Origin of the sequence: Nodosilinea sp. AN01ver1 (genome assembly GCF_050565655.1) — a bacterium.
Classification (GTDB): Bacteria; Cyanobacteriota; Cyanobacteriia; order Phormidesmidales; family Phormidesmidaceae; genus Nodosilinea.
The window spans coordinates 1-57671 of sequence record NZ_JBNXVS010000028.1; the positions used below are offsets into that span (position 1 = coordinate 1).

At 58.9% G+C, this 57671-nt stretch carries 46 protein-coding genes and 1 riboswitch (1 of these 47 running past the window's edge); of the genes, 18 read left to right on the forward strand and 28 right to left on the reverse strand.

Annotated features, from left to right (window positions below; all coding sequences use genetic code 11):
* Positions 1–132: 132 nt before the first annotated feature.
* The 3 genes from ACQ4N7_RS19370 to ACQ4N7_RS19380 all read right to left on the reverse strand — a co-directional run bounded on the left by ACQ4N7_RS19370 (position 133) and on the right by ACQ4N7_RS19380 (position 4083).
* Positions 133–708, reverse strand: coding sequence for a Uma2 family endonuclease (locus ACQ4N7_RS19370; protein WP_430713133.1), 576 nt, complete (start codon positions 706–708; stop codon positions 133–135).
* Positions 709–862: 154 nt separating this feature from the next.
* Entirely contained in the window at positions 863–2482 is a 1620-nt protein-coding gene (locus ACQ4N7_RS19375) for a 2-isopropylmalate synthase (RefSeq protein ID WP_430713134.1), read from the reverse strand.
* 185 nt (positions 2483–2667) lie between these two features.
* On the reverse strand, positions 2668–4083 hold the full coding sequence (locus ACQ4N7_RS19380; protein WP_430713135.1) for an MFS transporter: 1416 nt from the start codon (positions 4081–4083) through the stop codon (positions 2668–2670).
* 225 nt (positions 4084–4308) lie between these two features.
* On the opposite strand from ACQ4N7_RS19380, the gene ACQ4N7_RS19385 reads away from it, so the two are divergent.
* Entirely contained in the window at positions 4309–4833 is a 525-nt protein-coding gene (locus tag ACQ4N7_RS19385) for a phosphoribosyltransferase (protein WP_430713136.1), read from the forward strand.
* Here ACQ4N7_RS19385 and ACQ4N7_RS19390 read toward each other — a convergent pair.
* From ACQ4N7_RS19390 to gloB, 6 genes are all read right to left on the reverse strand, one after another.
* Entirely contained in the window at positions 4805–5983 is a 1179-nt protein-coding gene (locus ACQ4N7_RS19390; RefSeq protein ID WP_430713137.1) for a tetratricopeptide repeat protein, read from the reverse strand. The two genes, ACQ4N7_RS19385 and ACQ4N7_RS19390, sit on opposite strands and share 29 nt — an antisense overlap.
* 160 nt (positions 5984–6143) lie before the next feature.
* On the reverse strand, positions 6144–6809 hold the full coding sequence (locus tag ACQ4N7_RS19395) for a hypothetical protein (protein WP_430713138.1): 666 nt from the start codon (positions 6807–6809) through the stop codon (positions 6144–6146).
* 103 nt (positions 6810–6912) lie between these two features.
* On the reverse strand, positions 6913–8550 hold the full coding sequence (locus ACQ4N7_RS19400) for a CHAT domain-containing protein (RefSeq protein ID WP_430713139.1): 1638 nt from the start codon (positions 8548–8550) through the stop codon (positions 6913–6915).
* A gap of 56 nt (positions 8551–8606) precedes the next feature.
* Positions 8607–11066: a PP2C family protein-serine/threonine phosphatase gene (locus tag ACQ4N7_RS19405; RefSeq protein ID WP_430713140.1), complete on the reverse strand. Its 2460-nt coding sequence runs from the start codon at positions 11064–11066 to the stop codon at positions 8607–8609.
* Between the two features lie 188 nt (positions 11067–11254).
* Positions 11255–11611 carry an NAD(P)H-quinone oxidoreductase subunit M gene (locus tag ACQ4N7_RS19410; RefSeq protein WP_430713141.1) on the reverse strand — a complete coding sequence of 119 codons (357 nt, stop codon included), beginning with the start codon at positions 11609–11611 and terminating at the stop codon, positions 11255–11257.
* 229 nt (positions 11612–11840) lie between these two features.
* Positions 11841–12638 (reverse strand): hydroxyacylglutathione hydrolase, encoded by a 798-nt coding sequence (gene gloB / locus ACQ4N7_RS19415; RefSeq protein ID WP_430713142.1) that lies wholly within the window; start codon positions 12636–12638, stop codon positions 11841–11843.
* 252 nt (positions 12639–12890) lie between these two features.
* Between gloB and ACQ4N7_RS19420 the strand changes: the two genes are divergently transcribed.
* The 6 genes from ACQ4N7_RS19420 to ACQ4N7_RS19445 all read left to right on the forward strand — a co-directional run bounded on the left by ACQ4N7_RS19420 (position 12891) and on the right by ACQ4N7_RS19445 (position 20484).
* Positions 12891–13097, forward strand: a complete 207-nt coding sequence (locus ACQ4N7_RS19420; RefSeq protein ID WP_430713143.1) for a hypothetical protein — start codon at positions 12891–12893, stop codon at positions 13095–13097.
* 297 nt (positions 13098–13394) lie between these two features.
* Complete coding sequence (locus tag ACQ4N7_RS19425) at positions 13395–14384, forward strand: potassium channel family protein (protein WP_430713197.1); 990 nt, start codon at positions 13395–13397, stop codon at positions 14382–14384.
* A gap of 277 nt (positions 14385–14661) precedes the next feature.
* The gene (locus ACQ4N7_RS19430) at positions 14662–15153 is read left to right on the forward strand and encodes a response regulator (protein ID WP_430713144.1); all 492 of its coding nucleotides are present in this window, start codon (positions 14662–14664) and stop codon (positions 15151–15153) included.
* Positions 15154–15759: 606 nt separating this feature from the next.
* Entirely contained in the window at positions 15760–18078 is a 2319-nt protein-coding gene (locus tag ACQ4N7_RS19435; protein WP_430713145.1) for an ATP-binding protein, read from the forward strand.
* Positions 18032–18478 carry a response regulator gene (locus ACQ4N7_RS19440; RefSeq protein ID WP_430713146.1) on the forward strand — a complete coding sequence of 149 codons (447 nt, stop codon included), beginning with the start codon at positions 18032–18034 and terminating at the stop codon, positions 18476–18478. The genes ACQ4N7_RS19435 and ACQ4N7_RS19440 overlap by 47 nt, the downstream gene beginning before the upstream one ends.
* A complete protein-coding gene (locus tag ACQ4N7_RS19445) occupies positions 18439–20484 on the forward strand; it encodes a response regulator (protein ID WP_430713147.1) in 2046 nt (681 codons plus the stop codon). Before ACQ4N7_RS19440 ends, ACQ4N7_RS19445 begins: the two co-directional genes overlap by 40 nt.
* Positions 20485–20520: 36 nt before the next feature.
* Here the strand turns inward: ACQ4N7_RS19445 and ACQ4N7_RS19450 are convergent, their stop codons facing one another.
* The 7 genes from ACQ4N7_RS19450 to ACQ4N7_RS19480 form a co-directional block, all read right to left on the reverse strand.
* Positions 20521–20859: a type II toxin-antitoxin system PemK/MazF family toxin gene (locus ACQ4N7_RS19450; protein ID WP_430713148.1), complete on the reverse strand. Its 339-nt coding sequence runs from the start codon at positions 20857–20859 to the stop codon at positions 20521–20523.
* Positions 20846–21070: a CopG family transcriptional regulator gene (locus ACQ4N7_RS19455; protein ID WP_430713149.1), complete on the reverse strand. Its 225-nt coding sequence runs from the start codon at positions 21068–21070 to the stop codon at positions 20846–20848. Before ACQ4N7_RS19455 ends, ACQ4N7_RS19450 begins: the two co-directional genes overlap by 14 nt.
* Positions 21071–21122: 52 nt before the next feature.
* Positions 21123–24005 carry an isoleucine--tRNA ligase gene (gene ileS / locus ACQ4N7_RS19460; protein WP_430713150.1) on the reverse strand — a complete coding sequence of 961 codons (2883 nt, stop codon included), beginning with the start codon at positions 24003–24005 and terminating at the stop codon, positions 21123–21125.
* A gap of 140 nt (positions 24006–24145) precedes the next feature.
* The gene (locus ACQ4N7_RS19465) at positions 24146–25276 is read right to left on the reverse strand and encodes a Ycf66 family protein (RefSeq protein ID WP_430713151.1); all 1131 of its coding nucleotides are present in this window, start codon (positions 25274–25276) and stop codon (positions 24146–24148) included.
* 140 nt (positions 25277–25416) lie between these two features.
* The gene (locus ACQ4N7_RS19470; protein WP_430713152.1) at positions 25417–26442 is read right to left on the reverse strand and encodes an anti-sigma factor antagonist; all 1026 of its coding nucleotides are present in this window, start codon (positions 26440–26442) and stop codon (positions 25417–25419) included.
* A 213-nt stretch (positions 26443–26655) separates the two neighbouring features.
* Complete coding sequence (gene acnA / locus ACQ4N7_RS19475; RefSeq protein WP_430713153.1) at positions 26656–29337, reverse strand: aconitate hydratase AcnA; 2682 nt, start codon at positions 29335–29337, stop codon at positions 26656–26658.
* Between the two features lie 128 nt (positions 29338–29465).
* The gene (locus ACQ4N7_RS19480; protein WP_430713154.1) at positions 29466–30416 is read right to left on the reverse strand and encodes a J domain-containing protein; all 951 of its coding nucleotides are present in this window, start codon (positions 30414–30416) and stop codon (positions 29466–29468) included.
* A gap of 172 nt (positions 30417–30588) precedes the next feature.
* Here ACQ4N7_RS19480 and ACQ4N7_RS19485 point away from each other — a divergent pair, with 172 nt between their 5' ends.
* From ACQ4N7_RS19485 to ACQ4N7_RS19505, 5 genes are all read left to right on the forward strand, one after another.
* Positions 30589–30957, forward strand: coding sequence for an NINE protein (locus tag ACQ4N7_RS19485; protein ID WP_430713155.1), 369 nt, complete (start codon positions 30589–30591; stop codon positions 30955–30957).
* Positions 30958–31002: 45 nt separating this feature from the next.
* Positions 31003–31533 (forward strand): helix-hairpin-helix domain-containing protein, encoded by a 531-nt coding sequence (locus ACQ4N7_RS19490; RefSeq protein ID WP_430713156.1) that lies wholly within the window; start codon positions 31003–31005, stop codon positions 31531–31533.
* A gap of 488 nt (positions 31534–32021) precedes the next feature.
* On the forward strand, positions 32022–34421 hold the full coding sequence (locus ACQ4N7_RS19495; protein WP_430713157.1) for a phosphoketolase family protein: 2400 nt from the start codon (positions 32022–32024) through the stop codon (positions 34419–34421).
* 407 nt (positions 34422–34828) lie between these two features.
* Positions 34829–34971: riboswitch (cyclic di-AMP (ydaO/yuaA leader) on the forward strand.
* Positions 34972–35081: 110 nt separating this feature from the next.
* A complete protein-coding gene (locus ACQ4N7_RS19500) occupies positions 35082–36419 on the forward strand; it encodes an SLC13 family permease (protein ID WP_430713158.1) in 1338 nt (445 codons plus the stop codon).
* Between the two features lie 92 nt (positions 36420–36511).
* A complete protein-coding gene (locus ACQ4N7_RS19505; protein WP_430713159.1) occupies positions 36512–37396 on the forward strand; it encodes an alpha/beta fold hydrolase in 885 nt (294 codons plus the stop codon).
* A gap of 76 nt (positions 37397–37472) precedes the next feature.
* On the opposite strand, the gene ACQ4N7_RS19510 is transcribed toward ACQ4N7_RS19505, so the two are convergent.
* Entirely contained in the window at positions 37473–38198 is a 726-nt protein-coding gene (locus ACQ4N7_RS19510; protein WP_430713160.1) for a hypothetical protein, read from the reverse strand.
* A gap of 528 nt (positions 38199–38726) precedes the next feature.
* Between ACQ4N7_RS19510 and ACQ4N7_RS19515 the strand changes: the two genes are divergently transcribed.
* Positions 38727–39542, forward strand: coding sequence for an FkbM family methyltransferase (locus tag ACQ4N7_RS19515; protein WP_430713161.1), 816 nt, complete (start codon positions 38727–38729; stop codon positions 39540–39542).
* A gap of 147 nt (positions 39543–39689) precedes the next feature.
* Here ACQ4N7_RS19515 and ACQ4N7_RS19520 read toward each other — a convergent pair whose 3' ends face one another.
* Positions 39690–40325: a hypothetical protein gene (locus ACQ4N7_RS19520; protein ID WP_430713162.1), complete on the reverse strand. Its 636-nt coding sequence runs from the start codon at positions 40323–40325 to the stop codon at positions 39690–39692.
* 275 nt (positions 40326–40600) lie between these two features.
* On the opposite strand from ACQ4N7_RS19520, the gene ACQ4N7_RS19525 reads away from it, so the two are divergent.
* Both ACQ4N7_RS19525 and ACQ4N7_RS19530 read left to right on the forward strand, forming a co-directional pair.
* A complete protein-coding gene (locus tag ACQ4N7_RS19525; protein WP_035993521.1) occupies positions 40601–41011 on the forward strand; it encodes a hypothetical protein in 411 nt (136 codons plus the stop codon).
* A gap of 4 nt (positions 41012–41015) precedes the next feature.
* Positions 41016–42272: an aldehyde dehydrogenase family protein gene (locus ACQ4N7_RS19530; RefSeq protein WP_430713163.1), complete on the forward strand. Its 1257-nt coding sequence runs from the start codon at positions 41016–41018 to the stop codon at positions 42270–42272.
* A gap of 427 nt (positions 42273–42699) precedes the next feature.
* Here ACQ4N7_RS19530 and ACQ4N7_RS19535 read toward each other — a convergent pair whose 3' ends face one another.
* The 8 genes from ACQ4N7_RS19535 to ACQ4N7_RS19570 all read right to left on the reverse strand — a co-directional run bounded on the left by ACQ4N7_RS19535 (position 42700) and on the right by ACQ4N7_RS19570 (position 51440).
* Entirely contained in the window at positions 42700–43830 is a 1131-nt protein-coding gene (locus tag ACQ4N7_RS19535) for a glycosyltransferase family 1 protein (protein ID WP_430713164.1), read from the reverse strand.
* Between the two features lie 940 nt (positions 43831–44770).
* On the reverse strand, positions 44771–45262 hold the full coding sequence (locus tag ACQ4N7_RS19540; protein WP_430713165.1) for a T3SS (YopN, CesT) and YbjN peptide-binding chaperone 1: 492 nt from the start codon (positions 45260–45262) through the stop codon (positions 44771–44773).
* 157 nt (positions 45263–45419) lie between these two features.
* Positions 45420–46196 (reverse strand): DevA family ABC transporter ATP-binding protein, encoded by a 777-nt coding sequence (locus ACQ4N7_RS19545; RefSeq protein WP_430713166.1) that lies wholly within the window; start codon positions 46194–46196, stop codon positions 45420–45422.
* A complete protein-coding gene (gene devC, locus ACQ4N7_RS19550) occupies positions 46193–47365 on the reverse strand; it encodes an ABC transporter permease DevC (RefSeq protein ID WP_430713167.1) in 1173 nt (390 codons plus the stop codon). The genes ACQ4N7_RS19545 and devC (ACQ4N7_RS19550) overlap by 4 nt, the downstream gene beginning before the upstream one ends.
* 73 nt (positions 47366–47438) lie before the next feature.
* Positions 47439–47732, reverse strand: a complete 294-nt coding sequence (locus ACQ4N7_RS19555; RefSeq protein WP_430713168.1) for a hypothetical protein — start codon at positions 47730–47732, stop codon at positions 47439–47441.
* Complete coding sequence (devC, locus tag ACQ4N7_RS19560) at positions 47729–48892, reverse strand: ABC transporter permease DevC (RefSeq protein WP_430713169.1); 1164 nt, start codon at positions 48890–48892, stop codon at positions 47729–47731. Before devC (ACQ4N7_RS19560) ends, ACQ4N7_RS19555 begins: the two co-directional genes overlap by 4 nt.
* Before the next feature lie 8 nt (positions 48893–48900).
* Positions 48901–50073, reverse strand: coding sequence for an efflux RND transporter periplasmic adaptor subunit (locus tag ACQ4N7_RS19565; RefSeq protein ID WP_430713170.1), 1173 nt, complete (start codon positions 50071–50073; stop codon positions 48901–48903).
* A gap of 398 nt (positions 50074–50471) precedes the next feature.
* Complete coding sequence (locus ACQ4N7_RS19570; protein ID WP_430713171.1) at positions 50472–51440, reverse strand: FecR domain-containing protein; 969 nt, start codon at positions 51438–51440, stop codon at positions 50472–50474.
* Positions 51441–51877: 437 nt separating this feature from the next.
* On the opposite strand from ACQ4N7_RS19570, the gene ACQ4N7_RS19575 reads away from it, so the two are divergent.
* Entirely contained in the window at positions 51878–53155 is a 1278-nt protein-coding gene (locus tag ACQ4N7_RS19575; RefSeq protein WP_430713172.1) for a hypothetical protein, read from the forward strand.
* A 159-nt stretch (positions 53156–53314) separates the two neighbouring features.
* On the opposite strand, the gene ACQ4N7_RS19580 is transcribed toward ACQ4N7_RS19575, so the two are convergent.
* Positions 53315–53893: a glyoxalase-like domain protein gene (locus tag ACQ4N7_RS19580; RefSeq protein WP_430713173.1), complete on the reverse strand. Its 579-nt coding sequence runs from the start codon at positions 53891–53893 to the stop codon at positions 53315–53317.
* A gap of 394 nt (positions 53894–54287) precedes the next feature.
* Here ACQ4N7_RS19580 and ACQ4N7_RS19585 point away from each other — a divergent pair, with 394 nt between their 5' ends.
* Positions 54288–55052 (forward strand): RNA polymerase sigma factor, encoded by a 765-nt coding sequence (locus tag ACQ4N7_RS19585; RefSeq protein WP_430713174.1) that lies wholly within the window; start codon positions 54288–54290, stop codon positions 55050–55052.
* 169 nt (positions 55053–55221) lie between these two features.
* Positions 55222–56232, forward strand: a complete 1011-nt coding sequence (locus ACQ4N7_RS19590) for a tetratricopeptide repeat protein (RefSeq protein ID WP_430713175.1) — start codon at positions 55222–55224, stop codon at positions 56230–56232.
* Here the strand turns inward: ACQ4N7_RS19590 and cphA are convergent, their stop codons facing one another.
* Positions 56233–57671 carry the 3' portion of a cyanophycin synthetase gene (cphA, locus tag ACQ4N7_RS19595; RefSeq protein WP_430713176.1) on the reverse strand. The gene runs 1270 nt beyond the window's last position, so 1439 of the gene's 2709 nt are visible here — the last part of the coding sequence; the start codon falls outside the window, past its right edge — the gene reads right to left on this strand; its stop codon occupies positions 56233–56235.

Genomic DNA, 57671 nt, shown 5'->3' on the forward strand with positions numbered 1-57671 from the left:
CGGGTCACCGCTTGCGCGATACCGCGCTTTAAGCTCGTCGGCTGAAAAATGAGGTTCGAGATGGAGGGGTCTAGGCATTCCCTAATCCTACACCATTTCAGGGGTAGCCAAGTCGGATTTAGTATAAAGCCTCTAGCCTAAAGCCAGCATCGCCTCAGCCGTGAGCGGCCAGGCTGGGAAGGTTGGCGATTCGACCACCATTTCCCCCGTAAAAACGACCTCGTTATAGCCCTGGGCCGTCAGGCTCAGCACCGTCACCTGCTCCACCACCGGGTCGAGAATCCAATATTCACCAATGCCGCGCCACTCATACTGATTGCGCTTTTCAAAGTAGTCGCGGCGGTGATTTTCTGCCCCTGGGCTCACCACTTCTACGACCAGCAGCGGGGGGGCCATCTCTAGCGTAATGGCCGCCTGCCCCAGCGATCGCATCTGCTCGGGGTGCTCAGGCCGCAAAACCGTGAGGTCGGGATAGCGGTTTTTGGGCTGCCCCGGCATGGCGATCGCTAAGCCCTGAAGCCGAATCTGTCGCATGTCCACCACAGCCTTTAGAGCTTCGTACAGTCTCAAAGCTCGAAACAGATTGTCGTCAGACTCTGGCGGCATCTCAACTAATTTCCCGTAGGTAAGTTCGTAGTAGCCGTCGGCTGTCTCAGCGTGGGTGAGAAAGTCGTCAAAGGTTTTGAGCTGGGGGTGAGCCTGTACCATCGCGATCGCTTTCTACAGATGCCACTATTTTACCGATTGAGCCCTGTGTGCCGTGATCCCGCTGGGCAGGTGCCTAGCGGGTCTACGACTATGAGCACTGGAGCGCGATCGGAGTAGATCCGACGCGGTGCCCAGAAAGAACCTAGGCCTCCGCCTATAGCGACGCCGTTACCGCATCGCGCTGAGGATGAATCGCCTTTTCACCCTGCAGTGCGGCGTACAGCCGATTGAGGGCGTGCAGGTAGGCGTGGGCCGAGGCCACCACAATGTCGGTATTGGCGGCGTGGCCCGAAAACACCCGGTCTTCATGGCGCACGCGGATGGTGACCTCGCCCAGGGCATCGATGCCCGCCGTCACCGACTGCACCGAGAACTCAATCAGCTCGTTGGGGATATCCACCACCCGGTTGATCGCCTTGTAGACCGCATCCACTGGCCCCGTGCCGATCGCCGCATCCATCAGCTCCTCGCCGTCGGGCGTGCGCAGGGTGACGGTGGCGGTAGGCTTGGCGCTGTCGCCGCAGGAGACCTGCACCAGCCCCAGGTGGAAGTGTTCGGGGGCCTGCTGGGTTTCGTCGTTGACGATCGATTCAATATCCCAGTCGGTGATTTCTTTTTTCTTGTCGGCCAGTTCTTTGAAGCGCAAAAAGGCGCGGTTGAGGGCCTGATCATCCAGCTCGTAGCCCAGCTCGCGCAGGCGGGTGCCAAAGGCATTGCGGCCCGAGTGCTTGCCCAGCACAATCTGGTTGTCGGTGAGGCCAATGGAGGTGGCATCCATGATCTCGTAGGTGAGCTTGTTTTTGAGCACGCCATCTTGGTGAATGCCCGACTCGTGGGCAAAGGCGTTGGCCCCTACGATCGCTTTGTTGGGCTGTACAAACATGCCGGTCAGGTTGGAGACCAGGCGCGAGGTCTTGTAGATCTGGCGGGTGTCGATATTGGTCAGCGGCTCCTCCGAGTCGGCGGGGCGACCGAGGAAGGGGTTGTAGAAGCTGCGGCGCACGTGCATGGCCATCACCAACTCTTCGAGGGCGGCGTTGCCCGCCCGCTCGCCGATGCCGTTGATGGTGCATTCGAGCTGGCGCGCGCCGTTCTTGACCGCCTCAAGAAAGTTGGCCACCGCCAGGCCCAGGTCGTTGTGGCCGTGGACGGAAATTACCGCCTGGTCGATATTCGGCACGTTTTCTTTAATGCCGCGAATCAGGCCGCCAAACTCCGACGGCGTCAGGTAGCCCACAGTGTCAGGGATATTGACGGTGGTGGCCCCGGCTGCGATCGCAGCCTCCAGCACCTGGTACAAAAACTCGGGGTCAGAGCGGCCCGCATCCTCCGGCGAAAACTCCACATCGTCGGTGAAGGTCTTGGCGTAGGCCACCATCTCGGGGGCGATCGCCAGCACCTCTTCCCGGCTCTTGCGCAGCTTGTACTGCATGTGAATATCCGAGGTGGCGATAAAGGTATGAATGCGGCCCCTGGCGGCGGGTTTGATCGCCTCGCCGGCCCGCTCGATGTCGCCCCTGGTGGCGCGGGCCAGGCCGCAGATGGTGGGGCCGGTTTCTGTGCCAACTTCCCGCGCAATTCGCTGCACCGCCTCAAAGTCGCCGGGGCTGGCAAAGGGGAAGCCAGCCTCAATGATGTCAACCCCCAGCCGGGCCAGCTGCCGTGCAATCACCAGCTTCTCTTCGACATTCAGAGTCGCGCCCGGCGACTGCTCGCCGTCGCGCAGGGTGGTGTCGAAGATGAGAATGCGATCGGGGCTGGGCGGGTTGCTCATGGTGACTCCCACAGAGTAGACAACGAGGGTGCTAGATCGAGATTAGGACCTTTCTCAGACGATGACTACCCGAGGCGGATTCAGCGCTGAAGTCGGCCCAATAAATGTATCGGTTCTCACCATTCTACCCGCCTCAAGTCGGATTCGCTACGACTTAGGCCGGGGTATTTGAGCGATCGCTGACACTACCCATCCTGTGCCTGACCTCGGCTGCGCTCGGCCAGCTGGAGCAAAATCGTTTCGTGCACCTGGCGGGTAATGGGGTAAAACCGGGTCAGCGCGATCGCCGCCAGCAGCAGCACCATCGGCACCGGGCCAATAAACACGCGGATGGCCAGCAGGGCCTGGTCAGACTGCTGGGTGGCCTCGCTGACAAAGCCCGAAAATTGCAGCGCCAGGCTGACCAAAAACAGGCCCAGGGCCAGGCCCACCTTTTGCAGCAGGGTCATAAAGGCGTAGAAAATGCCCTCGCGCCGCTGGCCGGTTTTGAGTTCGTCGAGTTCGATCACATCGGGCAGCATGGCCCAGGGCACCACGTAGGCCGTGGCCACCCCAAAGCTAATCACAATGCACAGCAGATACAGAAACGCCACCTGCCCCGGCTGCACAAAGAACAGGGCAATCTGGGCAATAATCCAGACGCCAATGCCGATGTAAAACACCTCCTGCTTGCCCAGGCGGCGGCTGAGGTAGTTCACCACCACCATCATCACAATGGCGGTACCCTGCACCAGCAGCGCCGCCAAAAAGTACGAGTCTAGCCCCATCCAAAAGGTGGCGTAGAAGGGAATAATGCTGGCGGTCATCTGCAGGGCCAGCCAGGCAAACAGGTAAATGCCCACCACAAACAAAAAAGCCCGGTTGGCAAAAACCACCTTAATTTGGGCCGCAAACGACAGGGCCACTTCGTCCGTATCGGCAGGCTGGAGCGCATTGCGCTGCACGGCGTAGGGGTAAGTGCCCCACACGCACCACAGCAGCGGCAGCACCGACAGCACCGCGCAGATGCCCCCCAGCACCAGGTACTGCTGGCGCAAATCTTCCACAGATTGGGTAATCACCAGACCCAGGCCCAGAGCCGCGATCGCCCCAAACAGCGACGACCCCAGCCGAAAGGCGGTCAGCTCAGTGCGCTCGTCGTAGTCTTTGGTGAGTTCGGCGGTGAGGGTGGTGTAGGGCAAATTCACCACCGTATAAAACACCTGAAACAGCAGCGAGATCACCACGTAGTACCAAAACCGGGCGGTATCGCTTTCCCACCCCGGCACGATCCAGTTCAGAAAAAACGTCACCCCAAACGGAATCGCCCCCAGCAAAATCCAGGGGTAGCGACGGCCCCAGCGGGTGCGGGTTTTGTCGCTCAAGTAGCCAATAAACGGGTCATTCACTGCGTCCCAGATCCGCCCGATCGCCAGCACCGAGCCCGCCGCGACCGGGCTCAATCCCGCCGCCGTCGTTAAGAAAATCAGGTACGAAAAGGCCAGCAGGTTGGCGGTCATGCCCGGCCCAATGTCGCCGGCCCCAAAGGCCAGCTTGCCCCAGAGCGAAAACGGTTTGGGGGCAGCGTAGCTGGCGCTGCTCGACGGAACGTTAGAAGCCATAGGTCGAATGCTGGGTAAATGATGGAGACGTTGAGGACTGAGCGTAGATGGATAACAATTCGAAGGGCGTCCTCAGTGTATTATTTCCCCATCGCAAAACGCCCTACACTGAGTCCAGCTTAGGAACTTGTAGCGCTACTCTGGCCACAACTCGAACCGACCAGAGCGCAGGACACCCCCAGGGCCGCAGTGGGTACGCTAGGGCGATCGCCTAGGAGAATGGCTATGGCTGATTTCTACGTAAGCTGGGACGACTATCACCGCGATGTCGAGAAACTGGCCGTTCAGATCTACGAGTCGGGCTGGGAGTTTAACCAAATTGTCTGCCTGGCCAAGGGCGGACTGCGGATTGGCGATACCCTCTGCCGCCTGTTCGACGTGCCGCTGGCCATTTTGTCGACGGCCTCCTACGGCGGAGCCGATGGCCGCACCCGAGGAGCTATCACCTTTTCCCGCGATTTGAGCATGACCACCCCCAGCCTGGGCAGCCAGGTGCTGATCGTCGATGACCTAGTCGACTCGGGCTATAGCCTGAAAAAATCGATGGACTGGCTGCGCCACAAGTACGGCTTTTATATTGAAGACCTGCGCACGGCGGTGCTGTGGTATAAGGCCGACTCCATTCTCAAGCCCGACTACCACGTGGTCTACCTGCCCGACAACCCCTGGATTCACCAGCCCTTCGAGCGCTACGAAACCATGACCCCTGCCGAACTGGCGGCTAGTTATCAACCGGAACCGGCTTCCTGATCGGGGTGAGCTGGGCTGGAGCCTGAACCGGGGCCGCCGAGGCCTCTGGCTCTCCGTAGAGGCGCTGGTAGCCCCAGTAACCCGCCAGCAGCGTGACCAGCGTGAGGGAGGCAATTCCTCCGGCGCGGCACAGTCCCTGAATAGCCTTTGAGGCCCGCAGCGCCGCCAGGTAGTCGCCGCGCTGATAGGCCTGGCGCAGGTTCATGGCGCAGGCCAGGGCGGGAATGCCCAGGGGCGGAAAAATCACGAAGGCGGTGAGCAGCACCCGATGCCACCGGGCTGGCGGGCAGGGCTGCCCCTGAAACAGCTTGTAGCTGCCCCGCCACTCCACCACGGGCTGATCCTGCACCTGCCCGGTGAGTTCAAAGCTCTGCACTTCCTCCAGCTGCCACTTGATCAGCAGGGCGCGGATCTGGTCGGGCAGGGTGAAGTAGTTGATGCCAACCCCCACCGGGCGGTGTACCTGAATCCGCAGGCTGTCGTCCTGGTGCTGAGCCACAACGGTAATGTGGCGCAGGCCCAGTTCCGTCTGTAGGCGCTGAGAAAGGGCGCGATCGCGGTGGGCCTGGTAGCGGTGGTGCAGCTTTAGCCGCGCCTGGTCGAGGTTGAGATCGTTGCAGAGGGCCAGTTCCCAGTCGTGGGCGGCGGTATCGGGCTGGCCGAGTTGTTCGTGGGTGTGGCCCCGGTGCAGGTAGGCCTCAGCCAGGTTGGGGTTGGCGGCAATGGCGGCATCAAAATCGGCCAGGGCCAGCTCGTAGTTTTGCTGCCGAAAATACAGCAGCCCCCGGTTGTAGTGAATCAGGGCATGGCCGGGCTGGTGCTCTAGGGCCTGCTGCCAGTCGGCCAACGCCAGGTCGTTCTGCCCCTGGTGGCAGTAGAGCAGGCCGCGGTTGCCGTAGGCTCGAATGCTGGTGGGGTCAAGGGCGATCGCGGCGCTAAAGTGCTCCAGTGCCGCCGCCGTATTCTCCATTTGCCAGTGGGCTTTACCCAGCTCAACGTGAATATCGGCCGGATGGGGATAGCCGTCCAGAACCTGGGGCAAGACCCCTAGCGCGGCTTCGACATTGCCCTGACGAATCAGGGTTAGGGCCTGTCGATAGCGATAGCGGGCCTGCTGACGGCGCAGCCAGGGGGCAAAGTAACGTCCCATAAGCATTGAGAATCATTAAGAGGAGAGGCATCCATCCTCATGATTCCCCGTGAATCTGGCCTTGTCAGTGAAGCATTACGAGATCGTAACGGGTAGCGCCATTCTTTTATGCACTTTTTGCATTGAAAGCCATCGCCCCAGTCAGAACTGTAATCCCCGCTCAGTCAGCGGAGGGGTGGTCGCCAGGGCTGACGTCGGTTTTAGCCGCCTTGAGGGCCACTGAAGCAATGGTCAACGTTAGCCGCGCCTGCTCCAGGTCAGACAGCGAGTTCCAGGCCGCAGCCGGAATCGCCCGCAGGTTTAGCTCGACAATTTCGCCCCGGCCATCGCGCAACGAGTAGGCCAGGGGACGGGCCAGCACGGCCAGGTCATCCAGGTTCCAGCTGGGTAAACTATCGCTCGCGCACTGCACCAGCTGGTCGATCAGGGGCTGACCGCTGCGGGCCAGGGTGGTGGCGGAGCTAGCCAGGTTCTGTAACAGCTCACGGGGCAGCCGTTCCTGAAACTGACGCAGCTGATCGAGCACCGAGGTGGCGGCTGATTGGCCCCGACCCACAGCGGGTTGAGGAGTCGCTTGAGCCGCGTTCATTTGAGCCGTTATTTGATTTGCCAGCGTTTGCCAACCGGCAGCGATCGCGGTACTGAGGTCATCGTCGGCCAGGGCGTCAAACTCAGTTTCGAGGTTAGCCAGATAGCCCTCTGCCTCTGGAGCCAGCGGCTGCCAGGGGTACGCCGGTTCGGGGTGAAGAATCGCAGCAAGCAAATCGTGTTCGGCGGCCATGGCGGACTCAGAAGCAGAATTGGGGTTTTGGGATGGCTGGGTCATAGCGTTATCTACAGATGCACGGGGATGGTAACAGTACCTGATGTCAGTGGATACATCGCGCCGCCAGAGGATTCCGTACGGCATGAACAATTTTGTGATTTCCCTAGCAGGGCGGGGGCGATTTGGGGCTACCCTCCAGGGTAAATTCCATCAGTTCGCCATCCTGACTGCCAAAGCGCAGTGCCGTACCCAGGGCCAGGGGCACCTCGCCCCGGTGAACCAGCTTCCAGGCGTCGCCCTCACAGTAGTAGGAGCCGTTGCGCGACATGTCGCGCAGGTAATAACAGACCTCTGGCACCCCCTTCTCAAATCGAGTGCGGCTAAAAATTTCGGCATGCTGCCCCGAAACCCACGGCTCTAAAATCACGAGGTCATTGTCGGGCAGCCGCCCCACCCGCAGGTAGCCATCGTAGAGTCGCCACAGCCGAGTCGGATTATTTAGGCAGCGCAGCACCACTGACTGGGTCGATGGCAGCTCCTGCCCCGGCAGTTGGGTCACCGCTAGGCCGACTTCGTGCAGCAGATGTCCCTCGAACTGGGGGTGCTGATAGAGCACCGGCAGGGTCCAGGCCGTATGGTTGAAGCGGTAGGCGGTCAGCAAATGCTGCCGGGCCAGGGCCACCGCCTGGGCTACCGGCTGCCGCTCGGCCAGCCCTCGGGCCAGCACCTGAATAAAGCTCAAAGCTTCGTGGTCAGCGATCGAATCGCGCATGGCCAGCACCGCCGGTACACCGTGGTGCAACAGCACTTCCGCCAGACTGCTCCGAGGAATTACCCGCTGCTGCTGCAGGTCGGGCTGGGCTCCCCAGCAGGTGTTAAATACCGCCAGTCGAATACCGTTGTGGGCTAGCCCCTGAGCCAGTTCAGTACCGCTCAGGCTACCTCCCTGGCGCAAAAACAGCAGTCCGCCATCGGGAGCGGGGACCCCGTGACCAGCGTAGAAAAACACGTTGAAGTAGCCGGTTTCCAAAGCTTTAAGGAGGGTTTTGGCATCGGGTTCGATCAGGGTTTGAACCTGACAGACCACCGGGCTGGCCCCCTGATAACTCAAACGAGAGGCGCTCAGCTCTAGCAGCTGCTTCAAAGCTTCCGCTTCCTGGGGCAGCTGTAGGACGTTTTCTCCACCCCCTGCCGTTCCGGGATCATCCTGCCCCAGCACCAGCAAAATACGCAGCGAGGAATCTAGCTCGGCTTCCGGCAGGGGTTCTACCGCACTGGCGGTGCGGCTAAACAGCACCTGCGGCCCCAGCGACAGGGCTGGACACCCCGCCTGGGGCTGCATAATCTCCCAGGGGAGGATAATCAGCTCCGGAGGACGTATCTCCAGCCGCAGCCTGAGGGGGCGGTTCTGGCCAATCGCCATCCCCAGACTGCGGTCCAGGGTTTGACGAATGGGGCCATCAAACAGCCATTCCCAAAGGCTAACCCCCAGGCCCTGCATCAGTCGCCCTGTATTGCCCGTGGTATCGGCGGCCGGAGCCACCCGATCGAGCAGGTCGTCGAGGTGAAACTGGGGGACGTAGGCCGAGGGTACGTGGGGCACCTGGGGCAGCTCTCGCAGCGAAAAATACTGCTGCCAGCTCTCCCACAGCTTGGCCATTTGGCTATCCCAGAGGCGATCGTGGTGGGCATAGCCACCGGGGAACGGGCTCTCTAGCACCCAGATAGCATAGTGGTTAGATTCGACCTGGGTGAGGCGATCGATGGCGAGACAAAGGGTGAGAGCATCGGACGACAGCATAGGCGGGCCGAAATCAACAAAGCCAGAAAGGCGAAGTAGGGACTGGAGCAGAGCAGCTAGGGCAGGCAGCGGCCCGACTGGGCCGGGGTAACCAAGTCTAGAAAGGCTGCACCTCGATAAAGCTGGCGGGTCTGCACCCAGCCTTCGTCACCCGGCGCTGAGAGTTGCTGACTCAGGTTGGGGCTAGCGGCCGGAACGGGGGGCTGGTTGGTTTCCTGGGGGCGCTGGTCTAGCGATGCCCCGGAGGGAATAGAGCAAACCCGCAGTCGGACCCAGTCGACATTGTCGGCGGTGGTCTGGCGGCTGACAACTCGCAGAACGCTGCCCGTCGCCACGCCCGTTGACCTGTCTGTCGCTCCAGCAGGGTTGGGCAGCCCGGCGGTAGACGGGCCCGGCTGCGATCGCAGCAGCAGCCCACGATCTTCTAGGCCAGGGGTGGCGGCCTGTTGGGACTGCCAGTACGACCCCACGGGTATGTCCACGGTAGCGGCGAGAGCGGCTTCTGGCAGCGGTTGGCCCATCAGAGCGGCGATCGACCAGCTGGTCTGCAAAGGCTGTAGCGCCACTGGAGCCTGCGATCGCCGCTCCCAGGCCAGAGCCGCCGCCCCCAATCCGGCCAGCACTGCGACCACACCCACCCAAAACGGCCCCCAGGCCTGCTTTGAGCGGGGCGGCCGGACATCGCTCTGTGCCTCGGCTGCCCCTGGAGCCACAACGCGAGTAGAGGGCGGCACGGTCTTTGGAAACGCCGCGGGCACCGTACTCATACCACCATCGACAGCCGCGTCGGCCTGGCGGAGCGAACCCGAGGGCAGCACTGGCAAGGCCCCCGCCTGCGGCACAAATCGCATCAGCCCAACGGTGACATTGTCGTGGCCGTTGAGTCGATTGGCCTGCTGAATCAGGGTTTCGACGGCGAGGTTGATCGGGCCAGGCGCGTTCGTCAAGGGGGCGACCAGGTGGGGGGCCAGCGCTTCGACCCGGTCGTAGTCGCTCAGTCCGTCAGAGCAAAGCAGCAGCACGGCGCTATCGTCAAGCAGCAGGTGCTGCACCGTCGGGTACAGCAGGTTAGAGTCGCTGATGCCCAGAGCCTGGATCAGGGCTCCTCCACTGGGCAGCTGCATGGCCTCGGAATAGAGAGCATAGCCCATCTGTGCTTCCCGCGAGGCGACGTCGTCGTCAACGGTGATCTGGTAGCAGGTGCGGGGGCTGACTCGGTAGGCTCGGCTATCGCCAACGTGAGCAATGGAGACGTAGGGAAAATGCACCAGGGCAACCACCACCGTCGTACCCATGCGGGCCCGCGCCGATCGCTGCTCGTCGTTGTTGCGGGCGGCGATCGCGTCGTTGGCCAAAATGAGCGCCTGCCTGAGGCGCTCGGCGATCGCATGGGGCGACAGGTGGGGCTGCTGGGTCAGCGGCTCAAGCTCCTGCTGCAGCAGCTTAATCGCGGTTTGAGAGGCCACATTGCCCTGTTCGTGGCCGCCAATGCCGTCGCACACCAGCAGCAGGGGCGGGGTTTCAACCCCCTCAGCCAGACCAGTCAGCCGCTGCTGGCGCGGCTCTTTTTCGGGGTAGCAGGCGTCTTCGTTGCGATCGCGGGTCGGTCCCTGGTCAGTATCAGCCGCCCAGTCAACCGTCACCAACAGCCCCTGACTCAGGGTTTGAATTGCCCCCTCCAGCTCGGCCAGCAGGTCTTTGGCCGAGGCCAGCTGCCCGTCCTTGAGGACCTTGACCAGCCAGCCCAGGTAGGATCGCAGCGGGGGCTGAGCCGTAGCTACCAGGGCGTGCCACCGCTGGCCCAGCTGAGCCAGGGTAGGACTGGCGTCATCGACGGTCAGGGTGGCGAGCCGCAGCAGAGCCCCGTCGGCCCGCAGTTCATCCAGCTGAAGCAGGGTTGTAGCCACCCGTTCAGTGGCCAGAATAGGCCACAGGTTGGCGACCTGCCGCAGCCAGTTCAGCTGCTGCAGGGCCGATCCGTGGGTCCAGATCTGAGCCAGGGAGGGTAGCAGCGTTGCCTCAACCTGCCCCAGCTCCGGTACCCCTGGAGCCCCCGGAGCCCCTGGAGATAGATCTGGAGACGAAGCCTTGCTGTCAACCCTCGGCTCTGTAACCCGAACGCTGATGGGAGCCATATCGAGCAGCAGCATGTTCGCCGCCAGACCCGTTTGCTCTGGGGTGAGGTAGGCGTAGGGTCGGGGAATGTGCTGAGCCAGGGCAAACAGCTTTAGATAGTTCAGCACCAAAGCTGGAATCGTATCTAGGGCCGGGGTGGGATGGTCGGGCCGGGTGTCTAGCCAGATCTGATGCGCTACCGAAACCGATTCAGAACTCTGTTTTGAACCATCATGCCAGACCAAAAATCGCCCTGCGATCAGCGTACCGGGGCGAGTGGCTACTACCCCATCGCCAACCGCCAGTAAAAAGCGGTACAGCAGGGGAGTTTGGCAGACCTTGCAGCGGCTGGCAGGCGGGGTCGAAATCGACCGACAGGATGGATTAGAGCACTGGATCACGATCCTCTAGGGCAGATAAACAGCTTGTAGCTTCTACTCGATGTGTTTCTAAATGGTACCTAACCCTAGTCTGAGCCGTTTGGAGCCAGGGGTGCTGGCTCCAAACGGTTCAAACCAAGCCAGTTGACCCTACCCGGTTGCCATTGACAGGGCAGCATGACCTGGGTTAGAAGTCGCCTGCGATCGCTTCAACCTGCCGCTTGCGCCGATTCTTCAGCCTCAATTCGGGGTAGGCCCATGCTGTAGTTGAGGGCACGGCTTTTGAGGTTGTAGCTAATCTCGCCCCGCTGCAGAAGCTGACGCACAAAATGCTCAAGATCAGAGCCAATGCGGCGCAGGTTGTAGTCGGTCAAATCTTCGCCAGCGGCGGCATCGACCAGGCGGTCAAACTCAGCGTAGACGGCCTTAAGCGCGTCTTCGGACCAGTTGAACTCATTGTCGGGGTCGATGTCTAGGGTGAGTTTGTCGTCGCTGGGTACCAGTTCGTTGTTGGCAACGATGGCGGTATAGATGTGGATGTGCCGGGTGGTCGATTTGAGCATCATAGCCAGGTCTTGCCCCTTGTAACGTCGGTCTAAGGTTGATTTACCTCAGGATGGCCCAAAATGGCGCTGCTCTTGTGATTGTATAGCACCCGCTCCCTGCAGCAGAGCCAGTGAGTAGGCCATCTCAATAAATAACTCTTTTGAGAGGCATAGGTCGCCACCCTGGCCTAGCGGGCCTATTGCCGTAAAACCTTGGCTCAGTCTTGGCTCGGTATTGAGCTGAAGCCGTCTAAAACAGATCTTTTTTGCCCCGCAGCCGGGCGAAGGTTTGCACCGCTGACGTACTGGTGGTAGCCCGCTGCAGGGCCGCATCGTCCCACCGCAAAAAGGGATTGGTCTGCTTCTCAAGGCCTAGCTCAGTGGGCACCGTGGGCTGGTTGTGGGCGCGGGCCGCCTGCACCTGCGCCAGGCGATCGCGCAGGGCCGCGTTGGTGCCATCGACCGTAACGGCAAACTTGAGGTTGTTGAGGGTGTACTCGTGGGCGCACCACACGCGGGTGGTGTCGGGCAGCCGCCGCAGCTTGCCCAACGACTCGACCATTTGCTGGGGAGTGCCTTCAAACAGGCGACCACAGCCTCCAGCAAACAGCGTATCGCCGCAGAAAAGTTCGCCCCAGTCACCAGGGTCAGTCGGAGCAAAGTAGTAGGCAATGTGGGCGCGGGTGTGGCCGGGCACAAAGAAAACCTCAGCCTGGCGTTGGCTCCCAGCCGGGCCTTGCCCATCGCCAAACGACACCCTGTCCCCCTCCTGCAAACCGTGAGTTTGCCCTGGAATGCGGCCCCAATCTTCGGCCCCACCATAGACCAGAGCCGCCGGAAACCGCTCTAGCAGCTGCCGATTGCCCCCCACGTGGTCGCTGTGGTGGTGGGTGTTAAAAATGGCCGTTAGCGTAGCTCCCAGGCGTTCTAAGGTTTGGAGCACCGGGACCGCATCGCCGGGGTCTACCACCGCCGCCTGAGCGGCGGTCGGCTCGTGGAGCACAAAGATATAGTTGTCGCGAAAGGCCGGTACGCGATGAATGTCCATAGGGCTGTCCTGAATCTGCGCCATTTTGCCGTACTGTCTCCGCAACGTCTTTTCCGTAGCTTCTCTGTGGAAACTCTAGCCTTGTCCAGGCTTTAATACAGGTTTACTGAATCTTTACTGGCCGCCCAAGCGTAATGCCTAGGGATTAGGCATGCTTAAAGAAGATAAAAATGTAGCTACCGCTACAGCATTGCCTACCGTCTCTGGCCTGGGCCTCTACTATCGTCACTCCTGCATCGAGGATTTGCAATCATGGTGTCGTCTTTACCCCAAAACCCCGCTTCAAATATTCAAACCCTCGTCAGCACCGTTATGCAGCAGGGCGTGTTGAGCCGCCGTGACCACCTCATTCTATCGACGGCAATGCTCAGCAACCCAATGCTGACGTCTAGCGATCGCCAGCACATCAACCAGGTGTTCGACAGCATTCGGGCTGGGCGAGTCCGCCTGACCGACTAGAGTTACCTCCAGGATAAGGGGATCCACGCTCTGGCTCAGCCCAGGGCGTTTTTTTTGGCGGCGGCCAGGTTTTTGCTCCTACAATCTACAAATCTACGGCCTAGAGCGCTGCGGGTTGGGTACGGCCCACTGGCGGTAGCTGAGGGTTAACGTTACGCTGCTGGGCCAAGTCTGAGGTCTAAGCTGGGGCAAGTTTAGCGGGCTAAGTTTCAGGGGCTACCACCTGTGCGTCAAAAACGCCCTCGCTATGGCGAAACCGTTGCTGAAGGAAACTATCGGCGCACCCGGCTGCACCTGATTCGGGGTGCGATCGCCCTGGGCGGCGTGGTGCTCTTGGGGGTGCTGTGGTATCGCCTGGTCGAGGGGTGGAGCTGGCTCGATGCCACCTACATGGCGGTGATCACCCTATCCACCGTCGGTTTTGGGGAGATCAACCCGCTCAGCCCCCGAGGGCGGCTGTTTACCATCCTGCTGATCATGATGGGGGTAGGCGTGATTGCCTACATTCTCAACAGCCTGACCGATGCCATCGTGCAGGGGCATTTTCAGGCTGGGTTTCGGTTACTCAAGCGGCGCAGGCTGATGGAATCTTTGCAGGGTCACTACATTATTTGCGGGTTTGGGCGTACCGGTCGTCAGGTGGCCACCGAGTTCGCGGCTGAGGCCATTCCGTTTGTGGTGGTTGACTCCGACAGCGCCGCCATTCAGACGGCACAGCAGCTGGGATACACGACCCTCCAGGGTGATGCAACTCAGGATCAAACTCTGCTGCAGGCTGGGGTAGAGCGATCGCGCTGTCTGGTAGCGGCACTGCCCTCCGACGCTGAAAACCTCTATATCGTGCTCTCGGCCAAAACCCTGTCGCCCCAAATTCGCACCATCGCCCGCGCCAGCAGCGAAGAGGCCATCATCAAACTTCGGCGGGGCGGAGCCGATGTGGTGGTGTCGCCCTATATTACCGGCGGCAAGCGCATGGCCGCCTCGGCGGTGCGTCCCCAGGTGGTAGATTTTTTAGACGGTATTTTGACCGGGGCCGAGCGATCGGTCTACGTGGAGGAGTTTTTGCTGCTGCCCGAGAGCTGCCCTATTGTCGGCAAAACCCTGGCCGAGGCCCAGCTTGGCCGCCAGTCGGGGGCGCTCATTTTGGCCATTCGTCGGGCCGACAAAACGCTGATTTTTGGCCCCACCGCCGACACCCGCCTCTACCCCAACGACATGGTTATCACCATGGGCAACGCCGATCAGCTGCGGCTGCTCAACCAAATTCTCAGCCCCATTGAGCGATAGGCCACTGCTTGGGGTCGTGATGACCAGCCGCCACTGGAGGACCGTCTGCGCCATTGACGGCATCGCGCAACAGCTCGAACGCTCTAGCTAGGGTTTCAACGCCGCGATCGCTAACAAAAATACTGAATCTTATAACTTTCCGCACAATGAGCTGTTTTTGGTTGTTTGTCGCTAGCGTTCAATATTAAGGCTTTATACATGGCCCACCCAGTGCTGTTGGCAAGGGCGTCGATGGGGTTAGCCTTACCTGAATCAGCTTTAGGATTGGCTATGCCCTATGCAAGATCACGACCTGGAACAAGACCGCTTCATCTTGGTGATTGACCCCAATCGCGACCATGCCCAGGTGGTGCAGCAGGTACTAGGCCAGGGCTCAGACTGCGATTCGCAGAGCGTTCAGGAACCGACTCAGAACGAGTATCCGTCCCAGAATCGCTTTGAAATTTTGGTGGATGGGGGGGCGGCGATCGATTACCTGCTACAGCGAGGCGAGTATGCCCAGGCACCGCGTCCAGACTTGGTCTTGCTCGATCTCGATCTGCCGGGCGGTGGCCACCACATTCTCACCACGATCAAGACCACGCCCCGCCTCAAGCGTATTCCGGTGATTGTATTCACCGAGTCTGATCGCACTGAGGATGTTTTGCGCAGCTATACCAGCCAAAGCAACTGTTACGTGGTGAAGGCGGCTGATTTAGAGCATTTGGCCCATACGGTGAGGCAGATTGAGGCCTTTTGGTTTGGGATTGTAACGCTGCCGCTGAAGTAATCCTCACGGGATTCAATACAATTGATGAACAAACAAAAATAATTCAAACTTCCTGTTAGCAAGCGGCCGGTCTTTCGGGGTCAAACAAAATCTAAATTTACACAAAAAGCCAAGCTTCCTATTTTTTTAATATTCTCATTCCAGGGCCCCAATTTATCTGAGATATGCTGCTAGATGGAAACACTACAGCCCAAAATGATCTACGCATAAAGGGTTGAAGCTAACGATTGAAGCCGCCGATAGATGGGGTAGGCCAGGTTTTGAGGTCTGGCTCTTAGACCCCGTTTTGAGGTATCTGAACTGAGACTTTTCGAGCCTCGACTGAGCTAAGGCAGTCTAAGACTCAATCTGGCTGCGGTGGCGCAGCTTTACAGAAAATCTCAAGCCAAGGAACTTTAAGACCCGAGGATTTTAAGACAAAGGTTTCAAGACAGAGAATTGCAAGCTCGATGTTCACTTTATTTCGCACTGACAGCGGATAAAACCCAGTGATAAAAACCCGTCAGTAAATCCTCAAAGCCTGGATTGGCAGCGGTTAACACCACGGCATTCTACCGTTCAGGCTGCGTTGAAACACCCATAATTTTTGCTAGGAGAGCGATCGCTATGACCCTTCGTAACCTGAATCCCGAGGCCCAGCTGGTGAGCCTAAAGCAGCCCGAGATTCACACGCTGACCCAGGTGCAGCCCCACGGAGTGCTGCTGGTGCTGCGAGAGGCAGACCTGTCGATTGTGCAGGTCAGCCGCAACGCTCGCGCGGCCTTTGGCCTATCGGCAGAGGAGCTGCTGGGCCAAACCCTGGACGACCTGCTGGACGCCTACCAGGTCGATCAGGTGCGATCGGGTCTGCGCCACGACAACCTGGACATTATGAACCCCACCAAGGTGTGGGTGCGGCGACGCGGGGACGACTACGGCGTGTACGACGCCATTTTTCACCGCAACAGCGAGGGCTTTTTAATTCTGGAGCTGGAGCCCGCCCTCAACAACGAGGCGATTCCGTTCTTGAGCTTTTACCACCTGGCGCGGGCGTCGATTGGGCAGCTAGAAGCAGGGACGGCCAGCCTGGCCGATTTTTGCCGCATTATCGTCCACGAGGTGCGGCAGGTGACGGGCTTTGACCGGGTGATGCTCTACAAGTTTGACGACGACGGCCACGGCGAGGTGCTGGCCGAAGAAAAGCTCGACGACATGGAGTCTTACCTGGGCCTGCACTTTCCTGAGTCGGATGTGCCCCAGCCCGCCCGCAAGATGTTTTTGTCCAACTGGATTCGGGTGATTCCGAACGCCAGCGCCGAGCCGGTGGACCTGGTGCCCGCCGTCAACCCCGTGACCCAGCACGGCACCGACCTGGTGATGTCGATTTTGCGGCAGCCCTACCGCTGCCACACGGAGTACCTGCACCACATGAATGTGGAGGCCTCCCTGACCATTTCGCTAATGAAAGATCAGAAGCTGTGGGGGCTGATTGCCTGCCACCACAAGACGCCCAAGTACGTGCCCTATGAGCTGCGCAAGGCCTGCGAATTTTTGGGTCGGGTGATTTTTGCTGAAATTTCGACCCTTGAAGAAGAGGCTGACCAGAGCTATCGGCTGAAGCTGGCGGCGGTGCAGTCGGCGCTGATTGACCAGATGGCGCGGGCTGACTACTTCATCGATGGCCTGGTGCGCCACGACCCCAGCCTGCTGGATTTGGTCGGGGCCAAGGGGGCCGCCGTTTGCTTTGGCGGCCAGTGGACGACCCTGGGCCGCACCCCGCCCGAGGAGGAGCTGAACTACCTGGTGCAGTGGCTGGCCAACCGGGCTGAGCAAACCGAGCAGGACATTTTCGTCACCAATGCTCTGCCCCTAGACTATACCGAGGCCCAGCGGTTTAAGGATGTGGCCAGCGGTCTGCTGGCGATCGCCATCTCCAAGCGCAGCTACGTGCTGTGGTTCCGCCCAGAGGTAATTCAGACCGTGAACTGGGGCGGCAACCCCAACGAGGCCTACACCCTGGTGGGCGAGGGCGACCAGCAGCGGCTGTGTCCGCGCCAGTCGTTTGAGCTGTGGAAGGAGACGGTCAGCCTGCGATCGCTGCCCTGGCAGACGGTAGAAATTAAAGCCGCCCTGGAGCTGCGCAAGGCGATCGTCAACATCGTGCTGCGCCAGGCCGAAGAGCTGGCCCTGCTGGCCAACGACCTGGAGCGATCGAACGCCGAGCTGAAGAAATTTGCCTATATTGCCTCCCACGACCTGCAGGAGCCGCTCAACCAGGTGGCTAACTTTGTGCAGCTGCTCGAAATGCGCTACGACGCCAAGCTCGACGACGACGGCAAAGAGTTTATCGGCTTTGCCGTCGAAGGGGTCAGCCTGATGCAAACCCTGATCGACGACGTGCTGGCCTACAGCAAAGTAGACCTGCAGGGCATCGAGTGGCAGCTGACGGAGGTGCAGCAGGCCCTCGACCAGGCCCTCGGCAACCTGCGCGGGCGAGTGGCCGAAACCGGCGCGATCATTACCGCCGACCCGCTGCCCACCATCGTCGCCGACGGCACCCAGCTAATGCAGCTGTTCCAAAACCTGATTGGCAACGCGATTAAGTTTCGCAAGCCCGGCGAAACGCCCGGTATTCACGTTGGGGTGCAGCGGCAGGAGGAGCACTGGCTGTTCTCGGTGACCGACAACGGCATCGGCTTTGACCCCCAGTTTGCCGAGCGCATCTTTGTCATCTTCCAGCGCCTGCACACCCGCGATGAGTACGCAGGCTCGGGCATGGGCCTGGCCATTTGCAAAAAAATCGTTGAGTGCCACCGAGGCCGAATTTGGGTAGAGGCCGCTCCTAACCGGGGGGCAACCTTCTACTTCACCATTCCCGTTGAAGGACGCGATCGCAACCATGGCAACGGACACAAGGCCAAAAACTATCTTTTTAGTCGAGGATAATCGGGGCGACATTCGCCTGATTCAGGAGGCCCTCAAGAGCACCGCCGCCCCGTGCGAGGTTGTAATCGCGCGGGACGGCATGGAGGCGATGGACTACCTGCACCGCCAGGGGGAGTTTGCGGCGGCTACGACCCCTGACCTGATTTTGCTCGATCTCAACCTGCCTAAAAAGGACGGGCGAGAGGTGCTGGCTGAGATCAAGGCCAGCGATACCCTCAAGCACATTCCCATTATTGTGCTGACCACCTCACGGAACGAGGAGGACATCTGCAAAAGCTACGACCTGCACGTCAACTGCTACATCTCAAAATCGCGCAACTTGGCCCAGTTATTCAAAATTGTGCAAGGAATTGAGGCATTTTGGCTAGAAACAGCGACGCTGCCCTCGACTACCCCCTGAACCCGGCGGCGGTGCGAGTACTTTTAATTGAGGATGACCTGGCCGAGGCCCGGTTTTTGCAGGAGGTGCTGAAGGGGGCACCCCGCAGTCGGTTTCAGCTCAGCCACGCCAAGCGCCTGGGGGAGGCGATCGCCTGGCTGGGGCAAGACCGCTTTGATGTGGCGCTGCTCGATCTCACCCTGCCTGACAGCAGCGGCCTCGACTCGCTGGATGTGCTGCTTCACCAGGCTCCCGGCCTGCCCGTGGTGGTACTCACCAACACCAACGACGACACCCTGGCGGTAGCCGCCGTGCGCCACGGCGCTCAAGACTACCTGATGAAGCGATCGCTGCAGCAGGAGGTGCTGGTGCGATCGCTGTTCTACGCGATCGAGCGGCAGCGGGCCGAAGACGCCCTGCGCGATGCCAACGAAATTTTAGAAGAGCGGGTGCAGGCCCGCACCGCCGAGCTGGAGGCCGCCAACCGGCACCTGCGGCAGGAGATCGAGCAGCGCCAGCGCATTCAGGAACGGCTTACACTGGCCCAAAATGCTGCCAGCATTGGCACCTTTGAGTGGTGTGTCGATGCCCCTGCCCAGCCCTCAAACTCATCGGACCTGTTGGCAGATCCACCCTGGCCCATCGCCGACATGATGGCCAGCTTTAGCGCCAACTGGCCCTGGCCCATTCACCCCGACGACGCGGAGCGGGTCAGTCAGGAGCTGAGGCAGGCCACCCAACAGGGACAGGGGCTCAAGACTGAGTTTCGCATTTTGGTGGGCGATCGCGTCCACTGGCTGACGATTAACAGCAGCCTGATCTGCGACGTGGAGACCCACAGCGAGCGGCTGCTGGGCATTCACATGGACATTACCGATAAAAAGCAGCTGGAGGCGCAGTTTTTGCGATCGCAGCGGCTTGAGGGCTTGGGCACCCTGGCCAGCGGCATTGCCCACGACCTCAACAACATCCTGACGCCGATTCTGCTGGTAGTGCAGCTTTTGCCCCTCAAGCTAAAGGCGATCGACCCCTGGTTACAGAGCAAGCTCGATATTTTGGAGGCCAGCACCCAGCGCGGAGCCGATCTGGTCAAACAAATTCTCGCCTTCACGCGGGGGGTTGAGGGCAAGCGCTTTGCTCTGCAGGTCAACCACTTGCTAGCGGATATTCGCAAGCTGGTGCAGCAAACCCTGCCCAAATCGATTGATGTCTATGCCAACATACCGGATAGTCTATGGCCGGTTTGGGGCGACCCCACCCAGCTGCACCAGGTGTTTATGAATCTCTGCGTCAATGCCCGTGACGCCATGCCGAACGGCGGTACCCTGCGCATAGCCGCCGAAAACCTGACCCTGAACCACAACTCGGCCCAGCAGCATTTTCAGGCTCAGCCCGGCCTCTACATCAGGGTAACGATTACCGATACCGGCACCGGCATGGAGCCAGCGGTGCTCAACCAAATTTTTGACCCGTTTTTTACCACCAAAGCCCTGGGCCAGGGCACGGGCCTGGGGCTCTCGGCGGTGCTGGGCATTGTCGAAAGCCACGGCGGCTTTGTTGACGTGCAGAGCCAGGTGGGCCAGGGCAGCCAGTTTCAGGTATACCTGCGGGCCAGCTTCGAACCCAGCCCCGAAGCTGATGCCCCGGTGGCCCTGCTCGATGGGCATCAGTCCACGGTGCTGGTGGTCGATGACGAACCCGCCGTCTACGAAGCGGTCCGCACGGTTTTAGAGCTGCACAACTATCGAGTGATGGTAGCCCACGGTGGACAGGCCGCGATCGCCCTGCTCAGCGAGCACTCCGACACTATCCACACCGTGCTGATGGATCTGATGATGCCCACGATGGACGGGCTCACCACCGTGCCCCTGCTGAAGCGCATCAACCCCAACCTGCGGGTGATCGCCATGAGCGGCCTCAGCTCTACCGAGGCCGTAGCCAGAGCCGAGCAGCAGGGGTTCGAGAGCTTTTTGCCGAAACCGTTCTCCCGCCAAGACTTGCTCCAGCAGCTGCGGCCCGTAGAGTAGGCAACAGCGCTGGCATCGACCACAGTCAGATGTGGACTAACGAAGATTTAAGTGGAGCTTTAAAGCAGCGTCTATTCTCTCCATTGGGCTAGATGCTAATCGCCCAACCTGGCGGCCCACAATGCGCTGTTTAGAAATGGTGCGAATTTGCTGTACCTGAGCCTTAGACGGCTTTAGCAAACCACTGTCAGCAGCGGGTAACAGTACTTCAAAGGGGTATACCCGACTGACCTGCGACGTTAGGGGCACTACCGTAACTGTGGAGGCAGCGCGGTTGTTGGCATTATTGCTCACAATCAGCACCGGGCGCTGCTTGGCAACCTCTGACCCTACCACCGGATTGAGGTCAGCGTAGTAAATCTCACCACGCTTCATCGGCGAGCCCATCGGCCACGGTTACGTCCCATGCGGCATCGATCTCGTCAGCCGCTTGCCCGTAGGCTTCCTCTAGCTCCTGCTCGCGCAGTAGCTCCAGGGCTTTTTCAATCACCTGCGACCTAGACTTGCAGGCATGGCTCTCCCGGTAGGATTCGACAAACGTTAGCAACGGCTGCGGCAGTGAAATCGAGAACTTAGCGACCTGCATAGTACGACGCTTCGGTAGGAAGATCGGTCATACCAGCAGTATAGCTTTTGTATTAGAATGCGCCTGCTAGCGCCTCGACACAGCGATCGCAGATGGTCGGGTGATCGCTGCTCTCGCCCACATGGGTTGAGTAGTTCCAGCAGCGATCGCACTTCTGGCCCTCCGCGTCTACTACGCCGATGCCGAGCGCGTCCGACTCACTGCTGCACTTTAGCCCGGCCAGAGACTCTGGCGAATCGAGCACCTCCACCTGGGAGACCAGGAACAGGTAGCGCAGCTCATCGACGTGGTTATGACCGGTTGCTACGGCATCGGTAGGGTTCATGGCCGCTAGCTGCTGCCGCAGGTCAGGGTCAGCCACATAGATCAGGGCTTTTGCCTCCAGGGAAGAGCCAATGTCCTTGGCGGTGCGGGCCTGTTCGAGGACTTTGTTGACCTCCTGGCGCACGGTGCGCAGCTGGCTCCAGCGGGCCGCCAGATCCGGCTGCTGCCACTGGTCATCTAGCTGCACCCAACCGGCCTCAAACACCGACTTGTGGGCGGCGGGATAGGGCAGGTTTTGCCAGATGTCTTCGGCCATGTGGGAAAGCACCGGGGCAATGGCGCGGGCCAGGTTTTCGATTGCGATCGCCAGCACCGTCTGGCAGCTGCGCCGCCGAGGCGAATCTGCGGCACTGATGTACAGCCGATCCTTGGCGACATCTAAATAGAAATTCGACAGGTCCACAGCGCAGAAGTTCTGCACCGTCTGAAAGAACCGGAAGAACTGGTAGGTCTCAAAGGCGTCGGTGATATCGGCAAACACTTCGGTCATGCGGTGCAGCATGTAGCGATCCAGCTCCGGCAGCTGGTCGTAGGGCACCGCATCTTTTGCCGGGTCAAAGTCGTGCAGGTTGCCCAGCAAAAATCGCGCCGTGTTGCGAATCTTGCGGTACACATCCGCCATCTGCTTGAGGATGTTGCCGCCCAGGGGCACATCGGAGGAATAGTCCACCGACGACACCCACAGCCGCAGCACGTCTGCGCCGTAGGGCGGGTCTGCTTTTTGGTTTTTGCCGCCGTTGATCACCACCGCCGGATCGACCACGTTGCCCACCGACTTGCTCATTTTGCGGCCCTGCTCATCCAGGGTAAAGCCGTGGGTGAGCACCGTTTTGTAAGGGGCACAGCCGTTCACCGCCACGCTGGTCAGCAGGCTCGACTGAAACCAGCCCCGGTGCTGATCGGAGCCCTCTAGATAAATATCGACCGGATATTTCAGCTCGTCGCGCTGCTGAGCCACCGCCGCCCAGGAGGAGCCGGAGTCGAACCACACATCCATGGTGTCGGTGCCCTTGCGGTAGGTGCGACCATTCTGGCGGTACTTTTCGGGCAGCAGGTCGGTCTCGGGCAGCTCCCACCAGGCGTCGGATCCCTTTTCGGCAAACAGGGCTTTGATGTAGGTCAGGGTCTCTTCGTTTAGCAGCGGCTCGCCGGTCTCGGTGTCGTAGAAAACAGGGATCGGCACGCCCCAGGTGCGCTGGCGCGAGATGCACCAGTCGGAGCGATCGCCCACCATAGCGGTGATTCGGTTCTCGCCCGTCGCCGGAATCCACTGCACGGTCTGAATGGCTTTCAGCGCCGCGTCGCGGAACCCCTCCACTGAGGCGAACCACTGCTCGGTGGCACGATAGATTGTGGGCTGCTTGGTGCGCCAGTCGTAGGGGTACTTGTGGACGTAGGGCTCGTGCTTAAGCAAAGACCCGGCCTGCTTCAGGGCCTCAATCACCGCCGGGTTGGCGTCACTCAGCACGTTCAGCCCGGCAAAGGGGCCAGCCTCCTCGGTCATGTCGCCCTTTTCGTCAACAGGAGACAGCACCGGCAAACCGTAGCGCTGGCCCACCTTAAAGTCTTCTTCACCATGGCCGGGGGCGGTGTGTACCAGGCCCGTACCCGACTCGGTGGTGACGTAGTCGCCGCCGATTAGAATCGGGCTCTCGCGATCGAAGAGGGGATGGCGATAGGTGGAATGCTCCAGCGCCGCGCCTTTGATTTCGGCTTTGAGGGTGAGTTTTGCATTGAGGACGCTGGCCATGCGATCGCACAGATCTTTGGCCACAATCAGGTACTTAAACGGCGTTCCCGCCGCGACTTCCACCACGGCATAGGTTAGATCCGCGTTCACCGCTACCGCCAGGTTGGCCGGAATCGTCCAGGGCGTCGTGGTCCAGATCGCCACGCCCAGCTCGCCCAGGTAGGGTTCCAGGGCGTCTTTGGCCTCGGCAGAGGCGCTCACCATCGGGAAAGCCGCGTAGATGCTGGGGGACGTGTGCCCCTCGGGGTACTCCAGCTCGGCCTCGGCCAGGGCGGTTTGGGAACTGGGGCTCCAGTGCACCGACTTCAGCCCTCGATAGATGTAGCCTTTCAGGTACATCTGGCCAAATACCTCGATCTGAGCCGCCTCATAGTCGGGGGTCAGCGTCATGTAGGGGTGATCCCAGTCGCCCCAGATGCCGTATCGCTTGAAGCTCTCCCGCTGGCGATCGATGGTTTTAAGGGCAAAGGCCTTGGCCTTGTAGCGCAGCTTGATCGGCGTCAGGTTGGCCCGTGCTTCGGGGTCCATCGCCTGCAGCACCTTCAGCTCAATGGGCAGACCGTGGCAGTCCCAGCCGGGCACGTAGCGCACTTTTCGGCCCTTGAGCAGCTGATACTTGTTGATCGTATCCTTCAAAATTTTGTTGAGGGCGTGGCCAATGTGCAGGTCGCCGTTGGCATAGGGCGGCCCATCGTGCAGCACAAACACCTCGCCGGGGTTGCTGGTCGACAGGGTTTCATAAATTTTGTGCTCGGCCCAAAAGGCTTGAATCTCAGGCTCGCGCTGGGTGGCGTTAGCCCGCATGTCAAAGCTGGTCTGGGGCAGAAGAACGGTGTCTTTGTAGCTTTTAGGGTCTGTCACAGCCTGAGATCGACTAAGGGTGAAGGATTGCTCGCGCCATTATGGCAGATTCGATGCATTATGCATCCTTATACATTAGGTCAGGTTGAGGGCAATTGCAGGGCTAATCTAGTTCGTTGGGGTCAAGCGGTCACGGAATTTTAGCTATCGGCCCAATTTTCGTCGTCATCCCAGTTTGTCTCTTCGGTCTCTGTCTCGGCTGCGGTATCAGGGCTGGGGAAACCCGCTGGAGCTTCGGTGCCGGTTGCTTCAGACGGAACAGAGGAGGCGTTGGGGACCGAAGCTTCGCTGCGATCGCCCGGTTCAGCCCGCTCAACACTCGCGATCGCCTCAGTGTCGACAATAGTGATACCTGGGGTGCTCCCCAACGGCTGGGCTGGGTCAGACCTGTTTTCCGTTGGGGAGTCAGGTCTAGCCGCAGGCTGCGTCTTATTTTTGGCTAAAGGCGAGGGCCGCGGCGGAATCTCGATCACGGCTCGCTTGGGTTTGGGCTTGGTCTTAGCCGTCACAACATCCCCCACCCACGCTTTGAGACCGGCCAATCGGGCTCCCAAAGTAGTGGGCTTTCGCGTCGAGGCGGGCGGCGGCGCTGGCGATTCCCGCAGGGATACTCGTCCCGAGTCGGGTTCCGAACGCGCCGCGAATCGCGGCGGTCTTTTAGCCTTGGAAACCGGAACGGGTGCGCTGGCTGACTCTGCAACAGCAGGTTTAGGCATCTGGCCTCTGGTTTTAGCAGGACCGGGTTTAGCAGAATCGATAGTTGCAAAATCGGTTTTTGCCGCGATCGAGCGATGGGCAACAGGCTCCAGCTCATCCACAAACTCGTAGTCCACATCTTTTAGAGATGAAACTCGAATTTCACTGACCGCGATCGCCGGATCACCCGGTTGTCTGCCAGTCTCGGTTTCAGGCAGCCAGCGTCCTAAGGGCGTCGCTCTAAGCAGGTTTAGCGCCGACTGTTTAAGCTGACGACCAAACGCAGGCCAGGAGTCGGGCGACAGGGGCGTTTGCAGATCTAGAGGGGTGCGCTTGCGGCGCAGGGTCAGGGTTTGCCAGCCCAGCCAGCCCAGCAGCACAACGCTGGCCAGGTGCCCCACCAGCTCGGTTGGCGAGGTCTGAACGGCGCTAAACCACAGCACCAGGCCGTAAAAACCGCCTACCCCACTCCAGAAAAAATCGTGGCGGCGGTGCACTTCGGGAAAGAAAAAGGCGGCTCCGTAGAGGGCAATGCTGCCCAGCCAAACCGCGATCGCCAGAACCTGAACCCCCATACCGCTTGGTGCATCCGCAATCTCAACACCACTACTCTATCGCGGCTGACTCAGCCGGGGATGACAAGGTAGCCGTTCTAGGTGAGAATCTCCCCAGCACTGGCATCAACTCGCTCATCTACCCATCTACCCATCTACCCCTAGGCCGCCCCCGCCTTCTTAGAAAACAGCACCAAAATGGTCTTGACAATGAGCTGAATGTCGTAGGCCAGGCTCCAGTTCTTCTGGTAGTCCAGATCCATTCGAATCACATCCTCAAACTTTTTCACCGTTGAGCGACCGTTCACCTGCCACTCGCCAGTCATGCCGGGCTTAACGTCCAGGCGCTGCCACTCAGGCACCTTGTACTGCTCAATTTCGTCGGGGGTGGGCGGGCGAGTGCCCACCAGGCTCATATCGCCCCGCAGCACGTTCCAAAACTGGGGCAGTTCATCCAGGCTGGTGCGACGCAGAAAACGGCCTACTTTGGTAATGCGGGGGTCATTTTCGTTCTTGAACAGCGGCCCCTCTAGCTCGTTTTCAACCTGAGCCTTGAGGGCTTCGGCATCGGTCACCATCGAGCGAAACTTCCAAATCTCAAAGCGCTTGCCCATCCAGGAGCACCGCACCTGCTTAAAGAGGATGGGGCCGCCGTCTTCGAGCTTGATCGCAAGTACAATCGGCACCGACAGGACCGCAGTAATAGCCAGGCCGACCAGGGCTCCGACGATATCTAGAGCACGCTTGCCTCTGGACGTAACCGACGGATGCGCCGTCAGCGCCACAAACCGCATCTCAGGCTTGGGGGCCGGGGCTTCTGGCTCCCCGGAAACGGCTTCAAAGGTGAAAAGCTGCTCTAGATCGGTGAGAGCCAGCACCATACGAACCTGTTCCTGCACGCCTCGCAGCACCATCTCTACGCCCTTGGCTTTACAGGTGCGGTAGCAGATGACCAGGGCACCCAGGCCGCTGCTGTCGATGAATTCGGTTTGGCTGAGATCGATGATGATGGATTCAGGGACTGGCTGACTGAGGCAATGGCGCTTGACCTGTTGCTCAAACTCAACCGCCTCGACAACGGTTAGGGTAGATGGCACGCCAACGACACAAACGGTGTCCAGATCCTCGGTCGCGGACTGGTGGGCAGCTACTTGTGGATCCTGATCTGGAGCAATGGATGAGGTCATACCGACATCCCTGGTAATAGTTAGTGCAGTGGTTACTGTGAGGGTTCCCCCAACAATGGAAACTATAGAAGTCTCTTCCAGGGGTTGCCCTGCCTCCGACCCCAACTTCAACGAGTCTTAATGAGTCGTTGAGGAGTTGGTTAGGAACAGCTGCGTGTTCCTTCCCTTGACGGACGCAGGGCGTTGCGGTTCCAAATCAGGCTCTGTTGCTCCCTAAGCTACCAGCAACTGCCGTAGTACGTAGGGCAGAATGCCGCCGTGGCGGAAGTACTCTACTTCGTCTAGCGTGTCAATGCGGCAGAGCAGGGGCAGCGTGGTCGTGTCACCCTCGACCCGGTGGATTACCAGGTTGACCGTCATACCGGGCTGAATGCCGCCACTGAGGCCGGTCAGGTCAAAGGTTTCGCGGCCGTCCAGATGCAGCATGCCCCGGTGTACGCCCTCTGTGAACTGTAGCGGCAGCACGCCCATGCCCACCAGGTTGGAGCGGTGAATGCGCTCAAAGCTCTCGGCTACCACCGCCTTAACCCCCAGCAGCCGAGTGCCCTTAGCGGCCCAGTCGCGGGATGAGCCGGTGCCGTATTCTTTACCCGCAATCACCACCAGAGGAGTATCGCTGGCCTGGTACTTCATCGCCGCATCATAGATAGACATGTCGGTACCGTCGGGCATGTAGCGGGTCACCCCGCCGGAGGAGCCGGGCACCATCTCGTTTTTGAGCCGAATGTTGGCGAAGGTGCCGCGCATCATCACCTCGTGGTTGCCCCGCCGCGACCCGTAGGAGTTGAAGTCGGCAGCGGTCACGTTGTTGCCCACCAGGTAGCTGCCGGCGGGGCTATCGGTTTTGATCGCCCCGGCAGGGGAGATGTGGTCGGTGGTGATGCTGTCGCCCAGAATGGCCAGGGGACGCGCCCCGACGATATCGGCAAAGGCCTGACCGTTGACGCTGGGGGCCATACCCTCAAAGTAGGGTGGGTTTTGGACGTAGGTGCTGTCGCCGCTCCAGGCGTAGGTCTGGCTTTCGGGGGTGGCGATCTGCTGCCAGTCGGCGGTGCCGGTAAACACGTTGCCGTAGCGGCTGCGGAACATCTCGGGGGTGAGGGCCTCAGCCATAACGGCTCGAATTTCGGCGCTGGTAGGCCAGATATCTTTTAGGTAGACCGGACGGCCCTCGGGGTCTTGGCCGATGGGGTCGGTTTTGAGGTCGATGGCCAGGCTGCCTGCGATCGCATAGGCCACCACCAGCGGCGGCGAGGCCAGGTAGTTGGCTTTAGTGTGGGGGCTGACTCGGCCCTCAAAGTTGCGGTTGCCCGACAGCACCGCACCGACGACCAGATCGTTGCTGTCGATGGCGTTAGCAATGGGGCCAGACAGGGGGCCAGAATTGCCAATGCAGGTGGTACAGCCGTAGCCCACCAGGTTAAAGCCCAGGGCATCCAAGTCTTCCTGGAGGTTGGCCTTTTCGAGGTAGTCGCTCACCACCTGGCTGCCGGGGGCCAACGAGGTTTTGACCCAGGGCTTGACGGTCAGCCCTTTCGCGCGCGCTTTGCGGGCAACCAGGCCAGCCCCAATCATCACCGAGGGGTTGGAGGTGTTGGTGCAGCTGGTGATAGCAGCGATCACCACGTCGCCATCGGTGAGGCTGTAGTCGGTACCGGCCACCGGCACCGATCGCTTCTCGGCGTAGGGTTTGCCGCTAAAGGCGGGGAAGTCAGAATCCTTAAACTGACTGGCCAAGGCCGCCAGAGTAACCCGGTCCTGGGGCCGCTTTGGCCCGGCCAGAGACGGTTCTACGGTGGCTAAATCCAGCGCCAGCGAGTCGGTAAAGACGGGGTCGGGGGAGTTGGCCTCGCGCCAGAGCCCCTGGGCCTTGGCGTAGGCCTCAACCAGGGCGACGCGATCGGGGGCGCGGCCCGAAAATTCTAAATAGTGAATTGTTTCGCTATCGATGGGGAAGAAGCCGCAGGTCGCGCCGTACTCGGGGGCCATATTGGCGATCGTGGCGCGATCGGCCAGGGTGAGGTGGTCGAGGCCGTCGCCGTAGAATTCCACAAACTTGCCCACTACCCCTTTGGCCCGCAGCATTTCGACCACGGTGAGCACCAGGTCTGTAGCAGTGGCCCCCTCGGGCAGGGAGCCGGCGAGCTTGAAGCCCACCACTTCTGGAATCAGCATGGAGATGGGCTGACCCAGCATGGCCGCCTCGGCCTCAATGCCGCCCACGCCCCAGCCCAGCACCGAGAGGCCGTTGATCATGGTGGTGTGGCTGTCGGTGCCGACCAGGGTGTCGGGGTAGGCAATGGTTTCGCCGTTTTCATCCTTTGTCCACACCACCTGGGCCAGGTACTCCAGGTTGACCTGGTGACAGATGCCGGTACCCGGCGGCACCACCCGAAAATTGTCGAAGGCGTTCTGCCCCCAGCGCAGGAAGGCGTAGCGCTCAAAGTTGCGCTGAAATTCTTTCTCGACGTTTTGGCCAAAGGCGTCGGCGCTGCCGAAGGAATCGACCATCACCGAGTGGTCGATCACCAGATCTACGGGTGACAGGGGGTTGATCTTGTCGGGATCGCCGCCCAGATTTACCATGGCGTCGCGCATGGCGGCCAGATCGACCACGGCAGGTACGCCGGTAAAATCTTGCATCAGCACGCGGGCGGGTCGGTAGGCAATCTCGCGCGTGGAGGACTGCGTTTGCAGCCAGTCGGCCACCGCCTGCACATCTGCCGCCGTGACCGATCGCCCGTCTTCGTGGCGCAGCAGGTTTTCGAGCAACACCTTGAGGCTGAAGGGCAGGCGGCTGATGTCACCCAGGCTGGCGGCAGCGGCGGGCAGGCTGTAGATGGTGTAAGTGGTGCTGCCTACGGTGAGGTGGGTTTTGGCGTCGAAACTATTCACAGGGCTGTTCACAGGGCTTGGGCTCTCCGGGTCGCGACGGGCATAGTTAGCGTTGCGATCTTATTACATCCGCTGCCCTGCTGTGCTGTAGGCTGTGTTGCTAATCGAGCCCCAGGGAGCAATCTGCTCTAGCGGGTTGACCCTTTAGAAAATAGGCCGCCAAACAGCGATCGCTTTTCGGCAGAAGGCTTAACGACCGACCCAGCGCCGCCAGCGCTGCGACCTGGAGTATCGGCCACTGTTACATTGAGCTGCTGGGCATACTTGAGGGCGACGGCGTTTTTAGGGTTGAGGCGCAGCGCCTGTTTAAAGTGCACCTTGGCCATTCCCGTCAGCTTGCTGAGCAAGTAGGCCTGCCCGATCAGGCAGTGGTAGCTGCTGTTTTGCGGATCGATTTTGAGGGCATCTTTGAGTTCCTGAATAGCCGCCTGCACGTTTTTGCCCTTGAGATACTCCTGGGCCCGGCTGTAGTGGCGCTCGGCGTACATCAACCCCGACGCTGGCTTACCGTCGGAGGGCGAGTCGGAGAGCGGCGCAGGCGAATTAGGCACTGAGGTGGCGGTCATCAGTCCGGATCGCTTTTCGCGAATGACCGGGGATCCCATCTTGCGGCGTAGATAGACCAGGTTTAGTTCGCTCAGCTGCTGGGTGCAGGCTTCAAAATCGACCACTGACTTGTACTGGCAATCGCACAGCCGATCGACCGCCTGCTCGTAGAACACGTCTACCTCAGGCTCGGGCACCTCCAGCAGCTGTTTGCTTTGCTCACCCGTGGGGTTGAGCGGCTGATCGCGGCTCAGGCGACGCACCTTGAAGCGCAGCATGGCCAAGACTTCGTTGCGGCTTTTATCCTGCTTCAACCGCTGGTAGGCGGGGTTGACCAGCTTGGGCAGCACCTGGTCGGCAAACTGACGCAGCTCTGGTGCCACATGCATTAACGCGTCGGGATGGAGCTGTTTAGCAACAGTTCGATAGCGCTTGAGAATACGGCGCTCGTCGGCGGCTACAGATAGCCCCAGCAGCGCGTAGGGGTCGGTAAATCGTTTCAGCCACTCAGGGGAGAAGGCAGCGTGGGACATTCAGGGGTAGAACTAGGGGGGCTCTTTGTTATCTTCACGGATTAATGCTAACCCCATACTGGAATCCGAAGGCCAATGTCGATTCTTTACGCCAGGCTTATACTGGTTTCACAAGCTGGTTCAAAGTCAGTTCAAAGGTTTAAATTTCACGGGCTTCAAAGGTGGCGAAGCAATGTTGGCACAGCGTTCCCGTCGAACAGCCGTTTTCCTAGCCTGGGCTGGGGTGTTTACTCCGGTGTCAGGCTTTCATAAGTTTTACCTGGGCCAGCCCTTCTGGGGTGCTCTCTATCTGCTGCTCAGCTGGACGCAAATTCCTCGGGTGGCTTGCGTCATTGAGGGCTTTATGCTGTTAGCCCAGCCCTCAGATGCCTTTGGCGCGATCGATGTTTCGGCCCAAGAAGCCAAAGCTGGCCTCGACCCAAAACAAATTAATGCCCTGGCAGAAGCCCTGCGAGAGCTAGATACGCTGCGTCAGGAGGGGCTGATCTCAGAGCTTGAATTTGAGCAGAAGCGCCGCCTGCTGCTCGATCAGGTAGCCTAGCTGTAGAAAACAGGCATTGACCAGTCAGTAGTGAGCAGGTAGGTTGTGCTGAAGCGTTGGCAAACTCTGAGGGCGCAGCTCGATCCCCTCGCTAATCGGCTGAACCAGGATCCAAACTATCGGCTGCGGTCTTACCAGGAAGTAGATCAGGCCGCTCGCCTGGGCTTTACCGTTGACGTGAATCGGGCCACGGTAGACGACTGGCTACAGCTGCCGGGGCTGTCGATTCGGCAGGCTCAGGGATTGGTGCGCTTGCGCCAGGCGGGGGTTCAGTTTCACTGTTTAGAAGATGTGGCGGCGGCTTTAGGGGTCGCTGCAGCCCAGCTCATTCGCCTGGCCCCGGTGCTGTCGTTTTGCTACTACGACGACCACAGCGGTACCCTACCCGGCCTCAGCCTAAACCAGGCGACGGTGGCCCAGCTCTGTGCGGTGCCGGGGATGTCGCCAGCGCTGGCTCAGGCGGTAGTGCAGGAGCGATCGCACCGTGGGCCCTACCGAGATCTCGCTGACCTACAGCGCCGCCTGGGGCTACCCCCCGATCTGGTGCAAACCCTTATGTATTACCTGCGCCCTTAGCCATTGGGGCCTACCAGCGCTAGCCAATTTCCTTGGCATAGCACCAATAGCGACAGCCACAACCGGGACGGCGAATTAGTGTACAGCCATTGCCTACGGACTACCTGTGCCAACGTCCTAACATTTGTGATGGCTATGTTATAGCGAAATAGCTGTAGCAATGCTGACAACAAATAACAGCTTGAACCTGTTTTATAGGATTGCCCTAGGCAGATTTCAGGTCTGGTATTGGGTTAGTTCTATGCAGGTATTTATGATCTTGGCGTACAGCAACAAAACGATAAATTGCGATCGCGATTTGCGATCGCCGAACAATCCCCAATCCTTACTTTGCAAAGAGTTTGAGACGTTTTAAGGAACCATAAGCCGAACTTAATTTCACTGGGGTATTGTGTAATCGAGAGAAATGTTTTAGAACTTCAATCAAGTTCAAAAAATACGGCTTTTGATTCTTAAGAAAACAAGTAATTTCTGCTGGAGTTAGCGCCATGGTAGTAGCCTCACCTCCTCCAACTAAAACCCTGACTGACGAAGAGCTGCGTAAAATGCAGGCCTACTGGCGAGCCTGCAACTACCTTGCCGCGGGCATGATTTACCTGCGCAGCAACCCCCTGTTGAAAGAACCCCTTCGGGCTGAGCATGTTAAGTACCGGCTGCTCGGCCACTGGGGTGCTTCCCCGGCCCTCAGCTTTACCTACATCCACTGCAATCGGCTGATCAAAAAGTACGACCTGGATATGATCTTTGTGGCCGGCCCTGGTCACGGTGCGCCGGGGGTGCTGGGTCCGGTCTATCTAGAGGGAACCTACTCCGAGATTTATCCCGACAAGAGTATGGATGAAGACGGCCTGCGCCGCTTCTTCAAGCAGTTTTCCTTCCCCGGCCACATTGGCAGTCATGTGACCCCCGAAACCCCTGGGTCAATCCACGAGGGCGGTGAGTTGGGCTACAGCATCTCCCATGCCTACGGGGCGGTGCTCGACAACCCAGACCTAATTGTCACCTGTGTGGCGGGCGACGGTGAGGCTGAAACCGGCCCGTTGGCCACCTCCTGGCACTCTAACAAGTTCATCAACCCGGCTCGCGACGGGGCGGTGCTGCCGATTCTCAACCTGAATGGCTACAAGATTGCCAACCCTAGCATTCTCTCCCGCGTGTCCCATGAAGAGCTGGAGTGCTTGTTCAGAGGCTACGGCTACACCCCCTACTTTGTCGAAGGCAGCGACCCCGCCGAGATGCACCAGAACATGGCGGCGGTGATGGAAGAGTGCGTGCTCAAGATCAAAGAGATCCAGCGAGATGCCCGTGTCAACGGCAACCTGGAACGACCTCGCTGGCCGATGATTGTGCTGCGCACTCCCAAGGGCTGGACCGGGCCTAAAGACGTTGATGGCCACAAGGTGGAAGGGTTCTGGCGATCGCACCAGGTGCCCATGGGCGGCATGCACAGCAACCCCGAGCACCTGCGCCTGCTGGAAGAATGGATGCGTAGCTACAGGCCTGAAGAACTCTTTGACGAGAACGGCACCCTAGTTCCAGAGCTGAGAGATCTGGCTCCGGTCGGCCACCGCCGCATGAGTGCCAATCTGCACGCCAACGGCGGTATGCTGCGCAAGGCGCTGAAAATGCCCAACTTTCGCGACTACGCCATCAACGTGCCTAAGCCCGGCAGCGTTGAGTTTGAGAACACCAAGGCATTGGGCATTCTCATGCGCGACGTGATGCGCGACAACCCCACCAATTTTCGCCTGATGGGGCCAGACGAAACCGCCTCTAACCGACTAAACGCCGTCTACGAAGTCACTAAAAAGGCCTGGATGGCCGACTTTTTGCCTGAAGACCTCGACGGTGGCGAACTCTCCCGCGAGGGCCGGGTGATGGAAATGCTCAGCGAGCACACCCTGCAGGGCTGGCTGGAGGGCTACCTGCTGACCGGTCGCCACGGCCTGTTTCACACCTACGAGGCTTTTGCCCACGTGGTTAGCTCGATGTTTAACCAGCACGCCAAGTGGCTGGACATTTGCAAAAACCATGTACCCTGGCGGCGATCGGTGTCGTCGCTCAACATTTTGCTGTCGTCGCTGGTGTGGCGGCAAGACCACAACGGCTTTAGCCACCAGGACCCCGGCTACGTCGATCTCGTCACCAACAAGAGCCCCGATGTCGTGCGGGTTTACTTTCCGCCCGATGCCAACTGCCTGCTGTCGGTGGCCGACCACTGCTTCCGCAGCGTTGACTACATCAACGTGATTGTCTCCGACAAGCAGAGCCACCTCCAGTACCTGACCATTGAGGAGGCGGTGACCCACTGCACCAAGGGCATCGGCATTTGGGACTGGGCCAGCAACGACGACTGTGGCACCGAGCCCGATGCGCCCGATGTGGTGATGGCCTGCTGCGGCGATATTGTCACCAAAGAATCGCTGGCGGCCACCGCCATTTTGAGGGAGGAGTTTCCCTTCTTGAAGGTGCGGTTTGTGAACGTGGTCGATCTGTTTACCCTGATCTCCCACGGGGAGCACCCCCACGGATTGAGCAACCGCGATTTTGACTCGCTCTTCACCCCCGACAAGCCGGTGATCTTCAACTTCCACGGCTACCCCTGGCTAATTCATAAGCTGGTGTACCGCCGCTCCAACCAGGAGCGCATTCACGTGCGGGGCTATAAAGAGCAGGGCAACATCAACACGCCGCTGGAGCTGGCGATCAATAACGAGATCGATCGCTTTAGCCTGGTAATTGATGTGATCGATCGCGTGCCCAAGCTGGGTTCGGCGGCGGCTCACGTCAAAGAAAAGATGAAAAACAAGATCATCGGGTGCCTCACCTACGCTCACACCGAAGGCAAAGACCAGGACGAGATTACTCACTGGCAGTGGCCCTACTAGGGTCGAGATTGACTCAGAAGCCCACTAACCGAAAGCGGTCTGGGAATCAGGCCGCTTTCAGTTTGATCGGTGATCTAGAGACGAGACGACATATAGCTACAGTCAATTAGATTAGGACGCAGCAGGACCGTCATTCCCGTGGCCACGGGAATCCATTAGAGAGCAGCTACTCCAGCGTAGATTCTCGCTTGCGCGGGAATGACGGTCAAAAGTCATCTTTGGTAACACGTCCTAATCGTGACGGCTACGGCTATACCAGTTCGCTGTCCTAGTCTGGGCCGCACTGGCCAGCACCGCCTCACGCGAACTGGCCAGTGTTCTAAATTTTAAGAAACATTGCGAGTTAGTTTGTGTAAACGTGCCGATTGTGGATCGCCTGTAAATGTGTTAGATTCTTTCCCAATTCAATAGTTACACTGCCTAATTCAGCTTTTGCTGAAGCGGAGGAACCAACCTTTGGGGCTTATCTCAGGGCGAATCGTATCGCCAGAGAAGGGGATCTCTCACCTCTCGCCCGTCAGCTAACTCCGTCGGCCTTGGGAGAGAACGTACTGGAAGCTTTTTCTAGCGCTATCCGTAGTTCTCCTACGACTGTTAACCCCCTCGGTGAAGGCTATTCATCGAAGGGTTTTTGTATAGCACCACAACAGGAGACAGGGTATGGAAACCTGGTCTGAGATCACCGCGTCGGTGATCTTTTTTGGGGTCTTGGCCCTGATTGCTACCGAGCGACTGCATCTGACGATCGCGGCCTTTTTGGGGGCGATGCTGCTGATTTTTCTGCACGTGTTGACCCTCGATCAGGCGATCGCCTACATCGGCCACAGTCACGCCACCCTGGCTCTATTTTTTGGGGTGATGGTGATGGTGCGCGCCTTTGAGCCAACCAAAATTTTTGAGTACCTGGCGACCCAGATGGTGATTATGGCGCGGGGGGAGGGCAAGCGCCTGTTGCTGGGCATTGTGGCCATTACCACCCCCGTCTGCGCCATGCTGCCCAACGCCACCACGGTAATGCTGCTGGCTCCGCTGATTCCGCCCATGGCGGCAGAACTCAACATCAACTTTGTGCCGCTGCTGATCTTGATGGTGTTTGTGGCCAACAGCGCTGGCCTGCTGACCATTGTGGGCGACCCGGCCACCTTTATTGTGGGCAGCTCGATCAACATGAGCTTTTTAGATTACTTGCTTAAGCTCAGCCTGGGGGGCGTGGTGGCGATCGCGACCATTGTGGTCATGCTGCCCATTCTCTTTCCCAATACCTGGCACAAGAAGCTGGATGACCTCGACCACTTGCCCCGCCCGGTGGTCAACCACCCCCGCATGCTGGCTCTGGGTAGCGCGATTGTGGGGCTAGTGCTGGTGCTCTTTGTGGTGGGCGACAGTCTGCCGGTGCCCATTTCACCGGCGGCGATCGCGCTGCTGGGGGCCGCCCTCTGCCTGCTGCTGACTCACCACAGCGGTATCGACACCGTGCAAAACATTCTGCGCGATGTCGACTGGAGCACGCTGGTCTTTTTTATGAGCGTGTTTGTGCTGATTGGCGGTCTGCAAGAAACCGGGGTGATCAGTTCGGCCTCAGGTTTATTAGGGGTCGTAATCGGTCAAAACATAGCCCTGGGGTCCATGCTGCTGCTGTTTGTAACCGGCATTCTCTCCAGCCTGATTCCCAACATTCCCCTGGTGGTGGCCATGGTGCCGCTGCTGAAGGAGTATCTGGTGAATGTGAATCTGGCCGGGCCAGAGCTGCTGTCGCCCGACTTTGCCGGGCAGATACCGCCTGAGATTTTGCCCCTGTTCGGGGCGATGATGTTTGGGGCCACCCTGGGCGGCAACGGCACCCTGGTGGGTGCGTCGTCAAACATCGTGGCGGCGGGCATCGCCGAGCAGCACGGCAAGCCAATTTCCTTTCGGCTGTTCTTGAACTATGGCCTGCCGCTGATGGCGCTGCAACTTGTCGTCATCAGCGTCTATGTGGGGGTCCGATTCTTGCTGTAGCGGGCCTAGGTCAGGGGCGAACTGCGGGATAGGATGGGTTTGCCTCTGGTTATGTGGCGACTGTCAAACTATCCCTGAAAGGATCTAATGCGATGTCAACCGATCAGATAACCTGGAGCACCTGGCAGGAGTTCAGGTCTGCCCAGCAGGAGGCGGTCTTAGCGGCGGGTACAGCCGCCCACATTCCCGTCACCATTCGCTATATCGATCGGGGGGAGGCCAAGCTCGGCACCGTTTTGCTGATGCACGGCATACCCACCTGGGGCTACCTCTACCACGCCGTGATTCCGCCGCTGGTGCAGGCCGGCTATCGCGTTTTGGCCCCCGATTTTTTGGGCCACGGCTGGTCAGACCGCCGCGATCGCTTTGATCGATCGTTTCAAGATCAGGCCCGTATGATTCTGGCCCTGCTGTCATCGCTGGGCCTGGAGCGGGTGGATGTGGTGGGCCACGATACGGGCGGTGCGGTAGCGCTCATCTTGGCGATCGAGCACCCGGCGGTGGTCAATCGCCTGGTGATTACCAATGCGGTCTGCTACGACCGCTTTGACGACGACATGCTCGACTTTGGCCATCCGCTGCGGTGGAAGCCGCGCCCAGTTGCCGAGCTAGTTGCCGCCCTTGAGGAAAGCCTGGCCGCTGGTCTGTCTAACCAGAGCCAGCTCACCGCCGAGTTCCGGGCAGGCATTATTGCGCCCTGGGCCAGCGAAGAAGGCAAACTGAGCCTGCTGCGCAATGCCGCTGCCCTCAATGCCAACCAAACCATGGCGCTGGTCGATCGCCACGGCACCATTACCGCCCGCACTCTGATTTTGTGGGGCATGGATGACCCCTGGCAGCGGTTAGAAGACGGCAGACAGCTGGCCAGCGAGATTCCCGGAGCCATATTTCAGCCCCTTGAGCAGGCCTCTCACTGGGTGCAGCAGGATGCCCCAGAGCGTTTTACTCAGGCGTTGCTAGATTTTTTTGCTGGTTAAAGAAAGGGGAAAGGCATCCCTGTCGCCAAAGCTCTGGAGCAATTGGCAATGCGCTTCCCAAGACGTACCTGCCCTGTTACTTACTCTTTTTGTTTTTCTTAGCTTTCTTTCCTTTCCCCTTCCTGCCGTTCCTCTGAAAATAGCTGGAGCCAGCCTGGGCCAGAATAGATTTCACCTGGCTGATGGCATCATCGATCACGTCAGCGACAGCTTCCTGGGTAGCGGTAGCGGTAGCCTGGGTCACACCGACGGCATGACCTGCGGCGCGTTGCGTTTGATCGGCTGTATTTCGGGTTCCAGCGATCGCGTTTTCAATCTGACTAACAACAAAGGCTCGCGTTTGGTCCGCACGCTTATCGGTTTCGTCAACTAAATCGTCAACCTGGGCTTGAGCAATACCTGCCGTCACAGCCGTTTTTTCTTTAGCGTTTTCTAGGCCCCGATCGGCTCGATCTTTCACCGCAGATCGACCGTTGGTTACGGCGCTTTCTACCGCATCAAGCGCATTGGCTGCCGGTGAGGTGGCGTCGGCGATCGCCTCCTTCAGCCCGCCAGCAACGTTTTTAAGCGAATCATTGATAGGGGTGAGCTGGTTTTGAAGCGTCTCTTTAGGATTTGATTGAGCTACCGACTTAGACATCTTGTTAATAGCAACCTGCGAAATCTCGGCAATCAAAGCCGTTGCTACTGCTGCGCCTAGATCTCGCACACTCATGCCCAAAACTGTAGTATCGCCTTGAGAGTTCTGGCTCTCTAGCTGATTAGACTTGGCCTTCTTTTTGCTCTTCTTCTTAGACCCCATGGTGTAACCTCTCGTTCTCGCTCGATAAGACATATCGTTAAAGGGCAGCAGATTTAAGCAACCACCTGGGCAGCTACATTTGCCTGATAGAATGACGCGCCGCCTCGGGCCTAGCTTTTGCGCCAGAGCCTCTCATCTTAGTAGCGGCTTAACCTGAACGTGTCTGTTCGGAGAGAGAGATGCGGTACGGCGAAGGTCCAAAACGACAGCAACAAATATGGCTGTTACCCAAGCAAAGTCAATAGAAATGGTTATTCTCAAGGCGGTCGTCCATGCGCTAGCGCGGTACCCCCGACGATAACAACAGCTATAGCCGTTCCCTGAGCGAAGCCGTCGGTGTTCGCGGGGCGAGTGCTCGGCACTCAGCCACCCCAAAGGGGCTAGGGACGGCTACTTTTAGATACAGTTCAAATTGGCACCTGCTGTTTTTCGACCGGCAAACCACCATTTCTTACCCTGGTCTGAGTCAAAGCTCTTACCTGGTGCAGATGCTACGCTTAAGGCATATTTTTCTTCGGGGCCGATCTAATGCGCGTAGAAGCTTGCTGTCAGGCCCTGCTTGAGCACCTGTTGCCCGATCTTGACCCTCAGCAGCAGGGCCTCTGCATCGATGTTGGGGTCGGTACCTTTGCCTTTTATTGCGAGCTGTTTGCTCGGCTAGGGTTTACCACCGTAGCGGTAGAACCTTTCCCAACCGACAAGCTGCGGGCCGTTTGCGGGCAGTACCCAATTCAACTCATAGAGCAGTGCCTCTCGGATCAGGTGGGTACTCAGACCCTGCACATGGGCCAGTTTGCCAATCTAGCCAACAGCAACTTTAGTTCGCTGGCGGCTGACTGGTTTGGAGCTTCAACCACCACCCGCTCGGTGCCCACCCTAAACCTTGCCGCGTTGCTCAAGCATGTAGCCGCTGCTCGCATTACCGCCTTTAAGCTCGATATCGAAGGGTGGGAACCCGTGGTGATTCAGCAGTTTGCCGAGCTGCCTGCCGAGCTAATGCCTCAGGTCGTCATGTTTGAGTACGGCGGCGGCAGCAGCCGCGCCTTGGGAGCAAAAGGCTGGTCGCCCCGATTTTTTGAGGGTACTATGACCTGCCTAAAGACTCTGCAGCAGCTAGGGTACGACTTTAGCGTCATGGTTGACTACGCCTCGGGCACTCAGGCCAAGGTGTTTGACCTGCAGTCCTTAGATTTGGCTCACGAGTCGCCTTTCTATGCCAACGGGGTCTATGGCAATATTCTCTGCTTTTATCGGCAGCGCTTTTCAAGCGCCATCATTCACCGCGTCTGTGCCCCCTACGGCGGCGGCTTTGCCAACTGGTTAATTAGCAGGCTTGTGTCGTAAAAGCGTGCCTCAGGGACCGTCACCAGTTAAATTGCTAGTGGCTAGAGAATCAGTGGTTAAAAGCCCTTAGCTTGCTTTTTGGGCGACGTAACAGCGCTGACGGGCAGAGGACTGTGGACAGGCTTGATGGTACGCCTAGGGCATGCGCTATCGCCCCAGACCATCAGGAACCTGCTCATCGTCGTAGTAGTTCCACAGGGAGGCCACCGGTTCTTCTACTTCAATGTTGGTGCCAACGGGGTTGGTGCCAACGGGGGCATCGGCAGCGGCAACTAAAAAGGCGTTGGGATCAGCCTGATAGGCGGCAAGTAGGGCTTTTTCTTCTATCGACAGGTCGGGGGAACTGTCTTGCTCCATTTCTAAAAACGTGGTTTCTACCAGCTCCATTTGCTCTTCAGCAACGCTGAGTTCGTGGTGGGTCTCACCGTTGAGCAGCTGCTCCAGGGGTTGTAGCTCGGCTACATGATTTGAGAGAGTCTGCAACCGCTCTTCATAGGTTTTAGTCAGCTGCTGTAGCTCCTGCAGGTGCTGAGCGGCCTGCTGATCGAGGCGGGCCTGCAGCGCGGCTTTTTCGGTTTCTACGGCTTTGAGTTTGGCCTGGTGATCTTTGAGCGCCTTGAGCAAGGGCACAACTTGCCCTTTTAAGGTCATATGATCGACATCGAGCTGGTGAAACCGCTCAGAAAGGCTGACGTAGGCGCGGCACAGGCGAGTGTAGCGCTCCACCATCTGATTGACGTGCTGAAAGTTTCTCACTGCCGTCTCCAGGCGATCGGTGGCCATAGCAACATCCTGTCCGTAGGAGTTAAGGAAGCCAGGACGAAACCCTTCCGCAACTTCGGCAAAGGAGTCGTACTGTCAGGTAGCCTCTTAACTACCACGGTTGTCCCTAAAATTTCAAGCCTTAGCAGATACATTGACACCGAAAATTTAGCGACTTGACTCAATCATCAAACATACTTACCCAAGCTGGTTGTTTTTCAGAAACGGTTTTAGTTAATGTGTCAGAATGATTGGGTTACTACCAGCCCATTTTTGCCCCCCCCACTGGCAGTGCTGTGCGTACCTACAAAAGCCAGAAGATCGACCAGAACGCTGATTATCCCTGCCCCTGTCGCCGGAATGGCTGCATTAAGCCCATTACCCTGACCGAGGCCTTTGGCTGCGATCGCTGCCAGCAAATTTTTGTCGTGCAAGACGACGGCTACGTGATTGAGCAGCTCTCTACCCACTATCCCTACAAGCGCATCTGGCGGTGGACGGGGCAGCAGTGGCGGCTCGATCGCTCCTCCCTGAGCGTCAGCTACCTGCCCCTGGTGGTGCTGGCGGCCTTTGGGGTCATGGTATTCTTTTTGCTGTTGGCCACTCTGCAAACCCCCGACGGTGCCCAGTCCATAGCGCGATTGCTGACCACCCTGGCGGTATCGCTCGCGGTGGTAGGCATGTTTTGGCTGGCCTCACGGCGGTAGAACTATGGTAGAACTAGCCACCCAGGCCGACTTTAGCGCTGCAGTCGAGCAGGTGCGTCAGGCCAGCCACATTTTGGTAGCAGCTGGGGCAGAAACCCAGAGCCGCCTGCTTGAGGCCGTGGCCAACGCTGTTGAGGCCAGCCTTGACGACATTCTTGAAGCCAACACCCTAGATCTTGAGGCCAGCCTCGATATGGCCGTGCCGGAGCGGGTGCTGGACTGGCTCAAGCTCACCCCCGAGCGGCTGCAAACTACGGCCAAAATTCTGCGCCGACTGGCCTATCTGGGCGACCCGCGCGGGCTATTGCACCCTGCTCCCAGCCGCTTGAGCAAGGCCGTGGCGGGCTATGGTCAGGTTGTGCCCCTGGGCGTGGTGGCGCTGGTCTATGAGGCGTTTCCAGAACTGGCGGCGATCGCAGCGGGGCTGAGTCTGCGCACGGGCAACGGCCTCATTCTCAAGGGCAGCAACGAGGCTGGTCAGACCAACCAGGTGATTTTGCAGGCTCTGCACCAGGCTATAGATCAGGTGGGGTTGCCTCAGCACTGCATTCTCTCCCTCACCGAAGAGCAGGGCGATGTCGCTCGCTCGTGGCTGCTGCAAGATCCCGGTGTCGATTTGATTATCCCCTACGGGCGACCGGGGCTGGTGCAGCAGGTCGTACGCCAGGCCGGGGTGCCGGTACTGCCCACGGCCATGGGCAACTGCTACCTCTACTGGTCGGCCTCGGGCCAGCTCGACACCGTCACCCACATGATTTTAGACAGCCATCGGGGTGAGCCCGACGCCGTCAATGCGATCGAAAAGGTGCTGGTGCATCGGGGCTGCAGCCCCTCGGCCCTGGCGCAGCTGTGCCACACCCTGTGGGATCAAGACTTTGAGGTGCTCGCCAACGAGGCCCTGCTGGCCGATCTACCCAACGTTAAACCCACCACCGCCGCCGATTGGAGCCGCCCCTTTTTAAGCAAAACCGTTGCTTTTGGCCTGGTTGAGAATGTTCAAGCCGCCGCCGCTTTGATCAATCGCCACAGCAGCGGTCACGCCAACGCCATTGCCACCGAGGCCTATGCCGAGGGCAGCCGCTTTACTCAGCTAACCACCAGTGCGGTGGTCTACGTCAACACCTCGCCTCGCTTTGTGCGCAACCCGGCCCAGGCCGCCGCGATCGCCCTGGGTATGACCGCCCAGCGAGGCCGCTGTAGTGGCTTTGTCGGCTTGAACGCACTGCTCACAACCCAACATGTTTTGCAGGGCCTAGAGTAGGTTGTGAACGTTGTTGATTGGGCTGCGTTGATTGGGCTGCGAGCATTGGCAGTCGATGTAGCTGTCGCCACGAAAGTTAGAACGTTTTCACTCGGAACCAGGCGATGGCAATAGGCCAGTTCGCGGCCCTGGTCTTGGATTACAGACGGCCAGTACTGTCCCGAGTAAACTGGCCAACATTACAAACGGCTCTCTGATGCTGGGTGCATCCCAACTTTTGCTGGGTGCATCCCAACTTTGCAAATTCATGGATTGGATGGACGGTTGGCCCGTCATGCCCGTGCCAACGGGCATCCAATCAAGAGTAGTTGCTACTCAGTCGATTCCCGCCTCCGCGGAAATGACAGGCACGATTCCTGTTCCAAATCAATAACGCAGCACAGTTACAAGACTGGGATGTATGCTCTGATGCCTGCAGCCCAGCCGTTTACAGCTTTAACCGCAAAGCGTTAATTTCATCGGCAATATACTGGCCGACGACTTGTCCAGAACACTTGGTCTCCCACCAGGCTAAGGTTTGCTTATGGAGCGACTGCAGCAGCATTGGGTTGTTGAGCAGCTTGGTCAACACCGGCTCTAAATTTTGCCAGCTGCCAATTTGAATAATGGGGGCACCGTTATAAAACCAGCGGGACGGCAGCGATTCTGCGATAATGACACAGCCGTAGCGCATGGCCTCAAACAGCCTGTAGGTTTCCAGAGTAGTTCCCCTTGGAGCCAAACAAATTTTGGCATTCATTAAGTTTTGGCTGTAAGTGCTCTGGGGGTTGTAGTTGGCCCCAGCGAAACCTTCTACCAGGGTCAAATGAACTTGAAATTGAGGATTTTTGGCTTTGAACTCTTTAAGGTTAGCAACCATTTCCTCACGCGAGTGGGCTTTTGGCGTTTTAGACCAGTACCGCAGTGACCAGGCAGGATACTGATGCTGGACAACGCTACCATCAAAAAACACATCGAAAGTACGATCCTGGATGGGTTTGATCGGCAGGTTTTCAGAATTAAAATAGCCTGGGGGAATATCGTAAATGGGAACTATTTTGCTTCTTCCTAAAAGCAGAGACTTGGTTTTCTTGAGCCTGTAGCGTATTTTTCTGGCAAAGCGATGGGCAAAGTTTTTAGCCGACTGGCCCAACACCAATACTTTAAAGTAGGATAGTTTCAAAAGGGGACGATAAAGGTTTAGCTGCTCACGGATTTGACGAGTTCCGTAGCATTTAAACACTCCGCCAACCTTGTCAATATAGTTCGGAATGCGGTAAAATTCGTCACCTAATATTAAAACAAAAACGTTTTCGCCATAGGAAGGCATTTCCTTCATCTCAATCATGGTGACATAGAAAACCAAACCCTGGTTGGGCAAAATGCGATCAACAGCCTGCAGCACTTGACTGAAATAGTCGACAAACCCACAGTTTCCAGGCTCAGGATCGTAAATATCCCATGGCACCAAATTTTTGTCTATGTATATAAAAAACTGATTAGCGCTCGAACCAAGCAAATGGTCAAGTCCTATGTTTGACGTGCTAATGTCATACTGGCTATGGCGCTTTTTTAGCATATTTTTACCTAATTTTGTTAATGCAATTTTTGCTGTTTTTCAATAAAGCTCGAGAAAACTAATCGATTATGCTGATCTCATCTGCGCACAGCTTAATTGTAGAGTCATTACGGTTCAGCTTCCCTACGAGCTGCCCGATTGCACACAAGAATTTTGCAAGTCAGATCTGATATTACTCAATCATTCGCCCACTTTTTGCTGTGCCTATTATTTTGTCAAACCTTTTTTTAATCGCTAATTTTAAAACCTAAAGTATTGTCTTGAGTGGCAGGCCTCGCCGCAAAGGTTAAAACACTTTTGGCAGCTATCTGTTATCAATGGCTAGATGCCAGATCGCCGCAAGTTTTTGTGGCTGGTCGTTGAACTGTCCTGAGCTAGCTGACCAAGGCTATAAACAGAGCTTTAGTCAACCTTTTAATTGAGTAATATGTGGTTGTACTTTCAATATTCAAGCCTTTGACACCCCTCGTTTTTAGCATTTAGAGTTCAAGACTCCCAAATTCAACAGCGCTTAAGCGTTAAAAACTCATTAAAAGCTAGGCTTATTTGCCTGAAAAACAAAGTCAAGCTTTCAACAAGAATCAACACATGCGCTGTTTAGCCAGGGAGCTTTTCCTAATGAATGCGAGCGCGACTTAAGCTGAGCTTAAGCCCGAATTCTGGAATCCTATACCCAGGCAAAATCATCAGTGATCTCTTTGTACTGAATTTCTCGTTATGTTTAATCAACTGGCCTGCTTTGTAAAAATGGCATAAACCATTTGCCAACTCTAAAAATTAGTGCATAGGCTGATTCCAGCTTGGGAGCCGTGATTTTTCCGCCGACAGAGCTTCGCTGTAGGCCTTAAGTTTTGTTTAGCCCTGAAAAGGTTTTGTATTCTGCTGTGGCCAAGGCACCAGCTGCACACCTGTAGTTCTGATCGCTGCAAGGAATCGTTGTCTAGGGGGCGATCGCCTGCTCCAGACGGTCAATGGCGCGATCGCCGCCGAAGCGGGCGGCAATGATGTCGTCGTAGGTGTCAGCGATAGTGACCACCGAGAGAATGCAGGTCTGAAGCTCCATCAAATCCATATTTTCGCCACCGAGCACGCTTTCGGCAAACAGCACCTGGTTAGCGTCGTCGAGGTGAAACGCGCCGAACCGCATGCGCCGATTTTCAGTGAGCAAAAAGTGCATCAGCTCGTGGTCGATGGTGCTGCCAATGGTGACGCAGCTGGTGGCCCGCACCGTAGCTAAATCCGCCGTTTCCCAGGGGTGTACCTCCCAGGGCAGCACCTCGATTTCGACCAGGGTAGACCCGTATAGGATGTCGATTTGGGGAACATCGGAGTGGATTCGCAGGCTGTTTTTAAACAGGGCCGCCGTTTGCAGGTAGTCGGCAACCTTGGTATAAGTAAGGGCCTGGACGTTGCTGGCGAAGGAGAGGGGCATGGTGAGGGGGAGGGTGGATGGGTAGCGGTTCCTGAGCGGAGTCGAAGGAGGGATGGGTGGATGGATAGGCGGGTGAGTCGGTTCCTGAGCGGAGTCAAAGGAGAGGGCATTGCCCACCATTAGCTTGGCGTGAAGCAACCAGCTTTTGGTCAGCCCCCTACATAATGAACATTTTTTGATCGAGGGATTTGGGGGCGTGGGAATCGGCAAACTGCTGGGGACTTTCGTCGGACTCTAGCCGCCCGTCGACCAGGTTGATGATGCGATCGGCCACGTCGAGAATGCGGTTGTCGTGAGTGACCATGAGAATGGTGCAGCCTTTTTCTTTGGCCAGGTGCTGCATCAGCGTTACCACGTCGCGGCCCGACTGCTTGTCGAGGGCGGCGGTGGGTTCGTCAGCCAGAATCAGCTGGGGCTGGTTGACCAGGGCGCGGGCGATCGCCACCCGCTGCTTTTGGCCGCCGCTCAGCGCTCCCGGCTTGTAGTCGGCCCGCTCGGCCAGCCCCACCTGACTGAGAATATCGACCGCCTGCTGCCGCTTGCCGCGAAAGTTGCCGGTCAGCTCCACGGCCATTTCTACGTTTTGGGCCGCCGTCAGCGACTCAAACAGGTTGTGGGCCTGAAAGATAAAGCCAATGTTGCGGCGAATTTCGACCAGCTGGCGATTGCCCAGGCCGACCAGCTCCTGCCCCAGCACTCGCAGGCTGCCATCGGTGGCCGATCGCAGCGCCCCGATCAGCGTCAGCAGGGTAGTTTTGCCCGAGCCAGAGGGGCCGGTCATAATCACAATTTGGCCAGGGTGCAAATCGAGGCTGATGTCGTAGAGCACCTGCTTGCGCAGGTCACCTTTGCCAAAGAAATAGTTGAGGTTGCACACCTGAATCGACGCCTCAGCGGCGACGGGCGAACTCGGGGTCGTGGATGGTGCCGTCATAGCCCAAATACCTCCGCTGGGTCAGTGCGCTGCACCTTACGTACCGCAATGGCACCGGAAATCAGGCACATAATGAACGTCATGATGTAAATGTTAGCGACTCGCTGCAGGGTCATCTGAAACAGCAGCCCGGTGACGGTGGCCCCCAGGTTATAAAACAGCGCGCTGATCAGCAGACCGGGGATAAACCCCAGCACCGACAAAATCACCGCCTCCTGAATCACCACCCCAAACAGGTAGGCGTTGTCGTAGCCGATTGCCTTCAGGGTGGCGTACTCCGACCAGTGGTCGGCCACGTCGGTGTAAAGAATTTGATAGACCAAGATAATGCCGACCACAAAGCCCATCGTGGTGAGCAGCGAAAAGACAAAGCCAATGTTGGTGTTTTCTTCCCAGTAGGTGCGCTCGCGGGCGATAAACCCCTCCGGGCCGTCCATGGGCAGCACCAGCACATCCTGGGGCAGGCCGTCGCGCAGGGTTTGCACCAGGATACCGACGTCGGTGCCGGGGGCCAGCTCAAGCAGGCCAATGTCGGCGGTGGCAAAGCTGCGCTCCTCTTCTTCGGGGCCGCGATTGGCAAAAAAGCGCAGAAAGTTTTGATCGCTCATGATCAAGTTGCCGTTGCCTGAGGCGAAGTCGGTGCCCAGGCTGAAGGTGCCGACAATGCGAATTTCGCGATCGGCCAGTTCGGTGACGACCCCTGTTTCGCGGGGGCCGACCTCGGCCCGCGATCGCTCGTCAATCAGGGCCGTGTTGGGCAGCCGTAGCTCCTGCTGTCGGGCCAGCACCTCGGGCATGGGCAGCACCGGGTCGGAGGGGTTGTAGGCAATTACCCGCACCGGGCGAGTTTTGCGGGTGTCGGGGTTTTTCCAGCGGGCATCGCTGAGGTAGATGGCGTAGGCTCCCTCCACGCCGTCGAAGGCCTGAGCCTGATACAGGCGGCGGCGGGCAAAGGCGCGGGGCACAAACATGTTTTCCTTCAGCCGATTGATGATCACAATGTCGCCGTTGAGCCGGCTGAGCAACTGCGTCTGGCTATCGTAGAGAGCGTTTTTGAAGCCCGTGAACAAAAACATCAGCAGCACCGCGAAGGCCACCCCCGCCATAGAGGTGAGAAACTTTTTGCGATCGTGCGTCAGGTTGAGCAGGGCCAGGGGAGTGCGGCGCATGGGGCGAAACCGGCGATTTTAGATTTGCAGATGGGTAGGGTAAGCAGTGCCCACCGCTAAACTCTGGGGTTGATCAGGGTTTTGGATAATTGGGCCGGGGTGGGTGTTGGGCATTGCCCAACCTACTGGGAGGCTGCGCCCCCGCTAACCGAGGGCAATCCAGCAAGACCTGGCTAGAGAGCTTCGACAGCGGCTGATCAACAGCGGGAAACAGCAGGGGAACCAGTCGCTTAGCCATACGGGCCGTCCTCAGGGAATAGGTGAGCTGCAGGGTTGAGGGAGAAGGCTGCCCCCGCCAGCGGGCGCAAGTCAGACACCGACAGGCCGACGAGTCCTCAACATTCCAAATCCAAGATCTGAACATCATGCAAATACCTCCGCTGGGTCAGCGGTAACGGCCTTACGCACCGAAATGAGCCCCGACAGGGCGCACATCAGCACCGTGAGCGTAAACACAAACAGCACCCGAAACACTGTCATCTGCATCGGCAGGGTGCCAGCGGTAGCATTCACCGCCAGTTCGTACAGTCCCAGGGCCAAAATTAGCCCCGGCACGTAGCCCATTAGCGCCAGCAAAATCGCTTCCTGAATGACGGTTTTAAACAGGTAGCCACCGCTGTAGCCGATCGCTTTGAGGGTGGCGTACTCGCGCAGGTGGTCGCGAATGTCGGTGTAGAGAATTTGGTAGACAATCACGGTACCCACCACAAAGGAGACCACAACCCCCAGGCCGAAGATGAAGCCAATCGAGGTGGTTTGAATCCAGAACTGGCTCTCTTTGAGCACAATTTCGGCCTTGGTGTAGACCTCTACATCGGCGGGCAGCTGATCTTGTAGCGCCGCTTTTACCCGCTGGGCGTCGGCCCCTGGCTCTAGCAGCACCAGACCTAAATTCACCTGATCGAGCGGTCGCGGGTCGAAGTAGCGGCGAAAGTTTTGATCGCTCATGATCAGGGTGCCATCGGCGGCAAAGCCCCCGCCCAGGTCGTACTGCCCCACCACGGTAATGCGGCGGCGATCGGCTTCGGTTTCGAGACCCACGGTTTGGGGGCCGAATTCGGGGCGCGATCGCCGGTCGATAAAGGCGGTGTTGGGCTGCTGCAGCGCCTGCCTACCCTCAAGGGCGTAGAGCTCCGGCATCAAAAACACCGGGTCGCTGGGGTTAAAGGCGTAGACAAACATGGCCCGACTGATCTTGGTTTCGGGGTTTTTCCACAGTGCGTACTCGGCGTAGAGCGGCATTACCCGCTGCACACCCTCAATACCAGCGGCCTGGTACAGCCGCTCGCGCGGGAAGGCCTTAGTCGAGCTGATTTCGAGCGACTGGGGCGAGATCAAGAAAATGTCGCCGTTAAACTCGTCATAGAAATTGGTGGTGGTGCTGACTAGAGCCCCGAGAAAGCCCAGGTTCATAAACATCAGCAGCACCGCAAAGGTGACCCCGGCAACCGCCACCAGCAGGCGGGGGCGATCGTGGCGCAGGTTGTACCAGGCGAGAGGAATGCGGGGCAGAGCAGGAAACTTCATGCGCCCCCTCACGACTCGATATCGATCGCAACATCCACCTGCAGGTTGGTGAGCGCTGCCACCGCCTCGCTCTGATCGACCGCCACGCGCACCTCAACCACGCGGGCATCGGCATTGGCGGCGGGGTCGTCGTCGAGCACGTCGTTTTTGGCAATTTGCAGGCCGATCTCGCTGACGGTGCCGGTCAGAGTCTCGCTAAAGGCCCCGTTGCGGCTGGTAATGGTGACCGGCTGCCCCACCTCGACCAGGCCAATGTCGGTCTCGTAGACTTCGGCTACCACCACCATCTGGTCGGTGTTGCCCAGGGCCAAAATCGGTCCATCGTTGGGCGATACGGCTTCCCCAGGGAAGGCGAAGATATCGAGCACCTGCCCCGCCTGGGGTGCCCGAATAATGGTGCGGGCCAGCTGGGCTTCGGCCAGGGCCAGGTTTTGGGCGGCAGAATCGACCTGGCTGGCCACCTGGGCCCGGGTGGTCGTAGCACGGGCCGAGGCCACCTGGGCCTCGGCGTTTCGGATGTCGCTGAGGCGGGCCTGCTCCAGCCTCTGTTTCGTCGCCTGGGCATTGCCCAGATCGGCACGCAGGCTGTTGACGGTCGCCTGCTGACGATCGAGTTCCTGACGCGATATGGCCCCCGATGCATTCAGTTCTTGAAAGCGGGCCAGATCTATTTCGGCCACGTCTAGCTCGGCCTGAAGGCTCTGGATGGCGGCCTGCTGAGCGGCGATCGCGGCCTGCTGCGGTCCGTCGATCTGCCCCACTCGCGTACTGGCCTCCTGCACCTGAGAGTTGCCCAGGGTGGTTTCAGCCGCCAGCTGGGCGCGGGCCTCGGCGAGCTGGCTGGCCGCTACATCGCGCTCGGCCCGGCGCACCGCATAGATGTCGAGGTAGGCCAAAACTTGGCCCTGCTCGACGCGATCGCCCTCCTGCACCTCCAGGCGATCGATGCGGCCCGACTCCGCCGTGGCGACATCGATTACCTGACTCACCGGCTCGACTCGACCCAGGGCCACCACTTTGACCTGGCGAGGCGGCGGCAGCTCGGCCTGCTCGCGGGCTTCCTGGCGGGCCTGCAGCACGTTGCGCACAACCAGAGTAGAGCCAGCCCCAACCACCAGCAGGGCAGCAATCAAGAGCCAAAAACCCGGCTTCTTCCAGGGCTGAATTGAATGGGCAGACATAGACAGCGGCAGATAACTGCTCTAAATTTAACTGAACGGTGTAGTTTAGTCAATGTCCTAAAGGTGGCCTCTCTCTAAATCTGATGGTCGCAGCGGCAGCCCAAAATTACTCTCTGTGATGAGACACTGAGAGCTACTGATAAGCCGCACCACGTGGAGTACATCAACCGTCACACCGTTCGGATATGGCCATTGCCACTGCGGTCAGGACGCTTTAAAGTTTTTGGCGCGATCGCTTTACGCCAGTCTGCCGTCTGGGTTTTCCCCCAGCGCACTGGCCATCGCCCCATACGGCAGGTCATCGCCCCAGGATTTACCCCAGGCAGTGACCTTTGGTCTATAAGAAAAGAAGATTGGTCAGTGCTATATCCAGCGCTCTAGAGCGGCGATCGCCGCCACTAGGGAGTGACAGAAGCATCACCCGACTGAGGCTGGATGGCCGTCGGGACAGTGGCTGGGACCGCAGGCGAGGCAACGGTCGGAACCGGTGCCTCGGGCAGGGGATTGACCACGCCTGGCGGGGCGTCATTGTAGCGCCGCAGCGCTTCTACCGGAGAGAGCTGATCTAGGAGGCTGGCCTCCACGCTCTGAGGGGCAGCAACAGGAGCAACATCAGAAATCAGGGCGGGGTCTAGAATTGAGCCTTCTTGCTCAAACGGAGCCTGCTCCGCTAGGGCTTCTAAGAGGTTAGGACGCAGAGCCGTCAGAGGTTCATCCGCAGAGGGGCGATAGTTAGGGTCGCCTAGCCGTAGACCCGCCATCAGGTCGCTGGTTTGGTAAAACTCCAGCAGGTCAAATTCAACAATTTGCAGATTTGCCTCGTTGACAAACGCCATCTGGCCACCGTAGAGCGCAAATTCTTGCCCAGTAGTGGTGCCGGTCACCAGCACCGGGCCGGTGGAGGCAGTGGCTAGCGCCATGATCAGTGTTAGCTGCCGCGAGGGAACGTAGCGCACCACTACGGCGGTACTGTTTAGCCCCACAGTCGCGTTGGCGGTTTGAACGATGGTACGGCCTTGCCCAGGCGGCACAAAGACCGCCGCTGTGCCCTGGCTGAGGTACAGGCTGCGGGTGTTGGGCCAAAAACGCAGGTTGGCCTGCTCGCCAATCCGGGTCAGTGACCCGTCGTTAAACAGCACCTCGGCCTTGGCCATAGTGCCGGTGGTGAGGGTTTCGCCAGGGCAAAAACAATCGGCAACGGCGGCGGGGCGAGCGACTCCGCCCGCCGAGAGCAAGCTCACCTGGTTGGTGCTGCTGCGCAGCTTAGCCCAGGCCCAGGGCACCTCTGCTAGAGCCGGAGAGGCGATCGCAACACTGCCAACCATTGTCAGCAGCATCGCCAGAACATTATTGGTACGGAAAACCATAGCGGTGAAAAGCGACCACGAATTACGGTAGGCCTACAGCCTTGAGGTAGATGCGGCCAAAACGCCCTGGCTCTTAAATAGCCAAGGAGATACGGGTAGAATACCCCAGCAGTGACGGTGTAGCCCTAGGGGCAACGCCCTTAGCTGGAGGGAGGCAGCACCGAAGACACGCTGAAGGAGACATTTCAATGGGACACGTTGCACACTTAGCTCTATGGTAGGTTTCGGGCCGCGCCATTCTGGCTTAATACATAAATCTTGTGCCCCGGTTTATTAAAAATTTAGTGAATATCGACGTTAGTTTCAGGAATCCTCGGCCAGATCAGTGATTCTTCTGGTGACAATACCACCCACGTTTCTCTAGGCAATCTCCATTGGTTAAGCGGCATACCCCCCTTCAACTGGCGTTAGTAAGCCTCGGCCTGCTCTGTGGAGCGATGCCAAGCCAAGCCCATCCTGCCCCGACCAGCGGTGCAGCCGCTAATTCAGCGGCTCCGCAACCCGTAGTTGCCCTGGAAACGACTAATGAGGGCGATCGCGAAACTCCAGCCGCCAGCGCTTCTGCGTCGGAGACCTGGCCCAATCAGCCCACCGTCGAGGCTGCGCCGCTCGCAGACCATTCCCGAGAAACCATAGCCCCCTCGGCACAGCCTCAGGCGGATCCAGCGGTCTCTGCCCCTGCCTCCGGAATAGTTGCAGAGCAACCTGCTGAGGCGATCGCCGCCGACCCTGCTTTAAGCACCGACGCCTACCTGACCACCGCTGCCGCCCTGGCTGCTCCAGCTCAGGCCAATCGATCGCCTGGTTCTGCCGCCAGTCGCTCCGCTGAGCTGGCCCAGGCTGACGACCCTCCCGAGCTGCCCCAGGATCCAGAACTGGGGGTAATTCAGGTGCGCAGCCTGCTCGAAGACAACGATCTGGGTATTTTGCGCATTCGCGACCAGCCCCAGCTACCGACCCAGACGGCACAGCCCCCCGCCAAAATTGGGTTTTTCTCGGCTCGCCTGGCAATCGCCAGCAGCGACAATGTTCTGTTTGCCGTTAACGATGTCGGCGGGCTGACCAGCGATACTTTTCTGCGCCCTTCGATCGCCTTTGGCGTCTATCCCAGCCTGGGGCCTCAAACCGCCCTGATTGCCACCGCTGACCTGGGGTTACAGCGCTACAGCGCTCAGTCATCGCTTAACTACGACGATCTGCGGTTTCGGCTGGGGCTGCGTCAGGGGCTTAGCCCCCGCAGCTACGGGCAGATCATTTTCACCTACCAAGAGCTGTATCGGCCAGGGGGCAACCGGGGGCGATTTTTCAAAAATACGGCCCTGGGCCTTACCCTGGGCCGCCGCGACCCCATTTTGCCAAAGCTGGCCCTCGACTCGTACTATCTACTCCAGTTCAACGATGCTCAATCGACCAGCGGCGGCACCGCCACCGACTTCAGCCGCATTTTTCAGTCGGCGGGGGCCTACCTGGGCTACGATATCACCCCAAAAGTCCAGCTGGGCGTGAGCTACCAGCTCAACTTAATCGACTATACCGCCCAGCCCCGCTACGACACCTTTCAGCAGGTGCTGGGGCAGGTGGTGTATCAGCTCAACCCCAATCTGCGCCTGAACTTGTACGGCGGGGTCAGTTTTGGGCGATCGTCAGAGCCTCGGGTGCGGTTTAACGACACCTTCTTTGGGGCCGCTATCGATGCCACAATACCTCTGTTTTAGAAAAACAGTCGTGGCCGTTCCCTGAGAACAGCCGTTCCCTTCGACTTGCCGCTCCCTTCGACTTGCCGCTCCCTTCGATTTGCCGTTCCCTTCGATTTGCCGTTCCCTTCGACTCCGCTCAGGGAGCGGCAAATTGAAGGGCGATCCTGGCCTGCCAGTTTAGTCGTCGATTTCGGCGAGTTCGATCACCTGGTTGTCGTAGTCTCTAACCAAAAAATTGAGCGGCTTTTCGTTGCGAATTTTGTGCTGTACGCCGCCCAGCTGCACCCGCATCAAAATGTACTCCAGACAGTTGTGGTCGAAGCAGACGTGGCGCTGCTGGTTGCGATGGCCCAGGCTAGCCCCGCTGATCACGTGCAGCTGAGTATTTTTGCGCAGCTGATACCACAGCCCTTCGGGACTGCTGAGCGCACCCTGGTTGGCTAGGCTGGTGGCTCCGCCCAGGTACATGGGGTCAAGCCCAGCGGTACCCAGGGTTTGCTCGTAGTTGTAGTAGTAGTGCAGCGGCACCTCGGCGGCGGGCAGGTTGAGCATGCCCTCGTAGAAGCGGCGGGCGATCTCGAGGTCAGACACCATCACCGTGTAGACCTTGGGGGCGCTTTTGAGAAACATCCACATGGCCCCGGCGTAGGCCACCAGCAGCATGACCATTACCCCCTGGGTTGACATGATGCTGTCGAGGGGTAGCCCCAGCAGAGCGACTGGGGTGGGGTAGGTCAGGGATAGGTTAAACAACATAGGCCCATACAGGAGGTAATAAGACGGCGGCTGACGAAGTATTTATAACAGCAAGGCTGACCATTCTCAGTGTATCAACTCTGCAATAAACTCTCTTGCCCTAAAAACGGCCATCTTGATAGCTGCTTCACGTTCGTGGAGCCTGGATAATCATTGGTCGAAGCGAGGATTGCGATCGCCTTAAACCGCTCCAGGGTATGGGGGACGGGTGCCGGGGTAAAGCCCCCCCCAAATCGTTAAAACTTGTCAAGTCCGGCTGGTTTGAAAAAATTTAAGTCGCTAAAATCGCCACGCTAGGTATATTAGAGGCTGATTTATCCGCAGACTTGGTCGGCGGCAGACCTTGGCCCCAGCAGCGGTGGGGTGGTGGCGACTGTTTTTCACGGCTTAACCCATGTCTAGCACAGCGCATATTCCCAACTTTCCTGAGTGTGACCACCGGCTGGTGCAGGGGCTGCATCACCTGAGCGATCGCGAGCTGGTGCAGCTATTTCAGCACCACGGCGAGGCCGGGCGCTATTTCACGGCCATCTTCTGCCGCTACAGCCCCATGGTCTACAGCCTGATTCGCCACTCGGCGCGATCGCCCGTGCAGGCCGAGTACCTGTTTGCCCTCACCTGGCGGCACATTCTCCACGAGCTGGGCGGGGTTGAGTGCCCGGAGGCCGTGGCGGGCGAAGGACCGAGTGCTTTTACCCTGCAAAACTGGCTGATCAACATCACTGCTCTGTGCATCAACCAGGCGGTGGTGCCCGAGGTCGAGTCGATTCACTATTCTCTAGAGCAGGCGACCCCGCCCTTCTGGTGCTACGTCGAGCAGGCCCTCGATCGGCTGCCCGCCGTTGAGCGCCTGGTAGCCGTGATGGCCCTCACCTTTCGCTGGAGCGAAAACCGGATTGCGGCCTATCTGCAGGCCGAGGGCGAAACGCTCACCGCCGCCGAGGTGCGCCAAAAGCTAGGGCTGGCGTTTCAGCATTTAGAAGCCGCCCTGCCCGAGGACATTCGCCAGATCTATCTGGGCGATCGCCCCCTGCGGCCCGAGCCGCTGCCCGACGACCTCAATGACCTGCTAGATGTGCCCGATTTGGAAGGAGCAGGCCTAGATGAAATCAACCTGGTTGGCGCTGGGGGAGACCTGGGCAACGAATGGGCTAACTGAGTTAACCCGTCAACAACCGCTGACCCATCGCGTTCAACCCGACCCGTCCAGCCGGGGAAAGACTTGGGGGCCTATGCTTCATCCGAGTCCAGAGGTGAAGTTTTGCCGGTGGGGAAAATACAGATAGATCCCGAGCTGGACTTGGTATATGCCTGGGAGGGCACCCGAAATGAAGCATAACTACTTACTCATCCTGGGACTGTTGCCCCTGCTCGGGCTGAGCCAGCCAGCCTCAGCGCTCAACCTCGAAGAGCAGCTCGATATTCGCCCCCTCGACGCTACCCAGGGGCCGTCGCGAGACGTGGCCGACGGCTGGATGCAGCTGGGCAACCAGCAGCTGAGCGAGGGCAACCTGACCGATGCCGTAGATTCTTGGGCCGAGGCGGCTGAGATCTATCGGCTGCTGGGCGATGGCCAGGCGGCAGGGCAGGCCTATGGCTCCATTGGGGCTGCCTTTGCCACCCTGGGGCAATACCCAGAGGCTGAACGGGCGCTGGTGCTGCGCATTGGTACCGCCCGCGACAATGATGACCCCCTGGGCCAGGTCTACGGCCTCAACAACCTGGGCAACCTCTACGTCAACCAGGGACGGTTGACAGAGGGGCAGGCCCACTTTGAGGAGGCGCTGGAGATCGCTCGCGCGACGGGCGACCCGCGGGCGATTGGGCTATCGCTGAGCAACCTGGGCCAGGTGGCGACCCAGCGGGGCGATTTAGACGTGGCGGTGCGGCTGCTGGAGGCGGCGGCCAACTACCGCATTTTGGCCAGCGACTACCTGGGTGAGGCCCACTCCTCTAACAGTTTGGGGGATGTGTATGTGGCTCTGGGCCGTGAGACGAACGCGATCGGGGCCTACCGGGTAGGGCTGCGCGCTGGAGTCGAGGCGGGCAACAGCGCCCTGCAAATTCGAGCCATTGACGGTCTGCTGGGCATTTACCTGGACCGAGGCGAGTTAGAGATTGCCAAGCAGTACCTCGACCAGCGCAGCGCTCTGACCCTGGGTACATCTCCCCCAAACCTACAGACGGCCCTCACCTATCGCTGGCTGGGAGACTATTACCTCAAAACCGATGCGCCAGACCAGGCTGAACAGGCCTTTACCGAGGGGCTACAGATTGCGCGCCGCCTTCAGCAAAAATCTTTAGAAGCCGAATTTGTCAACCGCCTGCTGGCGCTGTAGCTACCTTTTGGCTGGGCCAAAGGGAGCCACCTCGGCGTACTGATCGATGGAGGGAGCGACGGCCTCGATCGCGCCGTTAGCCACTAAGGTCTGGTGAGGCAGCGGGTTTCGAGCCTTGATCAGGGCGATCGCTCGGGTGACGCTCTCGGGCAAAATCACCACCAGGCTGTCGTCTGGGGCGGCGTCGAGGGCGGTGTTGACGGCCTCGGTTTCATCGAGAATGGTGCGGTAGGTGGCCTCACTGATCACGTCCTCGATGCCGCGCACAATCCATTTGGCGGCATCGCCGCGATCGCGGCCGCGGGTATCGTCATCTTCTTTGACGATAATGTCATCGAACATTTGGGCGGACAGTTTGCCCAGGGTGATAAAGTCGTCGTCGCGGCGATCGCCTGGCCCCCCAACCACACCAATCCGCCGCCCCGGCCAGTTCTTCACAAAGCCGCCCAGGGCCTCGTAGCTGGCGGGGTTGTGGGCGTAGTCGACCAGGGCGTGGAAGCGACCCAGGTTAAACAGGTTCATGCGGCCTGGGGTTTGGTCGCTGGAGGCCTCAAAGGTGTGCAGCGCCTGGCGAATATAGCCGATATCGACCCCCTGGGCAAAGGCCGCCAAACTGGCCGCCAGCGCGTTAGCAATCTGGAAGGGAGCCTTGCCGCCCATGGTGATGGGTACCTTTTCGGCCTGCTCGATGCGCAGCAGCCAGTCACCCTTGAGAATGGACAGGTAGCCCTGCTCATAGACGGCGGCCAGCCCCCCCTGCTGGGAGTGCTTGCGCACCAGCTCGTTGTGGGGATCCATGGAGAAGTAGGCTACCTGGCTCTTGACCCGCTGGGCCATCGCCGCCACCAGGGGGTCGTCGGCGTTGAGCACCGCGTAGCCGCTGGGGCGCACGGTTTCGGCCACCACGCTCTTGAGGTGAGCCATGTCTTCGAGGGTTTCAATATCGCCCAGGCCCATGTGGTCGGCGGCGACGTTGAGCACCACGCCGATATCGCAGTCTTTGAAGGCCAGCCCCGATCGCAGAATGCCCCCCCGCGCCGTTTCCAGCACCGCCACTTCAACGGTAGGATCCTGCAAAATCACCTGGGCGCTCTGGGGGCCGGTGGTGTCGCCGGGCTCGACCATGTTATCGCCAATGTAAATGCCGTCGGTGGTGGTAAAGCCCACCATTTGCCCCGTCTGCCTAAAGATGTGGGCCGTCAGGCGGGTAGTGGTGGTTTTGCCGTTGGTGCCAGTGATGGCCACAACCGGAATGCGGGCCGGGGTGCCGGGCGGAAACAGCATCGACAGAATCGGCTCGGCCACGTTGCGGGCAATGCCGACGCTGGGACAGACGTGCATGCGCAGCCCTGGGGCCGCGTTGACCTCAACGATGACGCCGTCTACCTCGCGCAGGGGCTTGGAAATATCGGTGGTGACCACATCGATACCGGCAATAT

Excerpts from the sequence above, each read along its gene's own strand:
- ACQ4N7_RS19370 (WP_430713133.1), bottom strand. The coding sequence starts at position 708 with ATGGTACAGGCTCACCCCCAGCTCAAAACCTTTGACGACTTTCTCACC.
- ACQ4N7_RS19375 (WP_430713134.1), bottom strand. The coding sequence starts at position 2,482 with ATGAGCAACCCGCCCAGCCCCGATCGCATTCTCATCTTCGACACCACC.
- ACQ4N7_RS19380 (WP_430713135.1), bottom strand. The coding sequence starts at position 4,083 with ATGGCTTCTAACGTTCCGTCGAGCAGCGCCAGCTACGCTGCCCCCAAA.
- ACQ4N7_RS19385 (WP_430713136.1), top strand. The coding sequence starts at position 4,309 with ATGGCTGATTTCTACGTAAGCTGGGACGACTATCACCGCGATGTCGAG.
- ACQ4N7_RS19390 (WP_430713137.1), bottom strand. The coding sequence starts at position 5,983 with ATGGGACGTTACTTTGCCCCCTGGCTGCGCCGTCAGCAGGCCCGCTAT.
- ACQ4N7_RS19395 (WP_430713138.1), bottom strand. The coding sequence starts at position 6,809 with ATGACCCAGCCATCCCAAAACCCCAATTCTGCTTCTGAGTCCGCCATG.
- ACQ4N7_RS19400 (WP_430713139.1), bottom strand. The coding sequence starts at position 8,550 with ATGCTGTCGTCCGATGCTCTCACCCTTTGTCTCGCCATCGATCGCCTC.
- ACQ4N7_RS19410 (WP_430713141.1), bottom strand. The coding sequence starts at position 11,611 with ATGATGCTCAAATCGACCACCCGGCACATCCACATCTATACCGCCATC.
- gloB (WP_430713142.1), bottom strand. The coding sequence starts at position 12,638 with ATGGACATTCATCGCGTACCGGCCTTTCGCGACAACTATATCTTTGTG.
- ACQ4N7_RS19420 (WP_430713143.1), top strand. The coding sequence starts at position 12,891 with ATGGTGTCGTCTTTACCCCAAAACCCCGCTTCAAATATTCAAACCCTC.
- ACQ4N7_RS19430 (WP_430713144.1), top strand. The coding sequence starts at position 14,662 with ATGCAAGATCACGACCTGGAACAAGACCGCTTCATCTTGGTGATTGAC.
- ACQ4N7_RS19435 (WP_430713145.1), top strand. The coding sequence starts at position 15,760 with ATGACCCTTCGTAACCTGAATCCCGAGGCCCAGCTGGTGAGCCTAAAG.
- ACQ4N7_RS19440 (WP_430713146.1), top strand. The coding sequence starts at position 18,032 with ATGGCAACGGACACAAGGCCAAAAACTATCTTTTTAGTCGAGGATAAT.
- ACQ4N7_RS19450 (WP_430713148.1), bottom strand. The coding sequence starts at position 20,859 with ATGAAGCGTGGTGAGATTTACTACGCTGACCTCAATCCGGTGGTAGGG.
- ACQ4N7_RS19455 (WP_430713149.1), bottom strand. The coding sequence starts at position 21,070 with ATGCAGGTCGCTAAGTTCTCGATTTCACTGCCGCAGCCGTTGCTAACG.
- ACQ4N7_RS19465 (WP_430713151.1), bottom strand. The coding sequence starts at position 25,276 with ATGGGGGTTCAGGTTCTGGCGATCGCGGTTTGGCTGGGCAGCATTGCC.
- ACQ4N7_RS19470 (WP_430713152.1), bottom strand. The coding sequence starts at position 26,442 with ATGACCTCATCCATTGCTCCAGATCAGGATCCACAAGTAGCTGCCCAC.
- ACQ4N7_RS19480 (WP_430713154.1), bottom strand. The coding sequence starts at position 30,416 with ATGTCCCACGCTGCCTTCTCCCCTGAGTGGCTGAAACGATTTACCGAC.
- ACQ4N7_RS19485 (WP_430713155.1), top strand. The coding sequence starts at position 30,589 with ATGTTGGCACAGCGTTCCCGTCGAACAGCCGTTTTCCTAGCCTGGGCT.
- ACQ4N7_RS19495 (WP_430713157.1), top strand. The coding sequence starts at position 32,022 with ATGGTAGTAGCCTCACCTCCTCCAACTAAAACCCTGACTGACGAAGAG.
- ACQ4N7_RS19500 (WP_430713158.1), top strand. The coding sequence starts at position 35,082 with ATGGAAACCTGGTCTGAGATCACCGCGTCGGTGATCTTTTTTGGGGTC.
- ACQ4N7_RS19505 (WP_430713159.1), top strand. The coding sequence starts at position 36,512 with ATGTCAACCGATCAGATAACCTGGAGCACCTGGCAGGAGTTCAGGTCT.
- ACQ4N7_RS19510 (WP_430713160.1), bottom strand. The coding sequence starts at position 38,198 with ATGGGGTCTAAGAAGAAGAGCAAAAAGAAGGCCAAGTCTAATCAGCTA.
- ACQ4N7_RS19515 (WP_430713161.1), top strand. The coding sequence starts at position 38,727 with ATGCGCGTAGAAGCTTGCTGTCAGGCCCTGCTTGAGCACCTGTTGCCC.
- ACQ4N7_RS19520 (WP_430713162.1), bottom strand. The coding sequence starts at position 40,325 with ATGGCCACCGATCGCCTGGAGACGGCAGTGAGAAACTTTCAGCACGTC.
- ACQ4N7_RS19530 (WP_430713163.1), top strand. The coding sequence starts at position 41,016 with ATGGTAGAACTAGCCACCCAGGCCGACTTTAGCGCTGCAGTCGAGCAG.
- ACQ4N7_RS19535 (WP_430713164.1), bottom strand. The coding sequence starts at position 43,830 with ATGCTAAAAAAGCGCCATAGCCAGTATGACATTAGCACGTCAAACATA.
- ACQ4N7_RS19540 (WP_430713165.1), bottom strand. The coding sequence starts at position 45,262 with ATGCCCCTCTCCTTCGCCAGCAACGTCCAGGCCCTTACTTATACCAAG.
- ACQ4N7_RS19545 (WP_430713166.1), bottom strand. The coding sequence starts at position 46,196 with ATGACGGCACCATCCACGACCCCGAGTTCGCCCGTCGCCGCTGAGGCG.
- devC (WP_430713167.1), bottom strand. The coding sequence starts at position 47,365 with ATGCGCCGCACTCCCCTGGCCCTGCTCAACCTGACGCACGATCGCAAA.
- ACQ4N7_RS19555 (WP_430713168.1), bottom strand. The coding sequence starts at position 47,732 with ATGATGTTCAGATCTTGGATTTGGAATGTTGAGGACTCGTCGGCCTGT.
- devC (WP_430713169.1), bottom strand. The coding sequence starts at position 48,892 with ATGAAGTTTCCTGCTCTGCCCCGCATTCCTCTCGCCTGGTACAACCTG.
- ACQ4N7_RS19565 (WP_430713170.1), bottom strand. The coding sequence starts at position 50,073 with ATGTCTGCCCATTCAATTCAGCCCTGGAAGAAGCCGGGTTTTTGGCTC.
- ACQ4N7_RS19570 (WP_430713171.1), bottom strand. The coding sequence starts at position 51,440 with ATGGTTTTCCGTACCAATAATGTTCTGGCGATGCTGCTGACAATGGTT.
- ACQ4N7_RS19575 (WP_430713172.1), top strand. The coding sequence starts at position 51,878 with ATGCCAAGCCAAGCCCATCCTGCCCCGACCAGCGGTGCAGCCGCTAAT.
- ACQ4N7_RS19580 (WP_430713173.1), bottom strand. The coding sequence starts at position 53,893 with ATGTTGTTTAACCTATCCCTGACCTACCCCACCCCAGTCGCTCTGCTG.
- ACQ4N7_RS19585 (WP_430713174.1), top strand. The coding sequence starts at position 54,288 with ATGTCTAGCACAGCGCATATTCCCAACTTTCCTGAGTGTGACCACCGG.
- ACQ4N7_RS19590 (WP_430713175.1), top strand. The coding sequence starts at position 55,222 with ATGAAGCATAACTACTTACTCATCCTGGGACTGTTGCCCCTGCTCGGG.